The sequence below is a fragment of the Allobosea sp. NPDC055594 genome, from assembly GCF_053618995.1.
Window position 1 is genome coordinate 282,464 of sequence record NZ_JBSHIO010000006.1, and the last position, 55,691, is coordinate 338,154.

The following is a 55,691-nucleotide window of genomic DNA, read 5'->3' on the forward strand; positions in this document are numbered from 1 at the left end:
TTCCGGCCGATCGAGAAGATCAATTCGGTGATCGAGACCTATCCGAAGGGGATCGCCGGCTTCCGGCGCTACACCGAATTCCTCGACACCCGACCCGACATCGAAGACCTGCCGGGCGCCGTCGCGGTCTGCAGCCTCAAGGGCGACATCGCCTATGAGAAGGTGAGCTTCGGCTACACGCCGGCCCGCAAGATCCTGAACGGGATCGACCTTGCGATCCGCGCCGGCGAGACGATTGCCTTCGTCGGCCCGTCCGGCGCCGGCAAGACCACGATCTGCTCGCTGCTGCCGCGCTTCTACGACGTCACCGCCGGGCGCATCACCATCGACGGCATCGACATCCGCCAGATGACGCTGGCCTCGCTGCGCGGCCAGATCGGCATCGTCCAGCAGGACGTCTTCCTGTTCGCCGGCACGCTGCGCGAGAACATCGCCTATGGCAGGCTCGGCGCCAGCGAGGCCGAGATCGAAGACGCGGCGCGGCGCGCCAGGCTCGACGAGATGATCGCCCGGCTTCCCGACGGCCTCGACACGGTGATCGGCGAGCGCGGTGTCAAGCTCTCCGGCGGGCAGAAGCAACGCCTCGCCATCGCCCGGATGTTCCTGAAGAACCCGCCGATCCTGATCCTCGACGAGGCGACCTCGGCGCTCGACACCGAGACCGAGCGGGCGATCCAGGCTTCGCTGGCCGAGCTGTCGAAGGGCCGCACCACGCTGGTCATCGCCCACCGCCTCGCGACCATCCAGGATGCCGACCGCATCATCGTGATCGACGATAGCGGCGTCGCCGAGCAGGGCCGGCATCAGGAGCTGGTGCAGCGGCCGGGAATCTACCGACGTCTGCACGAGGCGCAGTATGGCGGGCGGATCGGCTGAGGTGGCGGCGAGCGCCAGTGGCGCGACCTCCATCAGGTCGTGCTAGGACTGCGTCGGTTGCTCCCAACCGGACCGCGACGGCCATGATGCGTAGAGGGTTGACCTACCGAAGCGACACCGGCGACCTTGCGGTTCCGGCGACGGTCCACGCTCCCCTCAAAGGCGAGCACGACTGGTCCTGTGCCTACGAGATCGGCTGGCCGGACGGGACACACCGCGGCCACGGCTACGGAATCGACGCCACGCAGGCGATGTTGCTCGCCCTGAAGGCTATCGGGGCTGACATCTACACCAGCGACTTTCACCGAGCCGGCAGACTTCGCTGGCTGGAGCAGGGCGACGGCTACGGTTTCCCTGTGCCCAGTGCCATCCGGCACCTCCTGATCGGCGGGGATGCCGAGGCCGAAGGGTAGCCCCTCAGCCCTCGACCAGCCTTCGCGCGATCACCTGCGCCTGGATCTCGGCCGCCCCCTCGAAGATGTTGAGGATGCGGGCGTCGCAGAGCACGCGGCTGACCGGGTATTCCAGCGCAAAGCCGTTGCCGCCATGGATCTGCAGGGCGTTGTCGGCCGCCGCCCAGGCGACGCGGGCCCCCAGCAGCTTGGCCATGCCGGCCTCAAGGTCACAGCGCCGCTCGGCATCCTTCTCGCGGGCAGCGAAATAGGTGAGCTGGCGCGCGATGACGAGCTCGGCCGCCATCATGGCGAGCTTGTCGGCGACGCGCGGGAAGGCGATCAGCGGCTTGCCGAATTGGATCCTCTCTTGCGCGTAGCGCAATCCCAGATCGAAGGCCGATTGCGCCACGCCGAGCGCCCGGGCCGCGGTCTGGATGCGCGCCGCCTCGAAGGTCTGCATCAGCTGCTTGAAGCCCTGCCCCTCGACGCCACCGAGCAGGTTCTCGCCCTTGACCTCGAAGCCGTCGAAGGCGAGCTCATATTCCTTCATGCCGCGATAGCCGAGCACCTCGATCTCGCCGCCGGTCAGGCCCTCGACCGGGAAAGGCTCGGCGTCGGTGCCGCGCGGCTTCTCGGCGATCAGCATTGAAAGGCCGCGATAGCCCGGCGCATCCGGATCGGTGCGGACCAGCAGCGTCATGATGTCGGCGCGGACGGGATGGGTGATCCAAGTCTTGTTGCCGTAGACCTTCCAGACAGCTTCGTCTCCTTGTCCGTCCCTGACCGCCTTGGTGCGCAGGCTGGCCAGATCGGAGCCGGTGTTCGGCTCGGTGAAGACAGCGGTCGGCAGAACCTCGCCGGAGGCGATCTTCGGCAGCCAATAGGCCTTCTGCGCGTCGGTGCCGCCGCAGAGGATCAGCTCGGCGGCGATCTCGGAGCGGGTGCCGAGCGAGCCGACACCGATATAGCCGCGCGAAAGCTCCTCGGAGACGACGCACATCGAGACCTTGGACAGGCCCATACCGCCGAATTCCTCGGGGATGGTCAGGCCGAAGACGCCGAGCTCGGCCATCTGCTCGACCACCGGCATCGGGATGTATTCGTTGGCGAGATGCCATTCATGGGCGTGCGGCGTGACCTGCGCCTCGCAGAAGCGGCGCATTTCAGCGCGGATCGCCTCAAGCGTCTCGTCGAGGCCGGGATCGCCGACACTGGCGAGGCCCTGGCTCTGACTGAACAGGGAAACGAAGCGGGCGCGGTTCTCGGGCGTGTTGCCCTGCGCGATCAGCGCGTCCGCGGCGTCCGAGCAGGCCTCGGCGACAGCCTTGGCCGAGAGCCCGAGAGACGGCAGCCGGACGATCTCGCCCTGGCTCATCGGAATGCCGCCGAAGATCTGGGCGGCGTATTCGCCGGCGCCGATCCTGATGGCGTAGTCCTCGATCGCACCGTAGCGATCCTCGGCCTGCAGGCGCTCGCCATAGGCTTTCAGCTCGCGCAGCGCCATGACATAGGTCGCGAGCCAGGACAGGCCATGGGCGGCGTGCTGTTCCTGCTCCAGCTTCGCCGCGGAGACCCGGCCCTCGACCAGCACCTTCTGGCGCACTGCCGCGACGGCCTGCTCCAGCAGCGCCTCGAAGCCGGGCAGCGCGGCGCCGATCAGTTCGATGGCGGAAGCTTGCGTCGCGGTCCTGAGGACGGCGTTGGCGCTCATGGTCTCTCTCCCTTGTTGCGGCGCAGCATAAGGGAAGTCGAAGCGCTTGCGATAGTCGTGTTTCGGCAGCCAGCGCCCTACTTTCGACTGGCGAGCACGACGCCGAGCACGGCGACCGCCATGCCGACGAGCTGGATCGGCGAGAGGGTCTCGCCGAAGAGCAGCCAGGCCTCGACCGCCACCGCCGGCGGCACGAGATAGAGGAAGGTCGCCGTGCGCGAGACCTGGCCGCGGCGGATCAGGATCAGATAGAGGCCGATCCCGCCGAGCGAGAGCGCCAGCACCGACCAGGCGAGCACCAGCGTCATCGTCAGGTTCCACTCGATCCGCATCGGCTCGAGCAGGAAGGCGAAGGGCAATGTGAACAGGAAGGCGGCGGCGTATTGCACCGCCGTCACGGTGCGCAGGTCCCCGGAGACGATCCGCGCCTTCTGCCAGAACGAGCCGAAGGTGACCGCGAACATGCCGATGACGTTGACGATCACCGGAACGAGCACGGCTCGCATGACCTCGGGCTCGACGCCGACGAGCTTCGGCTCCAGCACGAGCCCGATGCCGATAAAGCCGCAGACGATGCCGGCCCAGCGCACCGGCGAGATCCGCTCGCCGACGATCAGCGGGGCGAACAGCGCCGTCAGAACCGGCTGCAGCCCGGCGATCAGGCCGGAGACGCCAGCCGGCAGGCCATGGCGCACCGCCCACCAGACGCCGCCGAGATAGAGCGCGTGCAGGAGGATGCCGGCGATGGCGCAATCGATCCAGGCACGCCGCCCCTTCGGCCAGGGCGCCCCGACCGCGACGGAGAGCGCGGCAAGCGCGACGAAGGCGCAGGCGAAGCGCAGCGACAGGAAGGTCAGCGCGTCCGAATGCCGGGCCGAATAGCCGGCGACGATCCAGCCGCTCGACCAGAGGAAGACGAAGAGCACCGGCGCGAAGCGCAGGAAGAGCGGCGTGGCGAACATCAAACGACCTTTCCGAGCGCCTGATACGCTGGAAGCGCCGCCTTGTCGCGGCTATGGACGCCGCAACGGCATGTCCTCCGCGCCGTCACGGCTTGCCAGCCGCTCCGAAGCGGCCACAATCGCCACCCTGCCCTGCCGAGCCTGCCGATGTCCCTGCTCTCCGCCCCCGCCATCGCCTTCGAGCGCTTCATAGCCCATGATGGCTGGGCGATCGCCAGCCACATCGCGCTCTCGGTGCTGATGTCGCTCTTCCCCTTCCTGATCATCGTCACCGCGCTCGGCGGCCTGTTCGGCTCGCAGGAAGCGGCGGACGAGGCGGCGCAGCTCCTGCTCGAGGCCTGGCCACGCGAGATCGCCGAGCCGATCGCGCGCGAGGTCCGCTCGGTGCTGACCGCGGTGCGCAGCGACGCACTGACGCTCGGCGCGGTTCTGGCGCTGTATTTCTCCTCCTCCGGCGTCGAGGCGCTGCGAATCGGGCTGAACCGTGCCTATGAGGCCTATGAATGGCGCTCCTGGTGGCATACCCGGTTGGAATCGATCGTCTATGTGATCGGCGGCGCCTTCTTCATGCTGGCCTTCTCGCTGCTCGTCGTGCTCGGCCCGCTGATCTGGCGCGGCGTCGTCGGCTATGTGCCGGCGCTGGCGCCGCTCGGTTTCCTGCAGGCCTTCCTGCGCCTCTCGGCCGCGACGGTGGTGATCGTGCTGGCGCTCTGCGTCGCCCACAAGGCGCTGCCGGCCCGCGCCCCGCATATCGGCGCGATGTGGCCGGGCATATTGATGACGCTCGCGGTCTGGCTGGTCGGCGGGCTCGGCTTCGGCTGGTATCTCGACTCCTTCGCCGGCGCTTATGTCACGACCTATGCCGGCCTCGCGACGGCGATGATCGCGCTGGTCTTCCTGTACTGGCTGGCGGCGATCTTTCTCTACGGGGCCGAGCTCAATGCCGCGATCGCGATCGTGAGGGCGCCGAAAGCCACGCCGGGCGAGGCGATCGCATCGCTCTGACCGGTGCTGCCGACACGAAGTTTCGAGATGGGGCCTGTCACCGGATGATCGAGACTGCGCGCCTGCGCCTGCACCCTCATACGCTGGAGGATTTCGAGCCCTGGTACGCGATGTTCTCCGACCGGGAGCTCTTCACGTTCATCGCCGCGCCGCAACTTTCGCGGGAGGATGGCTGGAACCGGCTGCTGCGCTACGCTGGACACTGGTCCCTGCTCGGCTACGGCATGTTCGCGGTCTTCGACAGGGCGAGTGGCGCGTTCATCGGCGATGTCGGCTTCGCCGATTTCCATCGCGGGCTGGGCGAGCGCTTCGACGCCATCCCGGAAGCATCCTGGATCATGACGCGTACAGCGCAGGGGCGCGGCCTCGCAACGGAAGCGGTCACCGCCTGCCATGGCTGGATCGACCGTGCGCATGCGCCAGCCCGCACCGTCTGCCTGATCAATCCCGACAATGCCGCATCGCTGCGCATCGCCGGCAAGCTCGGCTACCGGCCTTTCGGAAACTGCCTCTACAAGGACGCTCGCTGCGCCATGCTGGAACGGCTAAGTCCCCGGCCGGAAACGGCAGGGCGCGATTGAAGACGGAAAGCCTGCAACCATGCGGATCGAAGCCTGTGCCGCCGACATGCTGGACGACTGGGTTGCGCTACGCCTCGCGCTGTGGCCGGAAGGCGGCGCGCAGGACCATCGCGACGAGGCCGCCGGGATACTCGAAAGCGAGAATGAGGCGGCCTTCATTGCGCGGGATGACGACGGGCTCGCCATCGGACTGGCCGAGGCTGCGCTGCGGCACGACTACGTCAATGGCTGCGACACGTCCCCCGTCGGCTTCCTCGAAGGCATTTATGTGCAGCCCGAGAACCGGAAGCGCGGCGTCGCCCGTGCGCTGTGCCGCGCCGTCGAGACCTGGGCCGCCGGCCATGGCTGCGCCGAATTCGCCTCCGATGCGGGCCTGCACAACACCGGCTCCCAGCAGATGCACGAAGCGCTCGGCTTCGAGGAAACCGAGCGTGTCGTCTACTACCGCAAGCGACTGCGGCCGGGCTGACCGCCCGGCCGGCGCCGTCAGCCCTGGCCGAGCAGCGACATGCGCCGGGTGATCTCGGTCTTCTCGAGCCGGCAGGCGACGCAATAGGCGGGGTTGAAGACGTTGGCGACGTCGTAGCGCACCATCTGGCCGAGCAGATGGCTGGCCTCGAGCGCATCGACGCCGAGATCCTCGACGATCCAGCGCAGCATCTCGGTCGTCGCGAACTGCAGCGGCTGGTCGAGCGGGCGGCCGCTCGCCAGGGTGATGATCTCGGTCGCGGTCTCGCAGCGCGGCCAGCGGCCCGGCGCGTTCTTGCGCAGATGCAGGGTGAACTCGATCTCGAAGCTGGTCTCGATGCCGGTGCCGACGATCTCGCCATCGCCCTGGCCGGCATGCCCGTCGCCGAGGAAGAACAGCCCGCCCTTCTCGGATACCGGAAAGGCGATGCGCGCGCCCGGCCCGAAGCGGCGGTAGTCCATGTTGCCGCCATAGGCGCCGCTGGTCGCGGTCGAGATCGCCTGGCCGCCGGCCGGCGCCACGCCGAAGCAGCCGATCATCGGCGCCAGCGGAAAGCTCCAGCCGGAAATGCGCTCCGAACCGCCGATCAGGCTGACCGTGCCCTTCCCCGCATCGATCGCCCATTCGAAGCGCTCGCTCTTCGGCAGATCGGCGACCGTCTTTGGATCGACCACCTGCTGCGAGAGCGGCGAATAGGTCCAGCCGGTGGCGCGGTTCGGCGTCATCCGGTCGATCGTCACGATGATCGCATCGCCGGGCTCCGCTCCCTCGACGGCGAATGGGCCGGTCATCGGATTGCCGCGCGGTGCCTTCTGGGCACCGTCATGGTCGAAGCCGGCGGCGTCGAGCGTCGTCGTCACGATCGTGTCGCCGCTCGCGACGGTGAGAACCGGCGGCAGCGTCGCCATGACGTTGGAATAGGTGGTCGGGACGAAACGATGCAGCGCCATGGATCTCACCTGCCGGTCATGCGGATGCTTCGGGCGCCGAGGATCGGCCGCCGAAAACGCAAGGGCCGAATCCCTCGGGATCCGGCCCTTGCGTAACCCTATAGCATCGGACCGAAAAGTGGACTCCACTTCTCGGAAAACTCCGATGCGATAACAATGAGATAGATCACCATGACCGCGTCCGGACGGACGCCGGCGATTCAGGCGATTTCGTCACGGGGACGCCAACAAGCAGGCTCGGTGTGCCGACCGCAGCACCGCGGCCAGTGGGGCTGCAGGTCGGTGCAACCGGGCTCGCTCAGCCCTCCAACGCCTCGACCACATCCTCATAGGTGCGCAGGCCGGTCCGTGGCGCGTAGACCAGCACCGCCATGTTGCCGGGCGCGTGCTCGTTCTTCCACATTTTGTGATGGGCGAGCGGGATCTTGTCCCAGGGGAAGACCTCGGACATGCAGGGATCGATCCGCCGGTCGAGCACGAACTGGTTGGCGGCCGAAGCCTGCTTGAGATGGGCGAAATGCGAGCCCTGCACGCGCTTCTGCCGCATCCAGACATAGCGGGCGTCGAAGGTGATGTTGAAGCCGGAGGTGCCGGCGCAGAACACCACCATGCCGCCGCGCTTGGCGACGAGGCAGGAGACCGGGAAGGTCGCCTCGCCGGGATGCTCGAAGACGATGTCGACATCCTTCTTGCCGGTGATGTCCCAGATCGCCTTGCCGAACTTGCGGGCTTCCTTGGTCCACTCGACATATTCCGGCGAGTTGACCTTGGGCATCTGGCCCCAGCAATTGAAGTCCTTGCGGTTGATCACGCCCTTGGCGCCGAGGCCGAGCACATAGTCGCGCTTGGTCTCGTCGGAGATCACGCCGATCGCGTTGGCGCCGGAGGCGGCGCAGAGCTGCACGCCGAACACGCCGAGACCGCCGGAAGCGCCCCAGATCAGGACATTGTCGCCCGGCTTGATGGTGTGCGGGGCATGGCCGAAGAGCATCCGATAGGCGGTGGCCAGCGTCAGCGTGTAGCAGGCTGCCTCCTCCCAGGAGAGGTGCTTCGGCTTCAGCATCAGCTGGCGCGACTGGACCCGGCAGAACTGGGCGAAAGAGCCGTCCGGCGTCTCATAGCCCCAGATGCGCTGGGAGGAAGAGAACATCGGATCGCCGCCATTGCACTCCTCGTCGTCGCCATCGTCCTGGTTGCAATGGACGATGACCTCGTCGCCGACCTTCCAGCGCTTCACCTTCGAGCCGACGGCCCAGACGATGCCGGAGGCATCGGAGCCGGCAACGTGAAGCGAGCCCTTGTGCACGTCGAAGGGCGAGATCGGCTGGCCGAGCCCGGCCCAGATGCCGTTGTAATTGACGCCGCCCGCCATCACGAGGAGCAGCACCTCCTCCTCGCCGATGGACCAGGTCGGCACGACCTCGACCTGAAAGCTCTCCTGCGGCGGACCATGACGCTCGCGCCGGATCGCCCAGGCATACATGTTGGCCGGGACATGGCCGAGCGGCGGGAGCTCGCCGAGCTCGTAGAGTTCCTTCAACGCGGGCTTCGCGACGGGCTGCGGCTTCGACATTCGCTTTCTCCCTTGTCGCCACGCCTGCTTTCGGTGGCGTTGCCGGCGATCATGCGGCCCTATGCTGCACCGCGCCATCCTTCTTTGGAATATATTGCATCGCAAAATAGCCGGGATGACAAGCCGCCCCCATCGGGAATGCCCCGGCTTGACGCTGCGTCGTCTGCGACAGCTTACTCGGTTTCCTCAGGGAGACCCAAAATCGTGATCTGTCGCATTTCGACCATCGTCGGCCTCGCGGCCTCAGGGCTGATCTGCGGGTTCCAGCCGGCGCTGGCCCTGTCGCCCGAAGCGAAGCGCATCGCGGCCAGCGAGGCGCGGTATGGCTGCGAGGGGCCGGGCGGGCGCTTCAGCGCCAAGGGCGCGATCGAGCGCGACCTGACCGGCGACGGCAAGCCCGATCTCCTGATCAACCATGATGAACTGACCTGTTCGAGCAGCCTCGGGGGCAGCGGCTCCTGCGGGGCGGCCGCCTGTACCGTGAAGATCTTCGTTCGCGAGGGCGAGCGCTTCAGGGAGGCGCTGGATATTCTCAGCGCCAGCGTCGAGATCAGCCCGGGCAATCCCCCGAGGATCGGCCTGTCACGTGGGCCGAACTCTCATTCATATCGCTGGAACGGCCGCACCTTCAAATAGCGGCGCTTTACCCGGCGCGTCCCCGAGCCTGCCCGAACCCAACCCTATCGCGGTGACGGAAAGCGGAACGCGATCCGAACAAGGCCGGCCTGGCTGTTCACGCCCGTTTTCGCGTAGACGGCTTTGAGCTGACCGCGCACGGTCTCGAGCCCGGTGCCGCCGCGTTCGGCGACCTGGATCGGCGTCAGGCCGGCGGCGATGCCCTCCGCGACCCGACGCTCCGCAGGCGACAGCCCGTAGCTCCGAGCCAGCCAGCCGATATCCGGAGCGTCTGCGGGGCGCGCCTCCTCCAGGATCAGCGTGGCGGCAAGCCCGGAAAAATACCCGGTGGCGCCCTCGGCCTCCGCCTTGACCAGCGTCAACCTGTAGGCGCCGAGATACACGACACGGGACCGTGGACCGGTATAGCCGCGCGACAGCATCCGCTTCAACAGTGCTGCGGACGCCTCATCCCGCAGCCGCAGGGTTCCCATGGCCGTCAGCCCCACCGCCGTTCCGGCTGAGAGCAGGGTCTCGGCCCGTGGAGAAGCGGCCCGCAGCCTCATGCCCTCCCCGACCACGATGACGGCGACATCTGGCGCATCCAGCAGCGAGCCCCCGAACTGCGCGAGCGCCCCGCCGGAGCGACCGGTGCGATAATAACGGAAGGCGCGGGTCAGATGCGGGCTCAGCCGCGTCAGAAGATCGGCGACATGCTGGTTCTCCTCGGGATCGATGCGCGTCGTCAGGGTACTCAGCAAGAACGAGCAGGTTTCCTCACGCCACAAGGTCACCCCAACTCCGGCCTCGATCTCGCGGCGCCGCAGGAAGTCGGCGTAGTATTCCGTCCTGACGAACGCGTCGCGGGGTACGATGCGTTCCCCGATGATGCCGGTGCCGAGCGGCGTGCGGGCGACGTTGTGCATCCACGGGTTCAGGCCGACATAGTAGGCGGCGTAGTCGCGCGCCGTGTCGGCATCGAGCCCGGCCGCCAGGGAGATGCCGCCTTCTCCCGATTTCTGGTCATGGAAAAACAGGGTCGAAACGCCGCCCGGGATCAAGGCGTTCAGCCGGTCGAGGAACTCCTGCCAGGATTTCTCGCCGAGCAGAGCGGCGTAGATCAGATCAGTCAACTCCCGCTCGGCAGGCTCGATCATCGTATCGTTCAGCATGCCGCCTGCGCGAGCGTCCCGTCTCCATGGGCGAGTCGGGGAAAAAGCGACTCCCGTAAACTTAACCCGTTCCAGCCGAGATAGGCCATACTGCTTGGCGTGGCTGGCACCGCGCGCAGCGGTGGACCGCTCTACAAGAACTTCCCTTCCGTCCCGACCCTGCGCTGTCTTGGTTCTCGGACCCTGTTACAGAGCCTTCTGAAACCTTCTTCGAGACGCCTTCTCCCGACGGAACGCGCGCCCTCGGGATCAGGGTTGCAAGACATCGCAAACAGGCTTTCAGGCGGGCGACGAGGAATCTGGCATGCCCGGATCGCCGGAGACGCCGCATCCGCCCGCCAAGATGGCCGCACTTGCCTCACGTCCAAGTTGTGGCGATACCGCCATCATGGACATGGTTCGAGAGCTTCACGGCACGATTGTGCTGATCTGCGCTGAAGACGGTCCGCCGCTTGCAACCGAGCGCGACGCCAACGACTTCCTCGGCGCCGCCTGGGCGGCGGAAGCCGCGACGGTGGCGATCCCCGTCGCGCGGCTCGATGCCGCCTTCTTTCGGCTCGCGACGCGTCTTGCCGGCGAGGTCGCGCAGAAATTCGTGAATTACCGCGTGCGCCTGGCCGTCATCGGCGACATCTCTGCCCATTGCGCGGGCAGCCAGGCCCTGCGCGACTTCGTGCATGAGAGCAACCAGGGCCAGGCGCTCTGGTTCGTCAGGGATATCGCGGCGCTCGACGCCCGGCTCGCGCCCTGAACGTCAAGCCGGGGCGCGCGCCGCCAGCATGTAGTTGACGTCCATATCGGCCGAGAGCGACCAGCGATCGGCGAGCGGGTTGTAGGCGACGCCCTGGTGCGAGAACGGCACGAACCCGCCTGCCGCGATCGCCGCCTCGAGTTCGTCGGGGGTGACGAACTTCTGCCAGTCATGGGTGCCGCGCGGCAGCCAGCGCAGGATGTACTCGGCGCCGACGATGGCGAGCGCCCAGGATTTCAGGGTGCGGTTCAAGGTCGCCATCACCAGGAGCCCGCCAGGCTTGGCGGCGGCACAGCAGGCGCCGACGAAGGCCTCGACATCGGCGACATGCTCGACCACCTCCATGGCGAGCACGATGTCGAAGCGCCTGCCGGAGGCGACCACGGCCTCGATCGTCTCGTCGCGATAGTCGATCGACAGCCCGGTCTTCTCGGCATGGGCCCGCGCCACGGCGATGTTGCCGGCGGCAGGATCGAGCCCCGTCACCTTGGCGCCAAGGCGCGTCAGCGGCTCCGACAGCACACCGCCGCCGCAGCCGATATCGACGATGTCGAGCCCGTCCAGCGCCCGCAGCGATTTCGGATCGCGGCCATAATGCTCGCAGGCGAGATCGCGGACATAAGCGAGGCGCACCGGATTGAATTTGTGCAGCACCGCCATCGGCCCCTTCGGATCCCACCAGCTCTTGGCCATGGCATCGAAGCGGGAGACCTCCGCCGGATCGATCGTCGAGCCTTCGCGCGCCGCTGCGCTCATCGTCTTGCTTCCCCGTTTACGCCCGTCCGGTGCCGACCGCATTGACAGTTTCGGCGCTGGCCGTCATCTACACCCGCCCTTCGCCCGGCGCGAGGGGACGTTTCGTCCCGGCCTGTGCCGGGGCAGTCTCGAGAGCCTTTGGATGTCATGGCCCGTCTGGTGATGAAATTCGGCGGCACGTCCGTCGCCACCGTGGAGCGTATCAAGAACGCGGCCCGCCACGTCAAACGCGAGTTCGACGCCGGCCACGAGGTCGCCGTCGTCGTCTCGGCGATGTCTGGCAAGACCAATGAGCTGGTCGCCTGGGCGAAGGAAGCCGCGCCGAACTTCGATCCGGCCGAGTACGATGTCGTCGTCGCCTCGGGCGAGCAGGTCACCTCCGGTCTGATGGCGCTGGCGTTGCAGGAGATGGGCCTGCCGGCGCGCTCCTGGCAGGGCTGGCAGATCCCGATCTATGGCTCCGACGCGCACAGCGCGGCAAGGATCGAGAGCGTCGACGGCGCCGGCATCCTGGCCGGTTTCGACCGCAATCGCGAGATCGCCGTCTGCTCCGGCTTCCAGGGCATCAATCCGCGCAGCCATCGCATCGTCACGCTCGGCCGCGGCGGCTCGGACACCAGCGCGGTCGCGCTCGCCGCCGGCCTCAAGGCCGATCGCTGCGACATCTACACTGATGTCGACGGCGTCTACACCACCGATCCGCGCGTCGTGCCCAAGGCCCGCCGCATGGACAAGGTCTCCTTCGAGGAGATGCTGGAAATGGCCTCGCTCGGCTCCAAGGTGCTGCAGGTGCGCTCGGTCGAGATCGCCATGGTCCAGCGTGTGCCGACCTATGTCCGCTCCTCCTTCGACGACCCAGACAACCCCAATCCAGGCACCCTCATCTGCGACGAGGACGATATCGTGGAACAGCAGATCGTCACCGGCATCGCGTTCTCGCGCGACGAAGCCCAGATCACGCTCCGGCGCGTGGCCGACAAGCCCGGCGTCGCCGCGGCGATCTTCGGCCCGCTCGCCGATGCCAACATCAATGTCGACATGATCATCCAGGTCGTCTCCGACGACCAGGCGACCACCGACATCACCTTCACCGTGCCGACCGGTGATTTCGAGCGGGCCAAGGCCCTGCTCGAATCGAAGCATGAGACCATCGCCTACCAGTCGCTGCAGGGCGCGACCGAAGTGGTGAAGATCTCGGCGATCGGCGTCGGCATGAGGAGCCATGCCGGCGTCGCGGCTCGCGCCTTCCGGGCGCTCGCCGAGAAGGGCATCAATATCCGCGCCATCACCACCTCCGAGATCAAGTTCTCGGTGCTGATCGACGCGGCCTATACCGAGCTCGCGGTGCGCACGCTGCATTCGCTCTACGGGCTCGACGCCGCCTGAGCATCTGGGCGGTCCAGCGCCCTCACGTCCAGAAGGGCGTGGCGGCAGCGAATTTCCGCCAGCTCTTCAGCAGCGCCTTCGCGGCCTCGAGTTCGTGACGGCGCTGCCAGCCGAGCACTGCGCCGGCGGCGAAATCGACCCCTGGCCGGAGCTGGCCGCCGCGCAGCGCGCCGAGCAGCGGATAGGTCGTCGCAACATCGTTGGCGACGCCGAGCGCCTCCTGCAGCCTCGTCAGCCTTGCGAGATATTTGCGCGCCGCCGACTGCCCGGCATAAAGCGGCAGAAAGAACTCGGCCATATAGCGCAGCTTCTTCAAGGCAAGCCTGAGCTCGTGCCGGGCCTCGGGCGGCAGCCTGGCGAAATGCCGGCCGCGTCGCAGCACCTTGCGATGGCTGCGCGCGAGCACCCTGCCGGCAAAGCTGCCGACCGGCTCGGCGAGCACCGCCAGCGCCGCGCTTTCAATGCCGTTGCGCCAGCCGCGCCGCTCCAGCACCGCACCGAAGCCGAGCAGGAAGCGATTGACACGCCGGCTGGCGAGCGCGGCGTGAACGGCCACATAGCTTTCGGCCTGCTGCGGCACCGCCGCCTCGCTCAAAGGCGAGAGATCGACCCCGTCCAAGCCTTCGGCAGCGATATCGGGCAGCGTTTCGGTGATAAACACATCCCAGTTGCGCGCCGGGCCGAGAACATGGGCGAGCTGCTTGGCCTCGGCCGCGATCGGCTCCAGGGCCGGAGGCCCCAGTTCGCGCCGGAACAGGGTGAAGGCGGTGCGCAGGCGGCGCAGCGAAACGCGCATCTGGTGCACGGCTTCCGGCGAGCCGGCTTGCATCGCCGGGCCGAGATTGGCCATGAGATGGCGGTAGCCATTGCCCAGGATCGCGGCGATGGCGGCATCGACATTGTCCTGCGCGCAAAGCGTGACGGGCTTGGCCTTCTGTGCCTGCGCCGCCGTCCCGAAAGCCAGCCGGTGCCCGCGCGCCGCCTTGCTCGCGGTCTCGATCTGCAGAGGCGCGAGCTCCAGCAGGGCAAGGCCGAACTCGTAGAGCGCCGCCGCATCGCCTGACTTCAGCTCGAGCTCGACCTCGCAGAGCGGCAGGCTCTGCTCGCCGGCTTCGATCGTGCCGTGGTCGAGCGCGATCTCGATCTCGGCCCCGGCGAAATCGAGCTTCTGGATACGCCGGCGCACCTTGGTGGCGAAAGCCGGCGCCAGCGAGGTCGCAGGAAGCGAGACGAGCGGCTCGCCGATCTCGGCCAGCGGCAGCAGCGTGAGGTCGAGCCGCCCCTCCGGCGACGGAACCTCCCATTCGTCGCGCGCCAGCGGATTCTCTCCCGCCTTCGCCCGCTTCAGAGTCTGGACATGGCGCCGTCCGCTGCGGCGCAGGCGCAGGGACAGGCCGTGGCGATCGAGCAGGCAGTCGGGCGTGTCGTAATAGGTCGCCTCGAGCCGACGGACGATGCCACGATTACGCGCATGCCGCGCGATCAGCTCGGCATCGCGCAGCGCGGTCAGCGCTTCCGCCGAGCAAGCCAGCTTGAGCTCGACCTCGCGCGGCGTGACCGCAGGCGGCGGCAGCTCCTCCGCGGCGGGCTTTGCGGCATCCTGCTCCGGTGTGGCTTCCAAAGCGGCTCCCCTGCGAGACTGCGGCTGCTGACGCAGCGGCGAGACTAGCCTCGCAGTCAAGCGGCTGTCACCCCGTCCTTCCGGACAGCAGCGGCTGCGCCGAAATGCCTATGGCCAAGCCCCCGCCCGCCCTGCGAGATTGGCCGAGCTCCCGCGGACCCGTCTTTCCTGCCATGCGCATTGCCGTTCTCTCGGACATCCACGCGAACCGCGAGGCGTTGCAGGCGGTGCTGGAGGCTGTCGAGCGACTTCGCCCCGATCGGCTGGTTCTGCTCGGCGATCTCGTCGGCTATGGGCCGGATCCCGGCTTCGCCGTCGAAATGGCACAGAAGCTGGCCGCGGCCGGCGCGCTCTGCGTGCTCGGCAACCATGACGAGGCGGCCGTGCACGGGCCGTCCGGCATGACAGCACATGCTCATGAGGCGGCGCTCTGGACGCAGACGCAGCTGTCTTCAGAACAATGCGCCTTCCTCGCCGCCCTGCCGCTGACGGCGACGCTGGCAGGCGCCCTTTTCGTCCATGCCAGCGCCCGCACGCCGCAAGCCTGGCCCTATGTCACCGATGAGCGCAGCGCCGGCCAATGCCTGGCCGCCAGTGAGGCGGCGCTGATCATCTGCGGCCACACCCATCAGCCCGCGCTGTTCTACGCCAGGCCCGGACACGAGCCGGTGCGGTTCACCCCGCGCCGGAACCTCGCCGCGCCGCTATCGGCACTGCGGCGGCATGTCGTGGTGGTCGGCGCCGTCGGCCAGCCGCGCGATGGCGACCCGGCCGCCTGTTTCGCCCTGCTCGACACCGAGCGGGCCGAGGTGACGATGGTCCGCGTGCCCTATGACACGCAGGCCACCGCCCGAAAGATCGCCGCCGCCGGCCTGCCGGAATGGCTCGGCATGCGCCTGCAGATCGGCCGCTGAGGGAGGAACCGGATGGAGAAGCCGCAGGCCGGCACGGTGATAGACGGTTTCACGCTGACGGAAGGGCTGAAGGCCGGCGGCATGGCGACGCTCTGGCGGGCCACTCATCCGGACGAGACGGCGCCGCTGGTGCTCAAGATCCCCTTCTTCCACCCGGGCGACGACGTCTCGGCGATCCTCGGCTACGAAGCCGAGGCCCTGATCCATCGCCGGCTGGCCGGCCCGCATGTGCCGCGCTTCGTCGCCGCCGGCGATCTTGCCCGCACGCCCTATATCGCGATGGAGTTCGTCGCCGGCACGAGCCTGGCGGAGACGATGCGCCGCGCGCCGCTGCCGGCCGCCGAGACCGCGCGCATCGGCGAAGCGATCGCCGTCGCCCTCGCCGAACTCCACCGGCAAGGCGTAGTCCATCTCGATCTCAAGCCTGAGAACGTGATGATGGTCGGGAACCGGGCAGTGCTGCTCGATTTCGGACTGGCGCATCATGTCGAGCTGCCGGACCTGCTCGGCGCCGAGAGCACGATGCCGATGGGCACGGCCGCCTATATGGCGCCCGAGCAGGTGCTGGGAGACCGCTCCGACCCGGCGAGCGACCTCTTCGCGCTGGGCTGCCTGCTCTATCAGATGGCTTCGGGAGAGGAGCCTTTCGGCCGGCCGCAGAGCGTGGCCGGCATGAAGCGCCGCCTATACCACGCCCCGAAGCCGCTCGGGAGCATCAATGCCGAGACGCCGGCCTGGCTCGAGGAGATCGTCCGGCGCTGCCTCGAGGTCGATCGCGGCCGGCGCTATGCCGATGCGAGCAAGCTCGCCTTCGACCTGCGCCATCCCGAGCAGGTCACGGTGGCACGCCGGCGCCGCGTGCGGCCGCACGGGCTCTGGCAGCGCCTCGTCGCCCTGTTCCAGAAGCGCGACGAGCAGGAGATCACCGGCGCGCCGACACAGGTGCGGCGCAAGGCCGGCCCGTCGATCATCCTGACGGCGGTCGACCTTTCGGAGGGCGAAGGACCACTCGCCGGCGCTATCCTGGCCGAGACCAGCCGGCTGCTCGCGGCACGCGAGGATTCCTGGCTCGCCTGCATCACCGTGCTGCGCACCGAGATCATCGGCGAGACCAAGACTGTCGATGCCGAGGGCCGTTCGCTCTACATCAAGCGGCTGGTGGCGCTGAAGGACTGGGCAAGGCCGCTACACCTGCCGGAGGAACGCGTCAGCTATCACGTCATCGAAGCGGTCAGCGCCGCCGATGCGATCCTGCGCCATGCCGAGCGCAACGACATCGACCATATCGTCGTCGGTGCCCGCTCCTCCTCGGCCGTGCGCCGGCATCTCGGCAGCGTCTCGACCAAGGTCGTCGCCGAGGCGCTCTGCTCGGTCTCGGTGGTGCGGCTCAAGACCGGAGAGCCGGACTGAGCGACGTTGCGCGTTGACCTTCCTCGGCGCCCCCCCGAATATGCCCGCCATGTCAGCCGGCCCCGCCTCCGCTCCGCCCGAATTCGACCCCACCAAGCTCGACGCGTTCCTGCGTTCCGCTTTGCCCGACCGGGCCGCCGGCCGGCTGGAGTTGGAGCGGATCAGCGGCGGGCAGTCGAACCCAACCTTCTTCGCCTCCTATCCGGAGGCCGGCACGCGTCTCGTCCTGCGCAAGAAGCCGCCCGGCCCGCTCCTGCCCTCGGCCCATGCGGTCGAGCGCGAATACCGCATCCTGAAGGCGCTCGCCGGCTCGGCCGTGCCAGTGCCGCCGGTCTTGCTGCTGCACGAGGCGGAGGATGTCGTCGGCACGCCGTTCTATTTGATGGAGCGGCTGGAGGGCCGTGTCTTCCACGAGACCGCCCTGCCCGGCATCGCGCCGACGGATCGCCGGGCGATGTATTTCGCCATGGCCGAAACACTAGCCGCGCTGCATGGCTTCGACTGGCAGGCGGCAGGCCTCGCCGATTTCGGCAAGCCGGGCAACTACTATGCCCGCCAGCTGGCGCGCTGGGGCAGGCAATGGCGCGAAACCAAGACGCAGGACATCCCGGCGATCGACCGCGCCATCGACTGGCTCGGCGCCCATCTCGACGAGACGCCGGACACGACCATCGTCCATGGCGATTTCCGGATGGGGAATCTGATGTTCGCGCCCGCGGAGCCGAAGGTCGTCGCCGTGCTCGACTGGGAACTCTCGACGCTCGGCCACCCGCTTTCCGACGTCGCCTTCTCCTGCCTGCCCTGGCATTCGACACCGGAGATGTATGCCGGCATCGTCGGGCTCGACCGGGAGGCGCTCGGCATACCGACGCAAGCCGAATACATCGACCGCTACTGCGCCGCCGCCGGCCGGACGCAGGGACCGGGCCGCTTTCACATCGCCTTCTCGTTGTTCCGCTTCGCCGTCATCCTCGACGGCATCGCGGCGCGGGCGAAGACCGGCAATGCGGCGGCCGAGAACGCCGTCGCGGTCGGCGCGATGGCGGCGAGCTTCGCGCAGCGTGCCGCGAGCGTGATCGAGCGCAATGACGTCTAGGTTCGTTCTTGTTGTCATTCTCGGACGGAGCGAAGCGCAGACCCGAGAATCTTCGGACGAGAAGGCGCCGAATGGCGCCTCTTCCGGCCTGAGATGCTCGGGTCAAACCCGAGCATGACGCATTGGGATTGAGGAGAGCACCATGGATTTCGCTTATTCGGCCAGGGTCGAGGAGCTGCGCACGAAGCTGCAGGACTTCATGGACGCCCATATCCAGCCGGCCGATGCCGCCTGGAAGCATGAAGTCGAGGCCGGGCGCTATCCGACCGCACTGGTCGACGGGCTGAAGGCGCGAGCGAAGGAGGCCGGGCTCTGGAACCTGTTCCTGCCGGCGCTGAAGCAAGGCGAACCGGGCACGCGGCTCAGCAATCTCGAATATGCGCCGCTGGCCGAGATCATGGGCCGGATCTTCTGGTCCTCGGAGGTGTTCAACTGCAACGCCCCCGACACCGGGAACATGGAAATCCTGCACATGTTCGCGACGCCGGAACAGCGCGAACGCTGGCTGAACCCGCTGCTCAACGGCGAGATCCGCTCCTGCGTCGGGATCACCGAGCCGGGTGTCGCTTCCTCCGACCCGACCAATCTGCAGACCACGATCATCCGCGACGGCGACGATTACGTCATCAACGGCCGCAAATGGTGGACGACCGGCGCACTGCACCCGAAGGCGAAGCTCTGCATCGTCATGGGCCTGTCCGACACGGCGCCCGACGCCGACCCGCACAAGCGCCACAGCATGATCATCGTGCCGATGGACGCGCCGGGCCTCACCGTGATGCGCAACCTGCCGTTGCTGAACCACTATTCGATCGAAGGCCATACCGAGACCGACTTCGACAATGTCCGGGTGCCGGCCGCGAACCTGCTCGGCGAGGAAGGGGCAGGCTTCGCGCTCGCCCAGGCGCGCCTCGGGCCGGGGCGCATCCACCATTGCATGCGCACGATCGGCCAGTGCGAGGTCGCGCTCGAACTGATGATCGAACGCGCCCTCGACCGGAAGGCTTTCGGCCGGCATCTTTCCGACTACGCCAATGTCCAGGACTGGATCGCCGAGGGACGCATGGAGATCGACCAGGCCCGCCTGCTCTGCCTGCGCGCCGCCTGGATGATGGATAAATACGGCAACAAGGCCGCCCGCACCGAGGTCTCGGCGATCAAGGTCGTAGCGGCGCGGCTGCAGACCAAGATCGCCGACCGGGCGATGCAGGTCTTCGGAGCCGGCGGGCTCTCCAACGACACGCCGCTGGCCTTCATCTACTCCTGGGGCCGGGCGCTGCGCTTCATCGACGGGCCAGACGAGGTGCATCTGCGCACCGTGGCGCGGAGCGAGATCAAGAAGCGCAGGGAAAGCAACCGCAGCACCTTCGACGAACAGGGCGTGCTGCGGCCGCATGTGAAGGCGAGCGGGTCCTGACGCCCGCTTTTCCCGATTGACGCCGTCTTTCCGGACAAGCGGCCAAGTCGCGCAGCACCGGAATCCATCTTAGAGCGCGAGCTGGGTGCGTCAGTGCTCTAGAATGGCTTTCCGGCGCTCCGCTTCGCCGCGGCCGGAATGACGGGGAGTTGCCGTTTAGGTCTGTCCTGACCACTCTCAGCGGCTGAAGATGCCGTGGAAGCGCCCGAGGAAGCTGCGCAGGCGCTCGCTTTCCGGATTGTCGAAGACCTCGGAGGGGCGGCCCTCCTGCGCGACGCGGCCCTGGTCAAGGAACAGGACGTGGTGCGAGACCTCGCGGACGAAGAGCATTTCGTGGCTGACCAGCAGCATCGTCATGCCGGACTCGGCGAGCGCCTGCATCACGCCGAGCACCTCCGCCACCAGCTCCGGGTCGAGCGCCGAGGTGACCTCGTCGAAGAGCAGGAGGCGCGGCTGCATGGCGACAGCACGAGCGATCGCGACGCGCTGCTGCTGGCCGCCCGAGAGCTGGTAGGGATAGTGGTCGCGGCGCTCGGCGAGACCGACGCGGCCGAGCCAGTGCTCGGCGATCTCCTTCGCCTCGGCAGCACTCTTGCCCTGGACCTTGGTCAGGCCGAGCATGACGTTCTGGCCGGCGGTCAAGTGCGGGAACAGGTTGAATTGCTGGAACACCATGCCGATGCGGGCGCGCTGGGCCGAGATCTTCGTCTCGCTCAGACGCTTGCGGGTACCGCCGACCATGCGATAGCCGATCGGGTCACCGTCGAGCAGGATCTCGCCGCCATCGTGCTCTTCCAGCAGGTTGACGCAGCGCAGGAAGGTGGTCTTGCCCGAGCCGGACGCACCGATCAGCGAGACGACCTGCCCCTGTTTGACGGTGAGGTCGATCCCCTTCAGCACTTCGATCTCGCCGAAATGCTTGCGAACATTGGTGGCCTGGAGCAGGGCTGGCTCGGTCATCGGCAGTCGCATCCCGTTCGGTTCGTTCCACGCGCTTCGGAGCTGGCACCACGCGACGCCATGCTCAGTAGCGCAGATAGGAGGTCTTGCGTTCCAGCAGCGCGCCGAGCTGCGCCAGCGTGAAGTTGATGATCAGGTAGAGAACCACGGTCAGCATGTAGAACTCGACGATCATGTAGTTGCGCGCCATCTGCTGCTGGGCCGAGAGCAGCAACTCGACGACGCCGATGATCGAGAGCAGCGTCGTGCCCTTGACGATCTCGAGCCCGGTATTGACCCAGGGCGGCAGCATGCGCCGGAAGGCCTGCGGCAGGATCACGTAATACAGCCGCCTTCCGAAGGTCAGGCCGATCGCCTTGGCGGCTTCCATCTGCCCGGCCGGCACGGATTCGACCGCGCCGCGGAAGTTCTCGGCGACATGGGCGGTGGCGAAGGCGCCGAGCGCGATCACCCCGGCCCAGAAGGCGGCGACGTTCACGCCGAACAGGGCGAGGCCGTAATAGGTGAACAGGATCAGCACGAGCACCGGGATGCCGCGCATCAGATCGACATAGAGCCGCGCCAGCAGCTTCAGCCACCACCAGCCATAGGAGAGCGCGACGCCCATCAGGATGCCGCAGAAGGTCGCCATGACGATGCTCAGCGCCGAGCTCAGCAGAGTGACGCCGAGCCCGGAAAGCAGCGAGGCGCGCGCCTGCCAGGCCTCGAACCAGAACGTGCCGGGTGCCATCGAGAAATCCATCGCCGGCTCCCTAGCGGATCGAGGCGTAGCGGCGCTCGACCTGGCGCAGCAAGATGGCGATGAGATAGGCGGTGGCGAGATAGAGCGCGCTCGCCGTCAGCCAGACCTCCATGACCCGGAAGGTGTTGGCGTTGATCTGCCTTGCGATGAAGGTCAGCTCCGGCACCGCGATCGCCGCCGCGAGCGACGTGTCCTTGAACAGCGAGATCAGGTTATTGCTGACCGCCGGCAGAGTGATCCGGAACATCACCGGCAGCACGACATAGGCCTGGCGCTGCCAGGGGCGCAGGCCGATCGCCTTGGCCGCCTCGACATATTGCTTGGGGATGGAGGAGAGGCCGGCGCGGAAGACCTCGGACATATAGGCGCCGGCATAGAGCGAGAGCGAGAGCACGAAGCTTTCGGTCTTGTCCAGGAAGGTGATGTCGAATTCCGGCAGGCCGAAATAGAGGAAGAAGATCAGCAGCAGCAGCGGCGTGCAGCGGATGAACTCGACATAGGCCCAGACCGGCACCGAAAGCCATTTCTTGCCGGAAAGCCGGGCATAGGCCGTCAGGATGCCGATGATGCAGCCGATCGCCAGCGAGATCACCGCCAGCCAGAGCCCGAGCAGCAGGGCGTCGATCAGCTTGTCCCAGTTCCGCGCGATGACGGACCAGTCGAAATGGTAGTCGATCATGGCAGTCGCGAAGGTCCCGAAAGCGGCGGGCCGGATGTCCGGCCCGCCAGCGCCACGTTGCGCTCAGGCGAATGCGGGATCAGGCGAATTCCTGCGGGAAGCCGACCTTCGGGATCGGCAGCTCGATGCCGAACCACTTCTTGTAGGAGGCGGCGAAATAGTCGAAATCGACGCCCATCATCGCCTCCTTGTAGACGGTGTTGACCCAGTTCAGCCAGATCGGGTCACCCGGCTTGACCGCCGAGGCATAGGAGTTCGGCATCCAGCCGAAGCCGGAATCGACGAAGCGGCCGGGCGCCTGCTGCATCAGCCAGCGCATCGCCGACTGGTCCTGCATCGAGGCGTCGATGCGGCGGGCGTTGAGCGCCTGCATCGCCGCGTCCGGGCTGTCGAAGGCGTCGACCTTGGCCTGCGGCAGAGCCTTGCGGATCCATTCTTCCAGGAAGACGTTCTGCATGCCGCCGACGGTGACGTCCTTGCCGGCCGCCTTCAGCTCCTCATAGTTCTTGAACTTGCCCCCCCGGGCCAGCATCAGCAGGCCGACGCCCTCGCGGTAATAGGGGAAGGTGAAGTCGACCTGCTGGGCTCGGCCGGGCGTCACCGTCATCCATTGCACGACGATGTCGACCTTGTCGGTGACGAGGCTGGGGATGCGGGCATCCGAGCCCTGCAGCACGAACTCGACCTTCTCGTAATCGTCGAACAGGCCCTTGGCCAGGAGCCGGGCGAGATCGATATCCATGCCGACCAGCTTGCCGCTGGCGTCCTGGAAGTGCCAGGGCGGGTTGGTGCTGCCGGTGCCGACGATCAGCTTGCCGCGCTCCTTGATGATGTGGAGCTTGCTCTTGGCTGCGGTCTGGGCCTGCGCCGCGGTCGGCGTCAGCAAGCCACTCGCCGCCGCGCCGATCGCCGCGCCGGCGAGGCCGAGACCGAACAGGCTGCGTCGCTCCAGGGTCAGGTTCGCCTCGTCTTTTTGGGGAGTGGCGCCGTCCAAAGTTCCGTCGTCATGAATGCCCATCACGAACTCCCCTCTTTTGATCCACGTTCCCTGCAGACTTCGGCCCGCAGCATCATGAACGTGGCAAGAAAAATGCCAGCTGCAAAGCCGGATAATTCAACCTGCCTCTGGGGAAATCGAGGACCGCCATTGAACGGCCGCCAGGGCAGCCTCGCAGAGTTCGGCGACGGCGGCGACATCCTGGGGATCGTCGACCTTGTGGGTCCGCACCGGCATGTCCTGATAGGCCTTGCCGTCCTTGAAGCCATGCCCCGTCACCATGCAGACGACGCGCGAGCCGGGCGGCAGATCGCCTTCCGCCAGCAGGCGCGGCAGCGCCGCGATCGGGCTCGCCCCGGTCGGCTCGGCATAGACGCCTTCGCTGCGGGCGAGACGTTGCATCGCCGTGCGCAATTCGTCGTCGCTGACGGCGATCGCCCGACCGCCGCTCCGGCGGACCAGCTGCAGCGTATATGTACCGTCGCGCTCATAGCCGATCAGCGGGTCGCTGATCCCCGAGGCGATGGTCTGCGGCATGCCCCAGGCGGCGACCTCTTCGGCACCCGAATCGAAAGCCTGCACGATCGGCGCGCAGCCCTGCGCCTGCACGGCGATCAACCGGGTCGTGGCGCCGGCATCGGCGATGCCCTGCCAGACACCCTTGACCAGCGGGCCGCTGCCGGTCGGCACCAGGACATGGCTCGGCGCACCACCGAGCTGCGCGACCAGTTCGGTGCCGACGGCGGTGAGGCCGGCGACGGCATAGGGGTTGATGAAGGTGGTAGTCAGGTTGGCGAAGCCGTGCCGCTCGGCGAGAGCGAGCGCGAGATCGTAGGACTTGCTGTAATGCCCCTCGACCAGGAGCAGGAGCGCGCCATAGGCCGCGATCTGCGTCACCTTGCCGAGCGGGGTATGCGCCGGCACGATGATCACGGCCGGAATGCCGGCGCGGGCGGCATAGGCGGCCGTCGCCGCCCCGGCATTGCCCGAGGAGGCGCAGACCACCTTGCGGATGCCGAGCGCGAGCGCCCGGCCCATGGCGGCGGCGACGAGGCGGTCCTTGAACGAGCCGGACGGGTTGCGGGTCTCGTCCTTCAGCCAGATTTCGCCCGAAAATCCCGGCAGCGCCGCCTCGATCCGGTGGGCCCGGAGCAGCGGCGTGACGCTCTCGCCGAGCGAGACCCGCTCCGTCCCGTCATCGCCGACGGTCTCCAGAATGCCGCCGCAGGCCTTGCAGCGATAGAGCAGCACCGGCGGATAAGCCGTCGCGCAATCGATGCAGCGCAGTTCCATCGCGAGCACTCCCCAGGGCTGTCGGCCGGACGCCTCACCCCTCGCAAGGCCGCCATCGCCCCAGCCTAGACCGAAAACCGAAGCCGTGGCTGCCCCCGGATTTCTCGGGGCGGCCCCGCGTCTTCGGGGGCCTCGGCGCCGGCCGGGCGGTTGTCCGGCAAGAGCCGAGGCGGCCTCGGGGGAAGGAGTTGGGTAGGTCGCAAGCGATCACTCGGCCGCGACAGGCGGCCCGGCGAGCTGGACCGCGACCGTGCCGAACCAGCGCGTCTCGACCTCGAAGCGCAGGGGCAGCGGAAAGGCGCCGCCCTCGCGCAGCGCGATCAGGACCGAGCCCTTGAGCGGCCGCCTAGCGACTTCGCGATCGTCCTCGTGCCGGAAGCCGGCGATGGTCCGGACCGTGAAGCCGCAGTTCAGCGCGCGGCCGTTCAAGGAGCCCTGGCCGCTCAGTTGCACCATCGCCGACGAGGTCATGACCGCGACCGAGCGGCGGCGACCGTCATAGATCGCCGTGGAGCCGTCGCAGCTTTCCGTCTCCGCCACCTTCTTGAGCATCCCGGCGACGCCGGAGAGCGAGTCGACCGTGCCGCGGATCAGTTCGGGCGGGACGGCCTCGCGATCCTCGTTCGACGGCTCCTGCCGCCGGATCGTCGGCACGCCGCGCGGATAGTGCATCTCGCTGACATAGGCCCGGCCGCGCCAGGAGCCGTTCGCCTGGTAGAGCCGCGGCTCGGGACCGCCGCGGCCCCAGCGGCCTTCCACCTTGCCGGATTGCTCGGCCGCCCCGACGAGCTGGGCCGCCCGGTAGGGGCGCGTGCTGACTGCGATACGATAGCCGGCGCGATCGAGCATCGCCGTCATTTCGATCTCGCCGAGCGAGACCCCGCCCAGCACCGTGACAGCGTAGCGAAGGCGCATCTCGCGCGCGGAGGCGGCCGAGGGCGCGGCGCAGACGAGCGCGCCGGCTATCAGCGCGCCCGCCGCGATGGCCCCTGCATGGGCCTGTCTCGATGCGATGCCGGTCAAGGGCCTGCCCTCCCGCCGCGCTCGGGCGATGTGCCGTTTTAGCGTGAACGATGAGCGCCCCGCCATGCACGAAGGCGCGACGCGTTGGAGCCCTGACCGCCGACCGACAGCAGGCACAGCGCATTCGCGGAACGGCGCATAAGGGGCGCAAGAGCCAGCAGATAAGCCGCACAGCCTTCTAGGATTTCCTGTGAACGAGCGCACAACGAACGTTAGGGGACAGCCGTTGGCATCGAAGCCCAGCAGGAGCTTAAAAGACCGCAACGCAGAATTGCACAACGTCACCAAGATATTGACTTACGCGTTGTGGCTTGGCCAGTTGGTGCCCTGGGGCGACAAAAAGCGAGTGGGGGAAATGAAGTTTGACGTCATCGGCCGTATTGGGAACATGGGCCTACCAGACGGGAAAACTGCACTGCTTTTCTCAATTTATGAAGCCGTCAGCAACGCCATCCAAGCTATCGAAGAGCGATTTGGCCGGGCCGACTTTGCGAAACGGGGTGTCATTAATCTGCTCGTCGAATTGAACTCTGACAAAACTCTCAACTGTGTCGCAATTTCAGACAACGGGATTGGCCTTAACGGTACCCACCTTAAGTCGTTCGAAACTTGTGACACGAGACAGAAGTATGCGATCGGGGGCAAGGGCGTAGGACGTCTCATCTGGATCAAAGTCTTTGACGACATCCATGTGAAGAGCACCTACGAGGTTGGCCTCGATGGTCACGAGGCTATCTCGTTCAAATTCGATCCAGCATTGGATGACTCGCTGGTCGACATGCACAAGTCGCCGGGTGACGGCGATCAGGTTGGGACTCAAATTATTCTCGGCGGCATCAAAGCGGGCCAAAGCTCCGAAATCAGCCGCTCTCTTCTGGCAAGACATATTTGCCACCATTTCTTTCCATTCTTTATTGCAGGTAGCATGCCGCGGCTAAACGTGATGTTTGGGCGCAGAGATCTTGATATCGGAGAATATCTTTCTTCAAAGGTCGAAAAGCAATTTGAAGAAATTGTTGATGCAAAATCAATCTCTGTTGGAAAAATCAATATTTCTCACGCTTATGTTGATAAAACAATATCTCAAGAATTATCTAATGCTATACTACTCACCGCTCAAGGACGTGTTGTAAAAAGCGTCGAAATCGAAAAGAAATTCGCCCTCAAAAGCCTAGATAACGGTAAGGCATACGTTTGCGTCGTTAAAAGCGACTTCCTCGATAGTCGCGTTGATCAGGAACGCACCGGCTTCAAGGCTCTCGAATCCGAGATGGATGCCATAACTGATACCGCGATCGAGGCAGCCGAACGCTTTTTGGACGCTCACATTGCGAGAATTCGGAAAATCCAAAGAAGGCTAGTGATTGAGATTCTCGAAGAACATCCGCAATTGGCGATATCGGTAAAAAATGTTGATCAGTACGTTAGCAGCCTCTCGCCAAGCATGGCCGAGGAAGAAATTGGAAAGACACTTTTCACATTACTCTACCGGCACGAACGTAAACTGAGATATCAGATCAAAGCAATTTCGGACGAGAGCGTTACGCAAGACAACGAATCCCCGCGGCGCGAGCAAATCGACGAACTAGTACAAAAAGTTACCGATGACGCAAAACGACGCCTAGCAGAGTATACGATAAAGCGCCATCAAATTATCCAGCTCGCCAAGTCGCTTTTGCGTTATAGCGACACTGAAAAGCAGAGCTATCACTGGGAGGCCACGCTCCATGAACTCATCTGCCCCATGGGTAGAATGCTAGAAGCCAAAGATTATGACGAGCATAATCTTTGGCTTGTCGACGACCTCATGTCTTATTACAGCTTCTTTGCCTCCGACAAATCACTGGCAGCCCTAGGTGTCGAGGGAGAGCGCAAAGAGCCTGATCTAATATTTTTTAATCCGTATGGATTTCGCCGTGAAGGGACGAATGATCCGGTGGTCATTATCGAATTCAAACGTCCCGGTGATGAAGCGCTGTCAAGTGATCCGGTCGATCAGGTTCTCGACTATATTGAACGCCTACGTAGCCGAACGGTTCGTGATATCGAGGGCGCTATAGTCTCCGACATCAATGATCAAACACCGTTTGAATGCATTGTTGTTTGCGATCTTAGCGAGACTGCCCGCAAGAAATTTCAACGGAGCGTGGCACAACACCCCACCCCTGACGGGTTAGGTTATTACGGCTTCTCACCCAACCATAGAGCTTCAATTAAAGTGTTGAGTTACGCTAAGGTTTTTAGGGACGCAGAGCTTCGCAATCAGAGCTTCTTTTCTAAATTGGGGTTGCTTCCGCAGGAAGTGCGTACCGCCTTAAGAAGAGCTGCTGAGTAGATCTCTCCGTTAAGCCGTTTTTTCGTATTATTAATGGTGACGTGCGCTGGCACGATACGAAAAGCCCCATCATGCATCGCATGATGGGGCTGTAAGGCAAAAAGCTGTGTAGTCAGCTGGCCTAAGCCGCCTCAGCCATCTCCGCCTTCTCCTCCACCCCATGCTGCCGCAGCGGCTTGTTGCCCGAGAGCCTGCGCATCAGCACGTAGAAGACCGGCGTCAGGAAGATGCCGAAGGCGGTGACGCCGATCATGCCGGCGAAGACCGCGATGCCCATGGCCTGGCGCATCTCGGCGCCCGCCCCGGTCGAGAGCACCAGCGGCACAACGCCCATGACGAAGGCGAGCGAGGTCATCAGGATCGGCCGCAGGCGCAGGCGGCTGGCCTCGATCGCGGCCTCGACCGGCGTGCGGCCCTCGAATTCGAGCTCGCGCGCGAATTCGACGATCAGGATGGCGTTCTTCGCCGATAGTCCGACCAGGACGACGAGGCCGATCTGGGTGAAGACGTTGTTGTCGCCGCCGCTCCACCAGACGCCGGCCAGCGCCGCGAGCAGGCCCATCGGGATGATCAGCAGGATCGCGACCGGCAGGGTCAGGCTCTCATATTGCGCCGCCAGCACCAGGAAGACGAGCAGGATCGCGACCGGGAAGACGAGGATCGCGGAATTGCCGGCCAGGATCTCCTGATAGGTCAGCTCGGTCCATTCGAAGGCAAAACCCTTGGGCAGGGTCTCGGCGGCGATGCGGGTGACGGCGTCCTGCGCCTGGCCCGAGGAATAGCCCGGGGCCGGGCCAGCATTGATGTCGGCGCTGAGGAAGCCGTTATAGCGCATCGCACGCTCGGGGCCGGCATCGGTGCGCACATTGAGCACGGCCGAGAGCGGTACCATCTCGCCCGAGTTCGCGCGGACCTTGAGCTTGCCGATATCCTCCTGATAGGCGCGGAAGGGCGCATCGGCCTGGACGCGCACCGTGTAGGTGCGGCCGAACTTGTTGAAGTCGTTCACATAGGACGATCCGAGATAGATCTGCAGGGTCTCGAAGACATCGGTGACGGGGACGCCGAGCTGGCGCGCCTTGGTGCGGTCGATGTCGGCATAGAGCTGCGGCACGCTGACCTGGAAGCTCGAGAACATGCCGGCGAGCTCGGGCGCCGTCGCGGCCCTGGCCATGAAGGCCTTGGTCGCCTCGTCGAGCGCCTTGTAGCCGAGGCCGGCGCGGTCCTCGATCTGCAGCTTGAAGCCGCCGATGGTGCCGAGGCCCTGGACGGGCGGCGGCGGGAACATCGCGATGAACGCCTCCTTGATGCCGGCGAACTCCTTGTTGAGCTGCATGGCGATGGCGTTACCCGAGAGCGACGGGTCCTTGCGCTGGTCGAAGGGCTTCAGGCCGACGAAGACGATGCCGGCGTTCGACGAGTTGGTGAAGCCGTTGATCGACAGGCCGGGGAAGGAGATCGCGTTCTCGACGCCGGGATGCTTCAGCGCGATCTCATCCATCTTGCGGATGACGTCCTCGGTGCGGTCGAGCGTCGCCGCGTCGGGGAGCTGGGCGAAGCCGACGAGGTACTGCTTGTCCTGGCCCGGCACGAAACCCGACGGCACGGCGCGGAAGAGCACGCCGGTCAGCGCGACGAGGCCGACATAGATCACGATCATCAGCGTCTTGCGGCCGAGGATGCGGCGGACACCGCCGCCATAGGCCTCGGAGCTGCGGTTGAAGAAGCGATTGAAGCCGCGGAAGAACCAGCCGAACAGCTTGTCCATGAAGCGGGTCAGCGCGTCCTTGGGAGCATCGTTCCCGCGCAGGAGCAGCGCGGCGAGCGCGGGCGAGAGGGTCAGCGAGTTGATCGCCGAGATCACCGTCGAGATCGCGATGGTCAGCGCGAACTGGCGGTAGAACTGGCCGGTCAGGCCCGAGATGAAGGCGAGCGGCACGAAGACCGCGACGAGGACGAGCGCGATCGCGATGATCGGGCCTGAGACCTCGCGCATCGCCTTATAGGTCGCCTCGCGCGGCGAAAGCCCGTTCTCGATATTGCGCTCGACATTCTCGACCACGACGATGGCGTCGTCGACGACGATGCCGATCGCCAGGACGAGGCCGAACAGCGAGAGTGCGTTGATCGAGAAGCCGAAGAGATACATCACCGCGAAGGTGCCGACGACGGAGACCGGCACGGCGGCGAGCGGGATGATCGAGGCGCGCCAGGTCTGCAGGAAGACGATGACGACGAGCACGACCAGCGCCACCGCCTCGAGCAGCGTGGTGATCACCGCCTTGATCGAGGCGCGGACGAACTGGGTGGTGTCGTAGACGATCGAATAGTCGACGCCTTCCGGCATGTTCTGCTTGATCTCGCGCATCGTCGCCTGGACCTGGTCGGCGATGGCGATGGCGTTCGAGTTCGGCGCCTGGAAGACCGGCACGGCGACGGCCGACTTGCCATTGAGCAGCGAGCGCAGCGCGTATTCGGCGGCACCGAGTTCGATGCGCGAGACGTCCTTCAGGCGCACGACGGCGCCGCTCGGGGCGGTCTTGACGATGATCTCGCCGAACTCCTCCTCGCTGGCGAGGCGGCCCTGCGCGTTGACCGAGAGCTGCAGGTCGAGCCCCGGCCCGCTCGGCGAGGCGCCGATCACGCCGGCCGCGGCCTGGACGTTCTGGGCGCGGATCTCACGGACGATGTCGGAGGGCGAGAGCCCGTGCTCGGCGACCTTCTGCGGGTCGAGCCAGACGCGCATCGAATAGTCGCCCGAACCGAAGAGCTGGACCTGGCCGACGCCGTCGATGCGCGCCAGCCGGTCCTTGACGTTGAGGACGGCGTAATTGCGCAGATAGGTCATGTCGTAGCGGCCGTTCGGCGAGGTGATGTGCACCACCATCGTCAGGTCGGGCGAGCTCTTGATGGTGGTGACGCCGAGGCGGCGCACCTCCTCCGGCAGGCGTGGCTCCGCCTGGGAGACGCGGTTCTGGACCAGTTGCTGGGCCTTGTCCGGGTCGGTGCCGAGGCGGAAGGTGACGTTCAGCGTCATCACGCCGTCGGTCGTCGCCTGGCTCGACATATAGAGCATGCCCTCGACGCCGTTGATCTGCTCCTCGATCGGCGTCGCCACGGTCTCGGCGATGACGCGCGGATTGGCGCCGGGATACTGGGCCCGCACCACCACGGTCGGCGGCACGACCTCGGGATATTCCGAGATCGGCAGCACGCGCAGCGAGAGCAGGCCGGCGATCAGGATGAGGACGGAGAGGACGCCGGCGAAGATCGGCCGGTCGATGAAGAACTTCGAGAGGTTCATGAGGGTGCCCCTTCAAGGCGGCTTCCCCGCCGGTCCCGAAGCGGCCGGCGGGGCGGAAAACGGGGAGTATCGCTCCACCGTCATGCTCGCCCTTGTGGCGAGCATCCACGTCTTGGGCACCGCGCTCGATCGGCGAGGCGAAGACGTGGATGGTCGGGACAAGCCCGACCATGACGGCGGAGACTCAGCGTTGCGCGAGCTCGGTCCTGGGCTTCTTCAGTTCGGAGCGCTCGGCCATCGGCACCTGCTCGGGGGCGACGCTCGCGCCGGGGCGGATGCGCTGCAGGCCGTTGACGACGATCTGCTCGCCGGCTTCGAGCCCGCTGGTGACGATGCGCAGGCCTTCCGCCGCGGCGCCGAGCGTGACCTCGCGCCAGACCGCCTTGTGATCCTTGCCGACGACGAAGACGAACTTCTTGTTCTGGTCGGTGCCGACGGCGCGCTCGTTGATGACGAGGGCCGGCTCGCTCTTCGCCTGGCCCATGCGCAGGCGCACGAACTGGCCGGGCAGCAGGGCGTCGTCCTTGTTGTCGAAGATCGCCCGGACGCGAACCGTGCCGGTCGCGGCATCGATGCCGTTGTCGACGAAGCTGAGATGGCCGGAGACCGGCGCAGCCTCGTTGGCGGCGGTGGTCATCTGCACCGGGATGCGCTCGAGGTCGCGGGCCTTGCCGGGCTCAACCGGCAGAGTGGCCAGCGCCTTGATGAGCGAGCCCTCATCGGCGTTGAAGCCGGCATAGACCGGATCGACCGAGACCAGCGTCGTCAGCAGCGGCGCATTGGCGCCGGCAGCGACGAGATTGCCAACGGTGACCTCTAGCCGGCCGATGCGGCCGCCGATCGGGGCGCGGATCTGGGTGTAGTCGAGGTTGAGCCGCGCCGATTGCAGGGCGGCGCGGGCGGCACGCTCGTTTGCCTGCGCCTCACGCAGCGCGTTCAGCCGCGTGTCGAGATCGCGCTGCGAGACGTTCTGCGACGACATCAGCTTCTGGCCGCGCTCATGTTCGTTGGCCGCGAGGGCGACACGGGCTTCGGCAGCGAGAAGCTGCGCCTGCGCGCGCTCGAACTCGGCCTGGTACGGCGCCTGGTCGATGCTGACGAGCAGGTCACCCTGCTTGACCAGCGCGCCCTGGGCGAAATGCACCTGCTCGACGACGCCGGAGACGCGCGAACGGATCTCGACGCGCTCGATTGCCTCGAGCCGGCCGGAGAACTCGGCCCAGCTGACGAGATCGCGCTGCTCGACCACGGCGACGGAAACCGGGGTCGGCGGCGGCGCGGCAGGCGCGGTATCGCCCTGCGCCTTGTCGGAGCCGTGGACGGCAACGGCGAGCGCGGCGAGCGAAACGCCGGCGGCCAAAGCGGTGCCCAACAGGGCATGACGGATCGTTCCCAGAATCATGGGTCATTCCTTCCTGGAGCTGAAATTCGAAAGTGGGGGGGCAGCGCCGCCTAGCGAGACGCGGTCATCGAGAAGAACTCGCTTACATTCTGACAGGCCGAACAGAGGCAGGAACCGTCCCGCGGCGCCTCGGCGAAAGCCTCCGGCCAATGGCTGGGCCCGCCGAGGACGTGCACCGTCGCCTCGCCCCCGGCAGCCCGCAGGCGAAGCCCGTAGCTGACGCTTTCGTCGCGCAAGAGGTCGTCCTCGGCGCTGACGATCAGCGCCGGCGGCAGACCGGACAGGCGCGAGGCGTTGGCCGGTGTCGCATAGGGATGCGCGGCCTTTTCGGGCGAGCCGAGATAGGCGTGCCAGCCATCGGCCCAGCGGCAACCGACCGGCCCGGCCTCGGCATGGCGGAAGGAATAGGTACCGAGGCAGGCATCGAGCATCGGCGAGAACAGGATCTGGCCTGCGAGCGGCGGCCCGTGCCGGTCGCGCGCCATCATGGCAAGGGCAGCGGCGAGGTTGCCGCCGGCCTCCTCGCCCGCCACATAGAGCGGTGCCCGCTTGCCGACCCAGAGCGCCTTGTCGCGAGCGATCGTCTCGAGCGCCGCATAGGCGATCTCGAGCGCCTGCGGGAAGCGGGCTTCCGGCGCCAGTGGATAAGGCAACGAGATCACGATCGCGCCGGCCTCGGCCAGCGTCGTCGCGACCGCCTCGCCCGAAGCGAGCGAGCCGCTGTCGAAGGTGCCGCCATGCAGATGCAGGACGAGGCCGGCATCGTCCGGCACCGAGGCCGGCGCATAGAGCCGCCCGGACAAGGTCTGGGACCCGGCCTTGACGGCCTGTTCGCGCCAGAAGACGGCGCGGCGGTAGCGGCTTTGCGGGAGCGACGGAGCGAGCATGACTGACGACTGACGAATATTGCGATCCGTCAGCATTTAGGAGATAGTGCGCACGCAATAAACCGCCGATCCGCTCCCACATTGTTTCTGCATGGAAACAATCTCCGGATCGGCCAGGAGGCCCGGATGGATCAGCTCAACGCCATGCGCGCCTTCGTGCGCGTCGTCGAGGTCGGCACCTTCACCCGTGCGGCGGAGCTGCTCGACCTGCCCAAGCCGACCGTGACCAAGCTTATCCAGCAGCTCGAAGGCCATTTGCGGGCGCAGCTGCTCAACCGCACGACACGGCGCGTCACCGTCACCATGGACGGCGCCGCCTATTACGAGCGGGCGCTGCGCGTGCTCGGCGAGATCGACGAGCTCGATGCCAGCATGACGTCGTCACAGGCGCGGCCGAGCGGGCGCCTGCGCCTCGACGTCGCCGCCCCCCTGGCGATCGAGGTGATCCTGCCCGCCCTGCCCGGTTTCCTGGCGCGCTATCCGGAAATCCAGATCGATATCGGCCTCGGCGACCGCCCGGCCGATCTGATCGGTGAGAATCTCGATCTCGCCGTACGAGCCGGCGAGATTCAGGACCAGAGCCTGATCGCCCGGCGCGTCGGCGAGATGCTGCTCGTCACCTGCGCAACGCCGGCCTACCTCGCCCGGCACGGCACGCCGCAGCATCCGCGCGACCTCGAAACCGGCCATAAGGTGATCGGCTATCGCGCCGCCGGGACCAGCCGGCCCCTGCCCTTCACCTTCGCGACGAAAAACGAGACGATCGAGGTGCGCGGCGACCATGTCGTCTCGCTGAACGAGGGCACCGGCTATCTCGCCGCCGGGCTCGCGGGCCTCGGCGTGATGCAGGTACCGACCTTCATGGCGCAGGAGCACATCGCCGCCGGGCGACTGGTGCCGCTGCTCACCGGCTGGTGCACCTCGCCCAAGCCGCTCCACATCGTCTACCCGCCGAACCGGCACCTCTCGAACAAGGTGCGGGTCTTCGTCGACTGGCTCGCAGAACTCTTCGCCCAGGACGACCTGATCCAGCGCCGATCCACCCTGCCCGGCTCCTGCGGCGAGGCGGCCTGAGCCCAGCGCGGGGTTTCTTCGACCTCGGAATGCGCTAACCAGAGGCGCCGCCGCATGCGGTGCCCGAAGCGAGGTCTATCCCCATGTCACGCAGCGTCCGCGACCAGCTCGAAGCCATTCTCGGAAGGATCGGCGACGGCGCCCCCGTCTTCACCCGGCTCCTGGCCGGGACGGCGCGCGCCGAGGCCGACGCCGCCGATGCACGCAGCGCAGCCGGGCTCAGCCTGAGCCCGCTCGACGGCACGGTCACCTCGATCAAGGATCTGTTCGACGTACGCGGCGAGACCACCTGGGCCGGCTCCAGCCTGCTCAAGGGCGCCGCTCCCGCGGCGCAGGATGCGCCGATCGTCACAAGGCTGCGCCAGGCCGGCGCGGTGATCATCGGCAAGACCAATATGAGCGAGTTCGCCTTCTCCGGGGTCGGGCTCAACGGCACCTTCGGCACGCCCGGCAATGCGCTGGACGCGGCCCGCATTCCCGGCGGCTCCTCCTCGGGCGGCGCCGTCTCGGCGGCGCAGGGCTCGTCGGAGCTGACCGTCGGCACCGATACCGGCGGCTCCTGTCGGATTCCGGCGGCGCTGAACGGCATCGTCGGGATGAAGCCGAGCCATGGCTCGGTTCCGGACGAAGGCTGCTTCCCGCTCGCGCCGAGCCTCGACGTGATCGGCCCGCTGGCGAAGGACGTCGCGGGCTGCGCAAGGCTGCTTTCGGTGCTGGCCAGCCGTCCCTTCGCGCTCGCCGAGGGCCTCAACCCCGGCCGCTTCCGCATCGGCGTCGCGCGCGGCGGCTTCCTCGCCGAGGCGGCTCCCTCGGTGGTCAAGGCCTATGAGGCGGCGATCGAGCGGGTCGGGCGCCTCGGCGTCGCGCTCGAGCCGGTGGACTTCGACGGGGTCTGGCAGGAGATGTTGGCCGCCTACTCGGTGCCGCTGGTCGCCGTCGAGGCCGCCGCCGTGCATCGCGACGCCATCGCCAGCAAGCCGGACGCCTTCGACCGGCGCGTCGCGGCACGCATCTCGCTCGGCACCGCCTACAAGGCCGCCGACTATATTGTCGGCATGCAGACCCGTCGCAGGCTGATCGCCAAGCTCGCCGCCGCTCTCGACGGGCTCGACGGTTTCCTCGCCCCGACCGTGCCGATCGAGGCGCCGACGATCGCCGCGCTGGAGGCCAGCGACGACGCCTTCTTCACCGCCAACCGGCTGATGCTGCGCAACGCCGCCTTCGGCAACCTGTTCGATCTGTGCTCGATCTCGCTGCCAATGCCGCTCGGCGACAAGCTCTCGGGCGGGCTGATGCTGAGCGCCATAGCCGGGCAGGATCAGCGCCTGCTCAATCTGGCCAAGCTGATCGAACCGGCTGCCGCAGGGCACTGAAACACCTGTGCCGCGCGCTCCGCGCCAGTTCGGGGCGGGACGCACGGCACGGCAGGAAACGAGGAATGCCCGGACAGCGTCCGGGCCGCCGCTCAGTGACTGGCGAAGACGGTGTGCGAGCCGTCCTTGGCGATCAGCCAGGTGTCATAGCGATCCGCCTTGACGCCAGGGACTTCCATGCCGGGCGAACCGACCGGCATCTCCGGGACGGCGAGGCCACGGGCCTGCGGCCGCTCGCGCAGCAGGCGGCGGACATCGGCGGCGGGCACATGCCCTTCGACGAAATAGCCGTCGACCATGGCCGTGTGGCAGGATTCGGCGGCATCCGGCACGCCGAACTCGCGCTTGCGAGCCGCCAGCTCCTCGGTCATCACCACCTTGGTCTCGAAGCCCGCCTTCTTCATGTGGTCGACCCAGGCACCGCAGCAGCCGCAGGAGGCGCTGCGATAGACGGTGACGACCGGAGCGGCCTCCTGGGCCGCGAGCGGCAGCGACGCGGAACAGGCAAGAGCTCCGGCGATCAGGCCACGACGCGTAAGCATTCCAACTCTCCTTCTGGCGGGCGAAGCCACAGCCCTCATTCCGGCTGCTCTTCCTGCGTCCTTTCGCGAACGCAGACACCCTTGATGCAAGTGACGATGACGAGCCTGTGCGCCGAGCCGAAGCAATTGGCACGATAGCTCGTCACCCCCTCCCGGTCGAACAGCGTCTCGAGCCGGAAACGGGGGCAACCGGCCTCGAGCAGCACGGCTTGCAGGTTGCCGTCGCTGCCGAAGCCTGCCTGCGGCGCGCCCAGGACGCACACCGCGGCCAGGCAAGCCGACCGGGCGAGCGCCAGGGCGCGCCGGGGGCTCATTTCTGGATCTTTGTGACCGTAATCTGACCGTTCACCCGCTCGGCCGTGAACTTGATCTTGTCGCCGGCCTTGACGGTCTTGAGCATTTCGGGATCGCCGGCTCGGAACACCATCGTCATCGCGTCCATGTCGAGGTTCTTGATCGGGCCATGGTCGACGGTGAGCTTGCCCTGGGCGGTATCGACCTTCTTGACAGTGCCGCTGACGAGCGGCGCGTTCTGGGCGAGCGCCGGTGCGGCAAGCAGCGTGGCGAGAGCAAAGCTGGCAATGGTCATACGCATGGGAGAACTCCTGTCGTCCTTGGGGCCTCGGTTCACTTGACGATGATCTTGCCGGTCATGCCGGCTTCGCGGTGGCCGGGGATCAGGCAGGAGAAATCGAACTCACCGGCCTTGGTGAACTGCCAGAGGATCTCGCCGTTCTTCTTCGGGGCGAGGCGCTTGGCGTTCGGGTCGTCATGTTCCATGTCGGGATTTTTCTGCATCTCGATGGCGTGCTTGAGGTTTTCCTCCAGTGTCGCCACGACCAGCTCATGGTCGAGCTCGCCCTTGTTGCGCAGCTGGAAGCGGACCTGCTCGCCGCGGCGTACCTCGATCCGGTCCGGAATGAACAGCATCTTGCCGTCGCGCTCGGTCATCGAGACCTGGACGATGCGCGCCTTCTTCTTCGGATCGCCCGGCTTGCCATAGGCGGTCTCGTCGCCATGCTCGTGGCCGGCGCCGCCGGGACCGGCGAAGGCCGCCGTCGACAGGGCGAGCGCCGCGGCCGCGCCAAGGACGATGGATCTGATCTGCGTCTTCATCGGCGTGCTCCGTTTGCGATTGCGCCTCAATGATGGGAATGTCCGCCGGATCTGGCGCGGGAGAGCGGTTTTCCGTCCGGGCCGAGCTTCGGCTTGCGCGGATCCTTGGCGCGCCAGTCGACCGAAGGCGCACCGCTGTCGGGCCCCTCCGTGCGCGGCGCCTCGACGAGCGCCGGCCCCTTGTATTCATAGGCGACGGTGCCTTCGGGGTGCTTGAACCAGCCCGGATCCTTGTAGTCGTTCTTCGCCAGCCCCTCGCGGACCTTCAGCACCGAGAACATGCCGCCCATTTCGACCGGCCCGAACTGCGCGAAGCCGGTCATCATCGGCAAGGTATTGGCCGGCAGCGGCATCTCCATCGCGCCCATCTCGCCCATGCCGGTCGAGCCCATAGGCATGTAGCCCGGCGCGATCCTGGCGATGCGCTTGGCGAGGTCCTTCTTGCTGACGCCGATATAGTTCTTCACCGAATGCCCCATGGCATTCATGGTGTGATGCGATTTGTGGCAGTGGATCGCCCAGTCGCCGAGCTCGTCGGCGACGAAGTCGAAGGCGCGCATCTGGCCGACGGCGACATCGATCGAGACCTCGTCCCAGGCCGCTGCCGGGTCGACCCAGCCGCCATCCGTGCACGAGACCTTGAATTCGTAGCCATGCAGATGGATCGGGTGATTGGTCATGGTCAGATTGCCGAAGCGGATCCGGACCTTGTCGTTCTTGCCCACGACGAAGGGGTCGATGCCCGGAAACACACGGCTGTTCCAGCACCACATGTTGAAGTCGGTCATCTCGGCGACCCGCGGCACATAGGAGCCGGGTTCGATGTCGAAGGCGTTGAGCAGGAAGACAAAATCGCGATCGACGCGGCGAAAGGCCGGGTCCCTGGGATGGACGACGAAGAAGCCCATCATGCCCATCGCCATCTGGACCATCTCGTCGGAATGGGGATGGTACATATAGGTGCCCGAGCGCCGCAGCTCGAACTCGTAGACGAAGGTCTTGCCCGAGGGGATATGCGGCTGGGTCAGCCCGCCGACACCGTCCATGCCGTTCGGCAGGCGCTGGCCGTGCCAGTGGATCGTGGTGCTCTCCGGCAGCCTGTTGGTGACGAAGATGCGGACCTTGTCGCCCTCGACCGCCTCGATGGTCGGCCCCGGCGACTGGCCGTTATAGCCCCAGAGATAGGCCTTCATGCCGGGCGCCAGCTCACGCTCGACCGGCTCGGCGACGAGGTGGAACTCCTTCCAGTCGCCGTTCATGCGCCAGGGCAAGGTCCAGCCGTTCAGCGTCGCGACCGGCTGGTAGTCCGGCCCCGTGGTCGGGACGAGCGGCGCCTGGGTCGTCGCCTCCTTCATGGTCGGCGCCTCCGGCACCGAGGCGAAGGCGGTGCGACCGGAGACCGCGCCGGCCGCGGCGACGACGAGGCCGGAGGTGCCGATGAAGCCCCTGCGTGAGATGGTCATGCTGTCGTTCCCCGCTCGCTAATGGCCGCCGCCGGCCTCGCCGCCGGACGCGGCAGCCACGGTGGCCCCGCCCCCGCCCGCCCCGCCGCCGATGACGACATGCTTGAGGTCGGTATGGGCGATCCAGAAATCCCGCCGCGCATTGATGGCCGCGACGTTCGAGAGGATGCGGGCGCGCGCATCGGTGATGAGCTGCGTCACGTCGATCAGCATGCCGTTATAGTGCAGCAGCGACTCGTCCTGGATGATCTTGCGCAACGGCAGGACATTGTTCTGGTACTGGCGGGCAATGTCGTAGGTGGCGCGATAGCCGACATAGGCTTCGCGCGCCTCGGAGCGGATGTTGACCGCCTTCTCCGCCAGCTTGTTCGCGGCCTGCATGTAGGTCTGCTCGGCCTGGACCACCTTGGACTGGCCGAAATCGAAGATCGGGATCTCGATCTCCAGTTCGACCGTGCGGCTGCGGCTGGTCTCGCGCTCGACTTCGCCGGCATGTGACAGGCTGCGGCCACGGTCATAGGTGCGGCGGCCGAGCAGATCGATGTCGTTGACGAAGCGCGTAGCATTGGTCAGGCCGAGCGCCCCGGCGAGCGCATCGAGATCGGCGCGGGCGACCTTGAGATCGATGCGCTTGCGCAGCGCCTCGGATTCGATCGCCTTGACGCTCTGCAGCCGCGGCAACGGGGCGAGCATACCGGGTAACTTGAACTTGAGTTCGTCGCCCCAGAGGCCAAGCTGGCGCACCAGCCGCTCGCGTTCCTGGCGCTGCACGAGCCGCGCCTGGGCGAGCTGGGCTCCGAGCTCGGCATCGAAGGCGAATTCGCGGGCCTGGTCGAGCTTGTTGACGCCGCCGGATTCGCCGAGGCGCTTGAACAATTCGGCGGCCGCGTCGCTCGAGCCCTTGGCCTGCTCGATGAAGCCGACCTGGGCATTGGCCGCGACGGCGCGGTGATATTGCCGGCGCGTATCGGCAGCGAGCTTCAGCACCGTCTCGGCGGTACGCAATTGCGCGGCCTGGAAGCGCTCGCGGGCGATCTCGGCCCGCGCCGGCAGCGTCACCAGTGCGAAGATGCTGCCGGCGATCTGCCGCTCGATCTCGAGAGCGAAGCGCCCCGAGCGGCTGGAGATGCCGAGTGTCGGATTGGGCGGCAGGCTGGCAGCGACCATCTGTGCCTCGGCGATGCCGAGCTCGTTGAACGCGGCCTGCAGGCCGCGATTGTTGAGCAGGGCGACCTGGACGGCGGCATCGGCGCTGAGCGGCTGCTTCAAAAGCTGGTCGACGCGCGCCTTGGCGCTGATCGCCCCGGCCGCATCGCTGATCTTGACGACATCCTTGTTGAGCTCGGCGAAGGCGACGTCACGGGCGACGCCGGTCCCGGCATCGGGCGAGAATGAGGCGCAGCCTCCGAGAAGGACGGCGAGCGCGACCGGCAGGCAGCGGCGGCCATGGAGGGACAGGTTCCGCTGCTTCACGATCACTGCCCCTTCGGCGTCACTTGGCGGTTGAGATCCTGCCAGCCCCTGGGCTCGGCCGGGCGCAGCGCCCTGGCGCCGGAGACGGCGACATAGGACGGTGCCGGCACGGCGACGCTCGGGTCGGCCGGGTGGCGGCCGGCGAGCGGATAGGTCGGGCTGCAGCCCGCCGCCAATGCGGCGAGCGCCAGGACGGCCGCGACATTGCGCGCCCGAAAGAAACGTCGGAAAGGATGCGGTAGAGGCTCGGTCGGCATCGCTCGCTGGCTTCGCAGAGGTGAATCGGCTGACGAAGCGAAATTAGCGAAACGGCCTCCGGAGCGGTGTTACATATTGTTTCAGCGCCCGGAACGGGCCGAATCCCCGGCCTGCGGCAGCCGGACGCGCGCCCGCAGACCGCCCTCGGGCCGGTTCTGCAAGGTGACGTCGCCGCCATGGCCGCGCAGCGCGCTGCGCGCGATCGTCAGGCCGAGACCGACGCCGCCAGTCTCGCGGCTGCGCGAGGTTTCGAGGCGCACGAAGGGCATGAAGACCCGCTCGAGGTCCGTCTCCGGCAGACCTGGACCGTCATCGTCGATCAGGATCTCCGCTCCGCCGGCGTCCTGCGCCAGGCTGATCCGGAGCGGACCGCCATAGCGCGCGGCATTGTGGACGAGATTGGTCAGAGCTCGCTTCAGCAAGAGCCGCCGGCCGCGCCAGCGCAGCTTGCCCGGCCCTTCCAGCACAACGTCGTGGCCGGCATCGAGCGCATCATCCTTGATCGTCTCCAGCAGGGCGGCGAGATCGAAATCGCGTAGCGGCTCCTCGCTGCGCTCGCCGCGCAGGAAGGTCAGGCTGGCGTCGAGCATCGCCTCCATCTCGTCGAGATCGGCATCGATCGCGGCAGGCAGCGCCTCGTCCCGCGCGCCCTTCGCCTCGCGCAGCTCCTGTGCCCGCAGCCGCAGCCGGGTCAGCGGCGTCTTCAGATCATGCGAGATCGCAGCGAGCGTCTGGGTGCGCTCGTCGATCAGACGCTTGATCCGGTTCTGCATGTCGTTGAAGGCGCTGGCGAGCTCGCGCACCTCGGCCGGCCCCTCGACCGGCAATTGCAGCGCCTCCGCCCCGACATAGGCACGGCGCGCGGCATCGGCGAACATGCGCAGCGGCCTTGTCAGCCAGCGGACCATCAGGATCGCGACGAGGATGACGCCGAGTCCCATCAGGCTGGTCGACCAGACGATGCCGTGCATACTGCCATGTGGGCCGGTGAGCCTCGTCACGCTGAAATTCACCCAGCCCTCGTCGGGTGCCCTGATCGAGAGCTGGAACTGATGGGGATCGATGCCGCCATCCGGCAGGCGCGGCGCCGAGAGGATCAGGCGCTCCTGGGCGAGTTCTGGCGCAAGTTCGAGCAGTCTGCCCCGCAAGGGCTCGAACTCGGGTCCGGCGCTGGCCCCGGCGCCCCCGGCAGTGAGCTCCGTCATGCTCCAATGGACCTCGATCGGGCCGCCCGAAAGCGAATGCGCGATCGTCTCGCGCTCCTCGACCGGCAATGCCAGCACGGCGCGCTTGATGGTGACCAGCCGTTCGGCCAGCCGGCTCTCATTGGCGAGATCGACCTCGGAACGCAGCCCGACCTGATAGCTCCACAGGCTGAGCAAGTGGAAAAGCCCCAGCCCCAGCAACAGCACGATGATGGTGCGCGACTGGATCGTATCCGCGGCGCGCCAGTTCATCGACGCTCGACCTCCGGCAGAAACATGTAGCCGGTGCCGCGCACGGTCTTGATCATGGCATCGCCGCCAGCCTCGATCTTCTTGCGCAGGCGGCTGATCTGCACGTCGACGACGCGGTCGAAGCCGGTGGCGACGCGGTTCTTGGCGATGTCGAGCAGCGCCTCACGCGACAGCACCTTGCCCGGTGCCTCGACGAAGGCGCGCAGCATGTCGAACTCGCCGGTGCTGAGATCGACGACGCTGCCTTGCGGATCGACCAGTTCGCGGCGGACGATGTCGAGGGTCCAACCGGAGAAGCCATAGCTGCGCACCGCGGCAGCACCGGGCTGGCTGACCGCCCGCCGGGCCCGCCGGATCAGGGCGTTGATCCGTGCGACCAGCTCGCCGGGGCTGAACGGCTTGGCGAGATAATCGTCGGCGCCGAGATCCAGACCTGAGATACGGTCGTTTTCCTCGCCGCGCGCCGTCAACATGATCACCGGGACGGCGGAACTGCGACGCAGCTCGCGGCAGAGCTCGAAGCCGGAGGCTCCGGGCAGCATGACGTCGAGCACGATCAGGTCGACCGGCGCCCCCTTCAGGCTTTCGGTCATCTCACGGCCATCGGCGGCGGCGCTGACGCGGTAGCCATTGGCCCGGAGCAGGCGGCTGACCAGGAAACGGATCTGCGGATCGTCATCGACGACGAGGATATGGGCCTCTGGCGAGCCGAGCGGTGCGGGGCTCGCGGCAGTGTCGTTCACGGCATGCTGGTCCCTGGTCGTTCGTGGCAAAGGCTTCTTCCAGATCACCGCTCATCGGTTCGGACGCAGTCACGGTGATCTATCTTTTTGTTATCGCATCGGAGTTTTCCGAAAAGTGGATCCCGCTTTTCGGTCCGATGCTATAGCGCGGCCGGCCTCGATACGATCGTGACAAATTGTTTCGGCGCCCTGCCCCGCGCCTGTCTCATCTTGTTGGCCGTCGAGTCGAGCCCGTCGCGGCGGAGTTTGCAAGGAGTCGGGCAGCGAAGAAGCCGCGCAAGCCGGGGGGAAGGCTCCAGGCGACCTCAGCCCGCGGTGATCTCGACATGGTTCCGTTGGAAGATCCGGCTTGCCGCTCGGGAAACCCGCCTGTACGTTCTTGTATGCAAAATGCGAAGTCTTGAGGTTCGCTCGATCGAACCGCCGCAAGAGACGCGCATACGGAATATGCACTCACCTTCATGGTGCGGGCGGATTGATTGCTTCGTGGGCCGATGGCGCACGCACAGGGAGGATGCATGGTCGCAGGCAACCGCTTGGCGGGGGCGCTGACTTTCGTCGCGCCTTTGGCTTTCCTGGTCGTCATCTGGGCGATCGTCGTTCCCGTATTCGAAGTCAGGCCGCAGATCTTCCCGAGCGTTTCCTCCGTCTTCGCCGCCGGTATCGCCGGCCTGCGTGACGGCACCCTGCTCACCCATGTCGCGACCAGCCTGGCGCGCGTCGCGATCGGCACCGTGCTGGCGATCATCGTCGCGGTGCCGCTCGGCATACTCATGGGAATCAGCAAGGGCGTTTCGGCCTTCCTGACGCCGCTGCTGCGCTTCTTCTCGGTGCTTGCCGGCATCGCCTGGATCCCGATCGCGACGCTCTGGTTCGGCTATGGTTTCGGCGCCATCGTCTTCGTCATCTTCAACGCCGTCTTCTTCGTCGTCGTCTACAACACACTGCTCGGGGTCTCGACGATCCCGATGCCGATACGCAACGCCGCCGCCTCGCTCGGGGCGGGCCGGCTCGCCATGCTGAGCGACGTGCTGCTGCCCGGCGCCCTGCCGAACATCGTCACCGGCATCCGCACCGGGCTCGGCTTCGCCTGGCGCGGCCTGATCGCGGCCGAGATGATCGCGACGAATGTCGGCCTCGGCTACATGCTGTTCGTCGCGCGCGACTTCTACCAGACCGAGGTAATCATCCTCGGCATGATCGTGATCGGCACGCTCTGGCTGCTGATCGACCGGTTGATCCTCGCTCCCCTGGAACGCGCGACGATCGAACGCTGGGGCCTGGTGCGCGCATGAACGCCGCCCTCATTCTCTGGAGCTGGTGGGTCCGCACCTCCGCCAAATGGCCGGTGCTGCAGACGCTCGCCCCCTTCGTTCCGGTCGTCGCGCTCTGGTGGGGCGTCGCCGCCTGGGGACCGTTCCCGCCGGCCTTCTTCCCGTCGCCAATGGATGTCGTGCGCGCCTTCGGCGCCCTGGTCTACAAAGGCATCCTGCCGGAATATCTCGGCGACAGCGTCGCCCGGCTCGCCGCGGGCGCGGCCGTCGGCATCGCGCTCGGCATCCCGCTCGGCCTGCTGATCGGCCTGAGCCGGCGCGCCTACACCGCCCTCTGGCCGATCCTGCTGTTCTTCCAGGCGATCGGCGACATCGCCTGGCTGCCGATCCTGATCATCTGGTTCGGCTTCGGCATGACGACGATGACGATCATCATCGTCTACACCGTGCTCTTCCCGGTGGTGCTCAACACCGTGCTCGGCGTGCGCTCGGTGCGGATCGAGCTCTACCGGGCCGCCCAGAGCCTCGGCGCGACGCCGTCGCGGGTGCTGACCGAGGTGGTGATCCCCGGCGCGCTGCCGAACATCATCACCGGCCTGCGCAACGGGCTCGGCTATGGCTGGCGCGCGCTGATCGCCGCGGAGATGATCGTCGGCACCAGCGGCATCGGCTTCATGATGTTCGATGCGCGCCGGGCCGGCTCGGTGGTCGAAATCGTGCTGGGCATGATCGTGCTCGGCATCCTCTGGTACATTGTCGACGCTTGGGTGCTGGCTCCGATCGAGCGGGCGACGGGGCGTCGCTGGGGACTGGTGACACAGTGAAATCGCTCAGCCTGAAATCGCTCTCCAAGACCTATTTCGACCTCTATGCCGGCTCGCAGCACACGGCGCTGCACGACATCTCGCTCGATGTCCCGGCCGGCGAATTCGTCTCGATCGTCGGCCCGTCCGGCTGCGGCAAGTCGACCATCCTCAACATGGTCGCCGGCTTCATCCCGCAATCGGGCGGCGAGATCCTGGTCGGCGGCGAGCCGGTCAAGGGGCCGGGCGCCGACCGCGGGGTGGTGTTCCAGTCCTTTGCCCTCTTCCCCTGGAAGACGGTGCTGGAGAATGTCGGCTTCGGGCCGAAGATGCGCGGCATCGCCAAGGCCGAGCGCGACGAGATCGCGCGCGAATATCTCGACCTGGTCGGGCTGGCTCATGCCGCCGACCGTTATCCGAACGAGCTCTCCGGCGGGATGCAGCAGCGCGTCGGCGTGGTCCGGGCGCTGGCCAACAAGCCGGACATCCTCCTGATGGACGAGCCTTTCGCCAGCGTCGACGCCCAGACCCGCATGACCCTGCAGGAGGAGCTCACCCGAATCTGGGAGGAGCGCCGCCCGACGGTGATCTTCATCACCCATGACGTGCCCGAGGCCGTCTTCCTGGCAAACCGCGTCGTCGTCCTGTCGAAGGGCCATATCCTCGAACAGGTCGAGATCCCGCTGGCGCGACCGCGCGTCTGGGACCAACTGGTCGAGGATGACGACTTCAAGGAGCTTTCCAACAAGGTCCTGGCGCTGGTGAGGGCGGCATGAAGCTCGCCCGCGCCGCGCTCTCATCGAGACGGGGCCGCATCCTGCTCGGCCTCTTGGCCGCGTGGCTCGCCTGGCAGGCCTGGCTCGTGCTCCACGCCCCGTCCAAGGTCGCGGGCGGCTTCCCCGAGCGTCAGCGCGTCAACGCGCTGATCACCCTGCCTTTCGTGCCCGAGCGCTTCCACATCCTGATATTCCAGCGCTTCGGACGCGTCTCGGGTACCGACGGCAACAGCGTCGAGGTCAGGAACATCGACAAGAACCAACTCAGCGCCATCGCCCGCTACTACTGGGTGAGCAGAATTGAGCCCTTGCAACCGGGAGGATAGAGCATGATCACACGCAGGACTATGCTAGCTGGAGCCGCGGTCATCGCCGCGCCGGCTGGCGTCAGGGCGCAGCAGCTGGTCAAGATGAAGGCCGGCATGGTCACCGGCATCGACCAGCTCGGCCTGCCAATCGCGCTGGAGCGCGGCTTCTTCGAGAAGTGGGGCCTCGATGTCGATATCGCCCGGCCCTACGCGACCGGCGTCGACGCGCTGAACGCGCTTCAAGCCGGCGAGAGCGAGATCGTCCAGGTCGGCGTACCGATGATCGGCGCCGTCGTGCGCGGCATGGATCTGGTGGCGCTCGGCAACTACAGCGGCAGCGCTCACCGCGGCGGCTCGGACGCCACCATGGCGCTGGTCGCCCGCGCCGATTCCGGCATCACCAAGGGCAACCTCGCCTCGCTCAAGGGCAAGAAGATCGCGGCCTCCTTCGGCACGATCAACCATCTCTACATCCTCGCCCTGATCGAGAAGGGCGGATTGACGCCGGCCGACGTCACGCTGGTCAACACGCCGCCGCCGGACATGACGGTTGCGCTCCTTGCCAAGGGCATCGACGCCTTCGTCGGCTGGGACCCCTGGCCGATCATCGCGCTCAAGGACGTGCCGGGCGCGGTCGAGATCATTCGCGGCGGCGACGTCATCGCCTATGTCGGCTTCAATGTCGGCATGCGGCCCTGGGTCGCTGCGAACGGGCCGAAGATCGAGAAGTTTCTGGCGGCGGTCTCCGAGGCCGACCAGTGGATGCGCAAGAACCCGAAGCTCGCGGCACAGGTCGGTACGCGCTGGATCTCCGGTCTCAAGCAGGAGATCGCCGAGGCGGCGATGGAGTTCAACATCCAGCAGGCCGACAGGCGCCTCTCGGCCAATAACTACCGGGCGATGTGGGCGGCGCTCGACCGGCTGAACCGGCTCGGCTTCCTGAAGTCGACCTTCGACGTCAACAAGCACATCGAGCCCAAGCACATCCTCAAGGTGATGCAGGAGCACCCTGCCCTGTTCAACGACCTGCCGCCGATTCCGGCGGATGTCGCGATCGGCCCGGGCTACGAATTCAAGCCCTGACCTATCGCGATTGGCGGGCGGCGGCGACCGAGTGCCGCCGTCGCCGGCGCATCTCCGCGCCTCGCCGATCCGCGGAGATGCCAATCCCGATGCGGATCCTGCGAAAGGTCGGTGCAGTCGCAAGCAGGCAGCGCCCTGGCCCAGCGCCCTTCAATACGCGACCGATCCGACCGAGCCTGTTCCGAAGACTTGCCGAAGCGCGTGCGACAGGGTCCTGACGCGCGCCGGGGTATAGCGCGCATAGAGCGCGGCATTCGCGCGCCCGAGCGCATGCTCGCCGCTGAAGCTCCCGCCATAGCTGGATACGACGAGATCGTTGACCCGGTCCTTGACCCTGGCGATTTCGCCGGCATCGGGAGAACCCGGATGCACGAGATTGAAATGCATGCCGCCATCGGCGATGTGGCCGAAATCGCAGATCGCGAGCTCGGGGAACTCCGCGCCCAGCACGCCGGCCACTTCCCGCCGGAAGGCGACGAGATCCGATCGGCGTAAGGAGAGGTCGAAGCCGATGACGTGTCCCGAGGCCCGCAAGCCCTCGGACAGGGAATGGCGCAGGGCCCAGAGTTCCTCGCCGCGCCCCATCAGAGCATCGGCCAAAAGCGGTTCCTCCTGCTCGAAGAGTTCGCCCAGGACCTGCTCCAGCACGGTTTCGAGGCTCGCCTCGCCCTCGCGGGCCGGCCATGACCGGGTCAGCTCGACGAGGATCGCATAGGGCGGGATCTCGCCGCGCGCGAAGGGATTGCGCAGTCGCGCGACATGGCCGAGCGCACGCGCCATCGCATTGCGCGACATGCCCTCCAGCGCGCTGAGATATTCGCCGCAGCCGCGCTCGACCAGCCCGAGCAAATGGGGAATGGCGTCGTCGCTGGCGGGAACGAGCAGCGCCGTCGCCGCTTGCAGCGGGCGGCGCTGCACATCGAGAACAGCCCTGGTGACGATGCCGAGGGCGCCACAGCTGCCGATGAACAGCTGCTTGAGATCGAGCCTCGAATTGTCCTTGCGCAGGCCGCTGCGCAGATCGAGGATCGTGCCCTCGGCGTCGGGCAGCACGACCTCGAGCCCCAGCACCTGCCGGCGCATGGCGCCGTAGCGCAGATAGCGCGCTCCACCGGTGTTGGTGGCGATCATGCCACCGATCATCGGATCGGCGCCCAGATCGATCGGCAGGAACAGCTCATGTTCGGCGAGCAGCCCGTTGAGCTGCGAGAGACGAACGCCCGCCTCGACCTCGACCGTGCGGTTGGTCGGATCGACGACCGGCCGGCGGTTGAGCCGGTCGAGGCTGAGCACGAGCTGCGACCCGGAGATGTCCGGCGTCGCCGCACCGACGAGCCCGGTATTGCCCCCCTGCGGCACGAGCGTAAGCCCATGCGCGACGGCATAGGCGACGACCGCCGAAACCTCGGCCGTCGTCGCCGGGCGGACCACCGCGGCGGCGCGCCCCTCGTCATAGCGCGCCCCGATCTCGTAGCGGGCCTTGTCCGCCGGGTCGACGAGCAGATGGCGATCGCCGACAAGCGCGGCGAGCGCATCGAGATGTGACCTGTCGATCATGGTCGCTCCGCGCTGCCGGGAGATCCGGCTCAGGCCTGATGCGCGGTGCTGCCGAGAATGGCCTCGATGCAGCGTGCATCATAAAGCAGGCGCGCATCCTCCTTGACGCAGCCGACGACCTGGAAGCCCAACGGCAGCCCGGACGGGCCACGCGCCGCCGGCAGCGTGATCGAGGGGTTGTGGAGCAGCGACCAGATGCGGATGAAGGCGGAGCTTCCCGTGCTCGTCGCCTCGGGCGCCTCGCCGAGCGTCGAGGGCATGACGATGACGTCGACATCGCCGGCGACATCGTAATAGGCGCGCCGGCAGCGATCCGCGGCATCGAGCGCCTGCGCGTAGTCTGCCGCGGTATAGCTCTCGCCCAGTTCGAGATACTCGATCAGCTCGCGGTCGCATTTCTCGGCATGATTGCGCTTGATGTCGGCATATTCGCGGGAGAGATCATAGGCCATGATCACGTCCTGCGCTTCGCCGATGCCATCGAAGACCGCCGGCATGGCGAGCGTCCTGACCGTCGCGCCCGCGGCCTCAAGCTTGCGCAGATGGCCTTCGAAGATCGCCAGGGCAGCAGGATCAGCCTGGTCGAAATCCTTAGTGCGCCAGACGCCGACGCGAAGGTCGCGCCGCAGCGTGGCAGTGGTGTCGAAGCGCGGATCGCCGGTGAAACCCTTCATGAACAGGGTCGCGTCCTCGACCGAGCGGCAGATCGGCCCGATCACGTCGAGCGGACGCGAATAGGTCCTGATCCCGACATAGGGAATCGCATCGAGCGTCGGCTTGAAGCCGACGGCGCCGCAGAAGGCGGATGGGCGCAGGATCGAGCCGGCCGTCTGCGTGCCGATCGACAGCGGCGCCATGAAGTCCGCGACCGCCGCGCCCGAGCCGGCCGAGGAGGCGGCGGGCGTACGCGTCAGGTCATGCGGGTTGCGCGCCGGCCCCGGCAGCATGATGGCGTGGCGCGACACGGTGTTCTTGCCGAGCACGTTGAAGCCGAGATTGCGCGCCATCGTCACGACCGGCGCGTCCAGCTTCGGCTGGCGCCCCGGGAAGATCTCGGGATCGCCGAGCTCGGTCGGCATGTCCGCGGTGTCGATCGTGTCCTTGAGGCCGAGGGGGACGCCGTCGAACGGCTTGCTGCGGCCGTTGCGGTCGAACAGGCGGGCGCGTTCGATCGCCGCCTCGGCCCCGACATGGACCCAGGCCCGGACACCGGAATTACGCTCCTCGATGCGCTCGAGGCAGGCGCGGGCCCAGGCCTCGCAGGTCAGGCTGCCCTGCTCCAGGGCGCGCAGGCCCTCGGCGACAGTGAGCATGGCCGTGGCGCTTGCAGCCGGCCGTCGCGGCGCGACGGGACGGGTGCCGACAGTCATATCGTTCATTGGGCGTGTCCTGTTCTAGATCTGCGCGTGGGAGCCAGGAGAGCCGGCGCCATGGCCCCGGCCGATGTAGACGTCACCCATCTCCTCGTTGGCGAGCAGATTGGCGCCGGTGTCGGTCAGGACGATGCGCCCTGAATCGAGGATGTAGCCCCGGTCGCTGAAGGCCAGCGCCTGCCGGGCGCGCTGCTCGACCATCAGCACGGCGACGCCGGCCTGGGGCAGCTTGCGCACCTCGGCGAAGACCTGGTCAGTCAAAGCCGGCGACAGCGCCGCCGAAGGCTCGTCGAGCAGGATCAACCGGGGGGACGACATCAGGGCGCGGGCGAAGGCGAGCTGCTGGCGTTCGCCGCCCGAGAGATTCTCGGCATAGGTGCCACGCCGCCCAGCTAGGGCCGGAAAGAGCTCGAACATCTCGCGGATGCGCTGCGGCTTCCCGGTGACGTGCTCGACGACCTGGAGATTCTCCAGCACCGTCAACGTGCCGAAGACGTTGCGGACCTGCGGGACATAGGAGATGCCGACGCGGATGCGATCCTCGATCGCCAGCCGCATCAGGTCGATGCCGTTGAAGTTCATCTCCCCCGAGAGGCGCGGGAGGAGGCCCATCGCCGCCTTGATCAGGGTCGACTTGCCGGCACCGTTGGTGCCGGCGATGGTGACGATCTCGCGCTCGGCCACCACCATGTCGATGCCGCTGATGATGTCGACATCGCCATAGCCGCCGGAGAGCCCGGCGATCCTGAGCAGACTCATATCACCCCTCCCATATAGGCTTCGCGGACGCCGGCATCGGCGAGCACCGCCTCGGGCGTTCCGCTGGCGATCACCTGGCCGCGGTCCATCGCGTAGAGGCGCGGCACCAGCCGCGCGAGTTCGGCGAGATTGTGCTCGATGATCAGCACGGCGATGCCGCGCCGGTTCAATTCGACGATGCGCTCGCAGAGCTGGCCGATCAGTACGGGATTCACCCCGGCGAAGGGCTCGTCGAGCATGATGCAGCTCGGCTCGAGCATCAGCAGTCGCCCGATTTCCAGGAGCTTCTTCTGGCCGCCGGAAAGCTTGCCGGCGAGCTCGTCGGTGACTCGGGCGAGATTGAGGAAGGCGAGGACTTCGCGCACGCGCTGCGCCAGCCTGTCCTCCTCCTCGCGGATCGCGCCCCGGGCGAAGAGCAGGTTTGCGAGCTTCTCGCCGCGCTGGTCGCGGGCCGCCACCATCATGTTGTCGAAGACGGTCATCTGGCTGAACTCGCGCGGCACCTGGAAGGTGCGCGCCAGCCCGCGCCGGACCCGCTGGTGAACCGCGAGCTCGGTGATGTCCTCGCCACGGAAGACCACGCTGCCGGACCCGGCCGGGATATAGCCGGTGGCCACGGAGAACAGCGTGCTCTTGCCGGCACCGTTGGTGCCGATCAGCCCGACGAGCTCTCCCTCGCCGACTTCGAGGGAAACCGAGCTCAGCGCCTTGAAGCCACCGAAACGCGCGGTGATGTCGGTCACGGAGAGGAGGGCCATCAGTGCTTCCTCTCAGCGGATTTGCCGAACAGGCCCTGGGGCCGGTAGAGCACGACGCAGATCAGGGCCATGCCGATGATCCAGATGCGGACGCTCGCCAGCTGGACCTCGGAAATCCCGGTGAAGATGTCGCGCAGGAAGCGCGAGCCTTCCAGGAAGCCGACCAGCAGCACCGTCCCCATGACGACGCCGCGCAGCGAGCCGACCCCGCCCAGCACGATCGCGATCCAGATGTAGAAGGTGATCAGCGGGACGTATTGCTCGGGGCTGATGAAGGTCAGGTAGTGGGCCTGGAGGCCGCCGGCGAGCCCGGCGATGCCGGCACCGATCATCAGCGAGCGGGTCTTGAACTGGGCCGGGTTCTTGCCCAGTGCGCGCACCGCCACCTCATTGTCGCGGATCGCCTCGATGACGCGGCCGAACGGACTCTTGATGATCTGGTGGATCGCGAAGAACACCGCGACGCAGACCACGACCAGCAGCAACAGGATGCACAGGTCGATATAGCGCGGCTCGACCCAGCCGGCGAACAGGCGCGGAATGCCGGGCAAGCCATGCATGCCGCGCGTCAGCCACTCCTCGGTCTGCAGCGTCATGCGTACCGCTTCGGAGAAGCCCAGCGTGACGATGGCGAGGTAGTCGCCTCCCAGACGCAGGGCGATGATGCCGATCGGATAGGCCGCCAGCGCCGCCAGCAGCGCCGCCGCCGCCAGGGAGACCGGCACCGGCACGCCCTTCAGCGCGAGCAGCGCGGAGGCATAGGAGCCGATGGCGAAGAAGCCGACATGGCCGAAATTGACGAGCCCGGTGAAGCCGTATTGGAGCGCCAGGCCGCTGGCCATCAGCAGGTAGACCAGCACGCTGATGGCGATGGCGATGAAATAGCCTTCCATGACATCACCTCGCAGCGATGGGACGGCCGAGCATGCCCTGCGGACGCAGGAGCAGCACGACGAGAAGAATGAAAAAGGCGAGGACGATCTTGTAGGCGGGGCCGACATAGAGGCTCGCGACTTCCTGCGCGATGCTGAAGGTCACGATCCCGAGCACCGCCCCGACCGGGCTGCCGATGCCCCCGAGAATGACGCCGGCGAACATCGGCATCAGCAGTTCCCAGCCCAGTTCCGGCAGCACCACGGCCTTGATGCCGAGCAGGGCGCCGCCCAGCCCGCAGAAGGCCCCGGCGATGGTCCACAGGAAGATCATCACGCGGCGGGCACGGATGCCGCTGGCGGCGGCGAGCTCGGCGCTGTCGGCGATGGCGCGCATGCGCCGACCGGTCGGCGTCAGATACATGATGAAGAAGACGACGAAGAGCGCAGTCAGCGCCGCGCCGACGATGTAGAGGTCCGTCGGCAGGATACGCAGGCCGCCGAAGTTCCAGGCCCGGACGAGCGGAACGTCGATGACATACTGATCCTGGCCGGCGAAGAAGGTGATCGTGCTGCGGACAGCAAAGGCCACTCCGATGGACGCGATCAGGCGCGAGACATGGGAGCGCTCCGAGAGCGCCCGGAAGACCCAGAAATACATCAGCAGCGAGATGGCGGCGGTCGCCGTCATCGCCGCCAGCACCGCGGCCACGATCGAGCCGCCCAGCACGAGCTGGGAGGCCATGGTGGTGTAGGCGCCGAGGGTCATGTAGTCGCCGGTGGCGGCGTTCGGAAAGCGGGCGATGCCGAACACAAGCGTGATCGCGAGTGCCGGCAGCGCCAGAAGCATTCCGATCACGACGCCGTTGATCACGGCATTGGCGATCGAGATCAAGTCCATCGGAGAGCTTTCCTATGCCGGCAGCTTGCCGGGGATGGTCTCCTTCAGGACGAGCTTGCCGTCCCGAATGTCGGAGACCCCGAAATCGGGAACGGTCTCGCCGTGCTTGCCGAAGTCGAGACGGGACGAGGCGCCTTCATAGTCGACTTTCTCGCCCTTCCTCAGCAGGTCGCGCCCCTCGGCGAAGCCGTTGACCCTTGTCCCACCGGCGCCGGTGACGCTGCGGATCTTGCCGTTGACCCCGGCGACATCGGCCTGCGGCCCGGCAGCCTCTAGCGCCAGCGCCAGCGTGATCACCATGTCGTAGCTCTGCGCGGCGAAGATGTCCGGCTCGCGCTTGGCCACCTTCCTGAACGCGGCCGCGAAGCGCTTATAGGCCTCGTGCTTGTCGGCTGCGACGTTGGAGATCGAGATCAGACCCTCGGTCGCCTCCTTGCCGAGCGCCTTGACGAGGTCTTCATTGGCAGTCCAGCCGGGCATGATGAACTTGCAGTCCTGCCCGGTCTGGAACCATTCCTTCAGGATGATGGTGGCGTCGGGGCGGTAGGCGCTCAGCGAGATTACGTCGGGCTTGGTCGCGAGGACACGCGCCAGTTCGGTCCGGTAGCTGCTCTGGTTGGGCTCGTAGATAACGAAGGCCTCGACCTTGCCGCCGCCGCTCTCCCAGGCGTTCTTGAAGTAGTTGGCCTGGCCGACAAAGGTCGAGTTGTTGAAGGCCATCACCGCCGGGCGCTTGAAGCCGCGCTGACGGGCGACCTCGGCGAAGGCGTTGCCGAAGATCGCGTTGGAGGCCTGGAACATCCAGGCGAGCCCCTTCTTGTTCTCGGTCAACATCTCCGGCGCGCCGCAGGTGTTCATGGTGATCACATTGGCGTCGTTGGTGATCGGCATGGTCGCCAGGCCGACCGAGGACGGCCAGATGCCGACCACCGCCTCGACCTTGTTGATCTCGACCAGCTTCTTCACGGCGAGCACGGCGGCTTCCGGCTTGGTCTGGTCGTCCTCGGCGAAGAGCTGGAACTTGCGCCCGGCGGCGCCGCCGGCCTCGTTGACCTCGTTGACCGCGATCTTGATCGCCTCGAGCATGTAGGGGCCGTAGGGGCCGCCGATCCCGGTGATCGAGTTCAGCGCTCCGAGGCGGAACACTTTCTCCTGCGCCAACACCGGGGCCTGCAGGGCCCCCAATGTCGCCGCGGCCGTTCCGGAAATCAGGAAGCCGCGCCGCGATAGGTCGTATGGCTGTCTCATCGTCGTTCCCTTGTGGTTGGTTGTTCCGGCTCGTTTTTGTTATTGGGGGCCGTAGCGGCCCCGGATACCGCCTTATTGAACGGCCCCGCGTGCCCTCAGGTTCGCGATCTGGTCTTCCGGCACCCCGAAATTGCGCAGCACGAGATCGGTATCCTCGCCGAGCAGCGGCGCAGCCTTGCGGATCGCACCGGGGGTCTTCGAGAACTTCGTCGGGATGCCGATCATCTTCATGGCACCGAGCTTGGGATGCTCGATCTGCTCGACCATGCCCCGCGCAAGATAATGCGGATCGTTCATCGCATCGCCGAAATCGTTGATCGGGCCACAAGGCACGCTCGCCGCCTCGCAGCGCGTGATCCAAGTCGCGGCGTCGGCCGAGGCGAAAGCCTCCTCGAGCAGCGGTTCGAGCGCCTCGATATTCGTCATCCGGTCCATGTTGGTGAGGAAGCGCGGATCGTCGATGAGATCCGGACGGCCGATCACGTCGCGGCAGAGCTTCTCCCAGGTGCGCTGGTTGGCTGCACCGATGACGATGAAGCCGTCGCCCGTGCGCAGCGCCTGATACGGCGCCGAAACGCGATGGCGGCTGCCGGTCGGCTGGGCGACGGTGCCTTCGGCGAAATAAGCCGCCGCCTCCCAGACGAACCAGGGCAGGCCGCATTCGGCGAGCGAGATGTCGATCTGCTGGCCCTCGCCGCTGCGGATCTGGTGGACATAGGCCGCCATGATCGAATAGGCGGCGGTCAGGCCGGCGCCGACATCATAGATCGCGATGCCGGATTTGAGCGGACGGCCGCCAGGCTCGCCCGTCATGCTCATGATGCCGGTCAGCCCCTGCGCGACGAGATCGAATCCCCCCTTGCGGGAATACGGCCCGGTCTGGCCATAGCCGGAGATCGAGCAGTAGATCAGGCGCGGATTGATGGCGCTCAGCGTCTCGTAGTCGACGCCGAGCGACTTGGTCACGCCGACGCGATAGTTCTCGACGACGACGTCGGCCCAGCGGACCATGTCGTAGAGGATCTCGCGGGTCTCGGGATCCTTGAGGTTGAGCGACACACCCTGCTTGTTCCGGTTGATGTGGGCAAAGCAGCTGGACTCGCCATTCACATAGGGTCCCATCTCACGGGAATCGTCACCGGTGACCGGCTTCTCGACCTTGATCACCTCGGCGCCGAGATCCGCCAGCACCATGGTG

The 55,691-nt window shown here is 66.7% G+C and carries 53 protein-coding genes (2 of these 53 running past the window's edge); 20 read left to right on the forward strand and 33 right to left on the reverse strand.

All coding sequences use genetic code 11. The features are described from left to right. Positions 1-876, forward strand: the 3' portion of a protein-coding gene (locus tag ACWGRX_RS14875; protein ID WP_452118159.1) for an ABC transporter ATP-binding protein. It extends 849 nt beyond the left edge of the window; only the last 876 of its 1,725 coding nucleotides appear in the window; its start codon lies off the left edge, out of view; its stop codon occupies positions 874-876. A gap of 98 nt (positions 877-974) precedes the next feature. Continuing rightward, positions 975-1,289, forward strand: a complete 315-nt coding sequence (locus ACWGRX_RS14880; protein WP_452118160.1) for a DUF6968 family protein — start codon at positions 975-977, stop codon at positions 1,287-1,289. A 4-nt stretch (positions 1,290-1,293) separates the two neighbouring features. Here the strand turns inward: ACWGRX_RS14880 and ACWGRX_RS14885 are convergent, their stop codons facing one another. Continuing rightward, positions 1,294-2,982 (reverse strand): acyl-CoA dehydrogenase family protein, encoded by a 1,689-nt coding sequence (locus tag ACWGRX_RS14885; protein ID WP_452118161.1) that lies wholly within the window; start codon positions 2,980-2,982, stop codon positions 1,294-1,296. A 77-nt stretch (positions 2,983-3,059) separates the two neighbouring features. Continuing rightward, positions 3,060-3,944 carry a DMT family transporter gene (locus tag ACWGRX_RS14890; RefSeq protein WP_291647777.1) on the reverse strand — a complete coding sequence of 295 codons (885 nt, stop codon included), beginning with the start codon at positions 3,942-3,944 and terminating at the stop codon, positions 3,060-3,062. Positions 3,945-4,091: 147 nt separating this feature from the next. On the opposite strand from ACWGRX_RS14890, the gene ACWGRX_RS14895 reads away from it, so the two are divergent. From ACWGRX_RS14895 to aac(6'), 3 genes are read left to right on the forward strand one after another with little or no spacing between them, the layout of a single operon-like run. Beyond that, entirely contained in the window at positions 4,092-4,949 is an 858-nt protein-coding gene (locus ACWGRX_RS14895; RefSeq protein ID WP_291638271.1) for a YihY/virulence factor BrkB family protein, read from the forward strand. Between the two features lie 44 nt (positions 4,950-4,993). Beyond that, on the forward strand, positions 4,994-5,530 hold the full coding sequence (locus tag ACWGRX_RS14900; RefSeq protein WP_452118162.1) for a GNAT family N-acetyltransferase: 537 nt from the start codon (positions 4,994-4,996) through the stop codon (positions 5,528-5,530). Positions 5,531-5,549: 19 nt separating this feature from the next. Continuing rightward, a complete protein-coding gene (aac(6'), locus tag ACWGRX_RS14905; protein WP_452118163.1) occupies positions 5,550-5,999 on the forward strand; it encodes an aminoglycoside 6'-N-acetyltransferase in 450 nt (149 codons plus the stop codon). Between the two features lie 17 nt (positions 6,000-6,016). On the opposite strand, the gene ACWGRX_RS14910 is transcribed toward aac(6'), so the two are convergent. Both ACWGRX_RS14910 and ccrA read right to left on the reverse strand, forming a co-directional pair. After that, positions 6,017-6,949 (reverse strand): acetamidase/formamidase family protein, encoded by a 933-nt coding sequence (locus ACWGRX_RS14910; RefSeq protein ID WP_452118164.1) that lies wholly within the window; start codon positions 6,947-6,949, stop codon positions 6,017-6,019. A gap of 298 nt (positions 6,950-7,247) precedes the next feature. Continuing rightward, complete coding sequence (ccrA, locus tag ACWGRX_RS14915) at positions 7,248-8,522, reverse strand: crotonyl-CoA carboxylase/reductase (RefSeq protein WP_291647769.1); 1,275 nt, start codon at positions 8,520-8,522, stop codon at positions 7,248-7,250. A gap of 12 nt (positions 8,523-8,534) precedes the next feature. On the opposite strand from ccrA, the gene ACWGRX_RS14920 reads away from it, so the two are divergent. Next, entirely contained in the window at positions 8,535-9,158 is a 624-nt protein-coding gene (locus ACWGRX_RS14920; protein ID WP_452118165.1) for a hypothetical protein, read from the forward strand. 44 nt (positions 9,159-9,202) lie between these two features. Here the strand turns inward: ACWGRX_RS14920 and ACWGRX_RS14925 are convergent, their stop codons facing one another. Further along, positions 9,203-10,309: a helix-turn-helix transcriptional regulator gene (locus tag ACWGRX_RS14925; RefSeq protein WP_452118166.1), complete on the reverse strand. Its 1,107-nt coding sequence runs from the start codon at positions 10,307-10,309 to the stop codon at positions 9,203-9,205. Positions 10,310-10,697: 388 nt separating this feature from the next. Here ACWGRX_RS14925 and ACWGRX_RS14930 point away from each other — a divergent pair, with 388 nt between their 5' ends. Next, entirely contained in the window at positions 10,698-11,060 is a 363-nt protein-coding gene (locus tag ACWGRX_RS14930) for a DUF4180 domain-containing protein (protein WP_452118167.1), read from the forward strand. A 3-nt stretch (positions 11,061-11,063) separates the two neighbouring features. Here ACWGRX_RS14930 and ubiG read toward each other — a convergent pair whose 3' ends face one another. After that, positions 11,064-11,816 (reverse strand): bifunctional 2-polyprenyl-6-hydroxyphenol methylase/3-demethylubiquinol 3-O-methyltransferase UbiG, encoded by a 753-nt coding sequence (ubiG, locus tag ACWGRX_RS14935; protein ID WP_291638265.1) that lies wholly within the window; start codon positions 11,814-11,816, stop codon positions 11,064-11,066. 147 nt (positions 11,817-11,963) lie between these two features. On the opposite strand from ubiG, the gene ACWGRX_RS14940 reads away from it, so the two are divergent. Further along, positions 11,964-13,202, forward strand: coding sequence for an aspartate kinase (locus ACWGRX_RS14940; RefSeq protein ID WP_452118168.1), 1,239 nt, complete (start codon positions 11,964-11,966; stop codon positions 13,200-13,202). Positions 13,203-13,224: 22 nt separating this feature from the next. Here the strand turns inward: ACWGRX_RS14940 and ACWGRX_RS14945 are convergent, their stop codons facing one another. Next, entirely contained in the window at positions 13,225-14,823 is a 1,599-nt protein-coding gene (locus ACWGRX_RS14945; protein ID WP_452118169.1) for a CYTH and CHAD domain-containing protein, read from the reverse strand. A gap of 173 nt (positions 14,824-14,996) precedes the next feature. Between ACWGRX_RS14945 and ACWGRX_RS14950 the strand changes: the two genes are divergently transcribed. The 4 genes from ACWGRX_RS14950 to ACWGRX_RS14965 all read left to right on the forward strand — a co-directional run bounded on the left by ACWGRX_RS14950 (position 14,997) and on the right by ACWGRX_RS14965 (position 19,660). Further along, positions 14,997-15,737, forward strand: coding sequence for a metallophosphoesterase family protein (locus tag ACWGRX_RS14950; protein ID WP_452118170.1), 741 nt, complete (start codon positions 14,997-14,999; stop codon positions 15,735-15,737). A 12-nt stretch (positions 15,738-15,749) separates the two neighbouring features. Next, the gene (locus ACWGRX_RS14955; RefSeq protein WP_452118171.1) at positions 15,750-17,147 is read left to right on the forward strand and encodes a bifunctional serine/threonine-protein kinase/universal stress protein; all 1,398 of its coding nucleotides are present in this window, start codon (positions 15,750-15,752) and stop codon (positions 17,145-17,147) included. A 49-nt stretch (positions 17,148-17,196) separates the two neighbouring features. Next, positions 17,197-18,243 carry a phosphotransferase family protein gene (locus ACWGRX_RS14960; RefSeq protein WP_452118172.1) on the forward strand — a complete coding sequence of 349 codons (1,047 nt, stop codon included), beginning with the start codon at positions 17,197-17,199 and terminating at the stop codon, positions 18,241-18,243. Between the two features lie 142 nt (positions 18,244-18,385). Then, the gene (locus ACWGRX_RS14965) at positions 18,386-19,660 is read left to right on the forward strand and encodes an acyl-CoA dehydrogenase family protein (protein ID WP_452118173.1); all 1,275 of its coding nucleotides are present in this window, start codon (positions 18,386-18,388) and stop codon (positions 19,658-19,660) included. Positions 19,661-19,837: 177 nt separating this feature from the next. On the opposite strand, the gene ACWGRX_RS14970 is transcribed toward ACWGRX_RS14965, so the two are convergent. From ACWGRX_RS14970 to ACWGRX_RS14995, 6 genes are all read right to left on the reverse strand, one after another. Further along, the gene (locus ACWGRX_RS14970; RefSeq protein ID WP_291638258.1) at positions 19,838-20,620 is read right to left on the reverse strand and encodes an amino acid ABC transporter ATP-binding protein; all 783 of its coding nucleotides are present in this window, start codon (positions 20,618-20,620) and stop codon (positions 19,838-19,840) included. Between the two features lie 64 nt (positions 20,621-20,684). Continuing rightward, entirely contained in the window at positions 20,685-21,362 is a 678-nt protein-coding gene (locus ACWGRX_RS14975; RefSeq protein WP_291638257.1) for an amino acid ABC transporter permease, read from the reverse strand. A 10-nt stretch (positions 21,363-21,372) separates the two neighbouring features. Next, a complete protein-coding gene (locus ACWGRX_RS14980; RefSeq protein ID WP_291638294.1) occupies positions 21,373-22,038 on the reverse strand; it encodes an amino acid ABC transporter permease in 666 nt (221 codons plus the stop codon). Positions 22,039-22,120: 82 nt separating this feature from the next. Further along, positions 22,121-23,059, reverse strand: a complete 939-nt coding sequence (locus tag ACWGRX_RS14985; protein ID WP_452118174.1) for a transporter substrate-binding domain-containing protein — start codon at positions 23,057-23,059, stop codon at positions 22,121-22,123. Between the two features lie 96 nt (positions 23,060-23,155). Further along, positions 23,156-24,331 (reverse strand): threonine synthase, encoded by a 1,176-nt coding sequence (gene thrC, locus ACWGRX_RS14990; protein ID WP_452118175.1) that lies wholly within the window; start codon positions 24,329-24,331, stop codon positions 23,156-23,158. 207 nt (positions 24,332-24,538) lie between these two features. Next, the gene (locus ACWGRX_RS14995; RefSeq protein WP_452118176.1) at positions 24,539-25,354 is read right to left on the reverse strand and encodes a DUF3108 domain-containing protein; all 816 of its coding nucleotides are present in this window, start codon (positions 25,352-25,354) and stop codon (positions 24,539-24,541) included. 190 nt (positions 25,355-25,544) lie between these two features. Between ACWGRX_RS14995 and ACWGRX_RS15000 the strand changes: the two genes are divergently transcribed. Then, positions 25,545-27,689 (forward strand): ATP-binding protein, encoded by a 2,145-nt coding sequence (locus tag ACWGRX_RS15000; protein ID WP_452118177.1) that lies wholly within the window; start codon positions 25,545-25,547, stop codon positions 27,687-27,689. 121 nt (positions 27,690-27,810) lie between these two features. Here ACWGRX_RS15000 and ACWGRX_RS15005 read toward each other — a convergent pair whose 3' ends face one another. From ACWGRX_RS15005 to ACWGRX_RS15015, 3 genes are all read right to left on the reverse strand, one after another. Then, entirely contained in the window at positions 27,811-30,993 is a 3,183-nt protein-coding gene (locus ACWGRX_RS15005; protein WP_452118178.1) for an efflux RND transporter permease subunit, read from the reverse strand. A 184-nt stretch (positions 30,994-31,177) separates the two neighbouring features. Beyond that, complete coding sequence (locus ACWGRX_RS15010; RefSeq protein WP_452118179.1) at positions 31,178-32,395, reverse strand: efflux RND transporter periplasmic adaptor subunit; 1,218 nt, start codon at positions 32,393-32,395, stop codon at positions 31,178-31,180. A gap of 50 nt (positions 32,396-32,445) precedes the next feature. Further along, a complete protein-coding gene (locus tag ACWGRX_RS15015; protein WP_452118180.1) occupies positions 32,446-33,282 on the reverse strand; it encodes an alpha/beta hydrolase fold domain-containing protein in 837 nt (278 codons plus the stop codon). 126 nt (positions 33,283-33,408) lie between these two features. Between ACWGRX_RS15015 and ACWGRX_RS15020 the strand changes: the two genes are divergently transcribed. Both ACWGRX_RS15020 and ACWGRX_RS15025 read left to right on the forward strand, forming a co-directional pair. Then, positions 33,409-34,356: a LysR family transcriptional regulator gene (locus ACWGRX_RS15020; RefSeq protein ID WP_452118181.1), complete on the forward strand. Its 948-nt coding sequence runs from the start codon at positions 33,409-33,411 to the stop codon at positions 34,354-34,356. 83 nt (positions 34,357-34,439) lie between these two features. Next, the gene (locus tag ACWGRX_RS15025) at positions 34,440-35,729 is read left to right on the forward strand and encodes an amidase (RefSeq protein ID WP_452118182.1); all 1,290 of its coding nucleotides are present in this window, start codon (positions 34,440-34,442) and stop codon (positions 35,727-35,729) included. Between the two features lie 92 nt (positions 35,730-35,821). On the opposite strand, the gene ACWGRX_RS15030 is transcribed toward ACWGRX_RS15025, so the two are convergent. From ACWGRX_RS15030 to ACWGRX_RS15070, 9 genes are all read right to left on the reverse strand, one after another. Beyond that, on the reverse strand, positions 35,822-36,271 hold the full coding sequence (locus tag ACWGRX_RS15030) for a DUF411 domain-containing protein (RefSeq protein ID WP_316019584.1): 450 nt from the start codon (positions 36,269-36,271) through the stop codon (positions 35,822-35,824). Between the two features lie 35 nt (positions 36,272-36,306). Continuing rightward, positions 36,307-36,585 carry a hypothetical protein gene (locus ACWGRX_RS15035; RefSeq protein ID WP_452118183.1) on the reverse strand — a complete coding sequence of 93 codons (279 nt, stop codon included), beginning with the start codon at positions 36,583-36,585 and terminating at the stop codon, positions 36,307-36,309. Then, the gene (locus ACWGRX_RS15040; protein WP_452118184.1) at positions 36,582-36,866 is read right to left on the reverse strand and encodes a copper-binding protein; all 285 of its coding nucleotides are present in this window, start codon (positions 36,864-36,866) and stop codon (positions 36,582-36,584) included. Before ACWGRX_RS15040 ends, ACWGRX_RS15035 begins: the two co-directional genes overlap by 4 nt. A gap of 32 nt (positions 36,867-36,898) precedes the next feature. Further along, complete coding sequence (locus tag ACWGRX_RS15045) at positions 36,899-37,387, reverse strand: cupredoxin domain-containing protein (protein WP_452118185.1); 489 nt, start codon at positions 37,385-37,387, stop codon at positions 36,899-36,901. 26 nt (positions 37,388-37,413) lie between these two features. Next, positions 37,414-38,850, reverse strand: a complete 1,437-nt coding sequence (locus ACWGRX_RS15050) for a multicopper oxidase family protein (protein ID WP_452118186.1) — start codon at positions 38,848-38,850, stop codon at positions 37,414-37,416. Positions 38,851-38,868: 18 nt separating this feature from the next. Next, positions 38,869-40,323 (reverse strand): TolC family protein, encoded by a 1,455-nt coding sequence (locus tag ACWGRX_RS15055; RefSeq protein ID WP_452118187.1) that lies wholly within the window; start codon positions 40,321-40,323, stop codon positions 38,869-38,871. A gap of 2 nt (positions 40,324-40,325) precedes the next feature. Next, entirely contained in the window at positions 40,326-40,580 is a 255-nt protein-coding gene (locus ACWGRX_RS15060; RefSeq protein WP_452118188.1) for a hypothetical protein, read from the reverse strand. A gap of 81 nt (positions 40,581-40,661) precedes the next feature. Next, on the reverse strand, positions 40,662-42,038 hold the full coding sequence (locus ACWGRX_RS15065) for an ATP-binding protein (protein WP_452118189.1): 1,377 nt from the start codon (positions 42,036-42,038) through the stop codon (positions 40,662-40,664). Beyond that, a complete protein-coding gene (locus ACWGRX_RS15070) occupies positions 42,035-42,781 on the reverse strand; it encodes a response regulator transcription factor (RefSeq protein ID WP_452118190.1) in 747 nt (248 codons plus the stop codon). The genes ACWGRX_RS15065 and ACWGRX_RS15070 overlap by 4 nt, the downstream gene beginning before the upstream one ends. A gap of 518 nt (positions 42,782-43,299) precedes the next feature. On the opposite strand from ACWGRX_RS15070, the gene ACWGRX_RS15075 reads away from it, so the two are divergent. From ACWGRX_RS15075 to ACWGRX_RS15095, 5 genes are read left to right on the forward strand one after another with little or no spacing between them, the layout of a single operon-like run. Further along, a complete protein-coding gene (locus ACWGRX_RS15075; RefSeq protein WP_291636647.1) occupies positions 43,300-44,076 on the forward strand; it encodes an ABC transporter permease in 777 nt (258 codons plus the stop codon). After that, entirely contained in the window at positions 44,073-44,879 is an 807-nt protein-coding gene (locus ACWGRX_RS15080; RefSeq protein WP_452118191.1) for an ABC transporter permease, read from the forward strand. The genes ACWGRX_RS15075 and ACWGRX_RS15080 overlap by 4 nt, the downstream gene beginning before the upstream one ends. Beyond that, on the forward strand, positions 44,876-45,634 hold the full coding sequence (locus ACWGRX_RS15085; protein ID WP_452118192.1) for an ABC transporter ATP-binding protein: 759 nt from the start codon (positions 44,876-44,878) through the stop codon (positions 45,632-45,634). The genes ACWGRX_RS15080 and ACWGRX_RS15085 overlap by 4 nt, the downstream gene beginning before the upstream one ends. Then, positions 45,631-45,960: a hypothetical protein gene (locus ACWGRX_RS15090; RefSeq protein ID WP_452118193.1), complete on the forward strand. Its 330-nt coding sequence runs from the start codon at positions 45,631-45,633 to the stop codon at positions 45,958-45,960. Before ACWGRX_RS15085 ends, ACWGRX_RS15090 begins: the two co-directional genes overlap by 4 nt. Positions 45,961-45,963: 3 nt before the next feature. Then, positions 45,964-47,025, forward strand: a complete 1,062-nt coding sequence (locus ACWGRX_RS15095) for an ABC transporter substrate-binding protein (RefSeq protein WP_452118194.1) — start codon at positions 45,964-45,966, stop codon at positions 47,023-47,025. 150 nt (positions 47,026-47,175) lie between these two features. Here ACWGRX_RS15095 and ACWGRX_RS15100 read toward each other — a convergent pair whose 3' ends face one another. The 8 genes from ACWGRX_RS15100 to ACWGRX_RS15135 form a co-directional block, all read right to left on the reverse strand. Further along, positions 47,176-48,582: an FAD-binding oxidoreductase gene (locus ACWGRX_RS15100; RefSeq protein ID WP_452118195.1), complete on the reverse strand. Its 1,407-nt coding sequence runs from the start codon at positions 48,580-48,582 to the stop codon at positions 47,176-47,178. A 29-nt stretch (positions 48,583-48,611) separates the two neighbouring features. Continuing rightward, complete coding sequence (locus ACWGRX_RS15105; RefSeq protein WP_452118196.1) at positions 48,612-49,961, reverse strand: amidase; 1,350 nt, start codon at positions 49,959-49,961, stop codon at positions 48,612-48,614. Positions 49,962-49,976: 15 nt separating this feature from the next. Then, positions 49,977-50,714, reverse strand: coding sequence for an ABC transporter ATP-binding protein (locus ACWGRX_RS15110; protein ID WP_452118197.1), 738 nt, complete (start codon positions 50,712-50,714; stop codon positions 49,977-49,979). Then, positions 50,711-51,472 (reverse strand): ABC transporter ATP-binding protein, encoded by a 762-nt coding sequence (locus ACWGRX_RS15115; RefSeq protein ID WP_452118198.1) that lies wholly within the window; start codon positions 51,470-51,472, stop codon positions 50,711-50,713. The genes ACWGRX_RS15110 and ACWGRX_RS15115 overlap by 4 nt, the downstream gene beginning before the upstream one ends. Continuing rightward, positions 51,472-52,365 carry a branched-chain amino acid ABC transporter permease gene (locus tag ACWGRX_RS15120; RefSeq protein ID WP_291650466.1) on the reverse strand — a complete coding sequence of 298 codons (894 nt, stop codon included), beginning with the start codon at positions 52,363-52,365 and terminating at the stop codon, positions 51,472-51,474. Before ACWGRX_RS15120 ends, ACWGRX_RS15115 begins: the two co-directional genes overlap by 1 nt. A gap of 4 nt (positions 52,366-52,369) precedes the next feature. Then, positions 52,370-53,245, reverse strand: coding sequence for a branched-chain amino acid ABC transporter permease (locus ACWGRX_RS15125; RefSeq protein WP_291636637.1), 876 nt, complete (start codon positions 53,243-53,245; stop codon positions 52,370-52,372). 12 nt (positions 53,246-53,257) lie between these two features. Beyond that, positions 53,258-54,493 carry an ABC transporter substrate-binding protein gene (locus ACWGRX_RS15130; protein ID WP_452118199.1) on the reverse strand — a complete coding sequence of 412 codons (1,236 nt, stop codon included), beginning with the start codon at positions 54,491-54,493 and terminating at the stop codon, positions 53,258-53,260. A gap of 72 nt (positions 54,494-54,565) precedes the next feature. Continuing rightward, positions 54,566-55,691 carry the 3' portion of a CaiB/BaiF CoA transferase family protein gene (locus tag ACWGRX_RS15135; protein ID WP_452118200.1) on the reverse strand. It continues 74 nt past the right edge of the window, so only the last 1,126 of its 1,200 coding nucleotides appear in the window; its start codon lies beyond the right edge, outside the window; the stop codon is at positions 54,566-54,568.

Excerpts from the sequence above, each read along its gene's own strand:
- ACWGRX_RS14930 (WP_452118167.1), top strand. The coding sequence starts at position 10,698 with ATGGACATGGTTCGAGAGCTTCACGGCACGATTGTGCTGATCTGCGCT.
- ACWGRX_RS15060 (WP_452118188.1), bottom strand. The coding sequence starts at position 40,580 with ATGCCGACCGAGCCTCTACCGCATCCTTTCCGACGTTTCTTTCGGGCG.
- ACWGRX_RS14950 (WP_452118170.1), top strand. The coding sequence starts at position 14,997 with ATGCGCATTGCCGTTCTCTCGGACATCCACGCGAACCGCGAGGCGTTG.
- ACWGRX_RS15095 (WP_452118194.1), top strand. The coding sequence starts at position 45,964 with ATGATCACACGCAGGACTATGCTAGCTGGAGCCGCGGTCATCGCCGCG.
- ACWGRX_RS15090 (WP_452118193.1), top strand. The coding sequence starts at position 45,631 with ATGAAGCTCGCCCGCGCCGCGCTCTCATCGAGACGGGGCCGCATCCTG.
- ACWGRX_RS15045 (WP_452118185.1), bottom strand. The coding sequence starts at position 37,387 with ATGAAGACGCAGATCAGATCCATCGTCCTTGGCGCGGCCGCGGCGCTC.
- ACWGRX_RS15115 (WP_452118198.1), bottom strand. The coding sequence starts at position 51,472 with ATGGCCCTCCTCTCCGTGACCGACATCACCGCGCGTTTCGGTGGCTTC.
- ACWGRX_RS15120 (WP_291650466.1), bottom strand. The coding sequence starts at position 52,365 with ATGGAAGGCTATTTCATCGCCATCGCCATCAGCGTGCTGGTCTACCTG.
- ACWGRX_RS15005 (WP_452118178.1), bottom strand. The coding sequence starts at position 30,993 with ATGAACCTCTCGAAGTTCTTCATCGACCGGCCGATCTTCGCCGGCGTC.
- ACWGRX_RS14975 (WP_291638257.1), bottom strand. The coding sequence starts at position 21,362 with ATGGATTTCTCGATGGCACCCGGCACGTTCTGGTTCGAGGCCTGGCAG.
- ccrA (WP_291647769.1), bottom strand. The coding sequence starts at position 8,522 with ATGTCGAAGCCGCAGCCCGTCGCGAAGCCCGCGTTGAAGGAACTCTAC.
- thrC (WP_452118175.1), bottom strand. The coding sequence starts at position 24,331 with ATGGAACTGCGCTGCATCGATTGCGCGACGGCTTATCCGCCGGTGCTG.
- ACWGRX_RS15020 (WP_452118181.1), top strand. The coding sequence starts at position 33,409 with ATGGATCAGCTCAACGCCATGCGCGCCTTCGTGCGCGTCGTCGAGGTC.
- ACWGRX_RS14885 (WP_452118161.1), bottom strand. The coding sequence starts at position 2,982 with ATGAGCGCCAACGCCGTCCTCAGGACCGCGACGCAAGCTTCCGCCATC.
- ACWGRX_RS15050 (WP_452118186.1), bottom strand. The coding sequence starts at position 38,850 with ATGACCATCTCACGCAGGGGCTTCATCGGCACCTCCGGCCTCGTCGTC.
- ACWGRX_RS14910 (WP_452118164.1), bottom strand. The coding sequence starts at position 6,949 with ATGGCGCTGCATCGTTTCGTCCCGACCACCTATTCCAACGTCATGGCG.
- ACWGRX_RS15075 (WP_291636647.1), top strand. The coding sequence starts at position 43,300 with ATGGTCGCAGGCAACCGCTTGGCGGGGGCGCTGACTTTCGTCGCGCCT.
- ACWGRX_RS15065 (WP_452118189.1), bottom strand. The coding sequence starts at position 42,038 with ATGAACTGGCGCGCCGCGGATACGATCCAGTCGCGCACCATCATCGTG.
- ACWGRX_RS14955 (WP_452118171.1), top strand. The coding sequence starts at position 15,750 with ATGGAGAAGCCGCAGGCCGGCACGGTGATAGACGGTTTCACGCTGACG.
- ACWGRX_RS15015 (WP_452118180.1), bottom strand. The coding sequence starts at position 33,282 with ATGCTCGCTCCGTCGCTCCCGCAAAGCCGCTACCGCCGCGCCGTCTTC.
- ACWGRX_RS15110 (WP_452118197.1), bottom strand. The coding sequence starts at position 50,714 with ATGAGTCTGCTCAGGATCGCCGGGCTCTCCGGCGGCTATGGCGATGTC.
- ACWGRX_RS14900 (WP_452118162.1), top strand. The coding sequence starts at position 4,994 with ATGATCGAGACTGCGCGCCTGCGCCTGCACCCTCATACGCTGGAGGAT.
- ACWGRX_RS14895 (WP_291638271.1), top strand. The coding sequence starts at position 4,092 with ATGTCCCTGCTCTCCGCCCCCGCCATCGCCTTCGAGCGCTTCATAGCC.
- ACWGRX_RS14940 (WP_452118168.1), top strand. The coding sequence starts at position 11,964 with ATGGCCCGTCTGGTGATGAAATTCGGCGGCACGTCCGTCGCCACCGTG.
- ACWGRX_RS14970 (WP_291638258.1), bottom strand. The coding sequence starts at position 20,620 with ATGACCGAGCCAGCCCTGCTCCAGGCCACCAATGTTCGCAAGCATTTC.
- ACWGRX_RS14890 (WP_291647777.1), bottom strand. The coding sequence starts at position 3,944 with ATGTTCGCCACGCCGCTCTTCCTGCGCTTCGCGCCGGTGCTCTTCGTC.
- ACWGRX_RS15035 (WP_452118183.1), bottom strand. The coding sequence starts at position 36,585 with ATGAGCCCCCGGCGCGCCCTGGCGCTCGCCCGGTCGGCTTGCCTGGCC.
- ACWGRX_RS14925 (WP_452118166.1), bottom strand. The coding sequence starts at position 10,309 with ATGCTGAACGATACGATGATCGAGCCTGCCGAGCGGGAGTTGACTGAT.
- ubiG (WP_291638265.1), bottom strand. The coding sequence starts at position 11,816 with ATGAGCGCAGCGGCGCGCGAAGGCTCGACGATCGATCCGGCGGAGGTC.
- ACWGRX_RS15010 (WP_452118179.1), bottom strand. The coding sequence starts at position 32,395 with ATGATTCTGGGAACGATCCGTCATGCCCTGTTGGGCACCGCTTTGGCC.
- ACWGRX_RS15100 (WP_452118195.1), bottom strand. The coding sequence starts at position 48,582 with ATGATCGACAGGTCACATCTCGATGCGCTCGCCGCGCTTGTCGGCGAT.
- ACWGRX_RS15030 (WP_316019584.1), bottom strand. The coding sequence starts at position 36,271 with ATGCTTACGCGTCGTGGCCTGATCGCCGGAGCTCTTGCCTGTTCCGCG.
- ACWGRX_RS14960 (WP_452118172.1), top strand. The coding sequence starts at position 17,197 with ATGTCAGCCGGCCCCGCCTCCGCTCCGCCCGAATTCGACCCCACCAAG.
- ACWGRX_RS15040 (WP_452118184.1), bottom strand. The coding sequence starts at position 36,866 with ATGCGTATGACCATTGCCAGCTTTGCTCTCGCCACGCTGCTTGCCGCA.
- ACWGRX_RS15080 (WP_452118191.1), top strand. The coding sequence starts at position 44,073 with ATGAACGCCGCCCTCATTCTCTGGAGCTGGTGGGTCCGCACCTCCGCC.
- ACWGRX_RS15025 (WP_452118182.1), top strand. The coding sequence starts at position 34,440 with ATGTCACGCAGCGTCCGCGACCAGCTCGAAGCCATTCTCGGAAGGATC.
- ACWGRX_RS15125 (WP_291636637.1), bottom strand. The coding sequence starts at position 53,245 with ATGGACTTGATCTCGATCGCCAATGCCGTGATCAACGGCGTCGTGATC.
- ACWGRX_RS15130 (WP_452118199.1), bottom strand. The coding sequence starts at position 54,493 with ATGAGACAGCCATACGACCTATCGCGGCGCGGCTTCCTGATTTCCGGA.
- ACWGRX_RS15105 (WP_452118196.1), bottom strand. The coding sequence starts at position 49,961 with ATGAACGATATGACTGTCGGCACCCGTCCCGTCGCGCCGCGACGGCCG.
- ACWGRX_RS14965 (WP_452118173.1), top strand. The coding sequence starts at position 18,386 with ATGGATTTCGCTTATTCGGCCAGGGTCGAGGAGCTGCGCACGAAGCTG.
- ACWGRX_RS14985 (WP_452118174.1), bottom strand. The coding sequence starts at position 23,059 with ATGGGCATTCATGACGACGGAACTTTGGACGGCGCCACTCCCCAAAAA.